Source organism: Pseudomonas arsenicoxydans (assembly GCF_900103875.1).
In the GTDB taxonomy this organism is placed as follows: domain Bacteria; phylum Pseudomonadota; class Gammaproteobacteria; order Pseudomonadales; family Pseudomonadaceae; genus Aquipseudomonas; species Aquipseudomonas arsenicoxydans.
The window spans coordinates 1,529,796-1,587,466 of sequence record NZ_LT629705.1 but is presented as its reverse complement, the minus strand read 5'-3'; the positions used below and the strand labels follow the sequence as shown (position 1 = coordinate 1,587,466).

The 57,671-nt window shown below is 59.3% G+C and carries 50 protein-coding genes and 1 riboswitch (2 of these 51 cut by a window edge); of the genes, 31 read left to right on the top strand and 19 right to left on the bottom strand.

The window, feature by feature from the left end; all coding sequences use genetic code 11:
- Both BLQ41_RS07195 and BLQ41_RS07190 read left to right on the top strand, forming a co-directional pair.
- Window positions 1-258 carry the 3' portion of a helix-turn-helix domain-containing protein gene (locus BLQ41_RS07195; protein ID WP_090178853.1) on the top strand. It extends 66 nt beyond the left edge of the window, so 258 of the gene's 324 nt are visible here — the last part of the coding sequence; its start codon lies beyond the left edge, outside the window; the stop codon is at window positions 256-258.
- A gap of 32 nt (window positions 259-290) precedes the next feature.
- Window positions 291-707: a DUF3010 family protein gene (locus BLQ41_RS07190; protein ID WP_090178850.1), complete on the top strand. Its 417-nt coding sequence runs from the start codon at window positions 291-293 to the stop codon at window positions 705-707.
- Window positions 708-839: 132 nt separating this feature from the next.
- On the opposite strand, the gene BLQ41_RS07185 is transcribed toward BLQ41_RS07190, so the two are convergent.
- Window positions 840-1,784 carry a GlxA family transcriptional regulator gene (locus BLQ41_RS07185; RefSeq protein WP_090178846.1) on the bottom strand — a complete coding sequence of 315 codons (945 nt, stop codon included), beginning with the start codon at window positions 1,782-1,784 and terminating at the stop codon, window positions 840-842.
- A gap of 209 nt (window positions 1,785-1,993) precedes the next feature.
- On the opposite strand from BLQ41_RS07185, the gene BLQ41_RS07180 reads away from it, so the two are divergent.
- The 6 genes from BLQ41_RS07180 to BLQ41_RS07150 all read left to right on the top strand — a co-directional run bounded on the left by BLQ41_RS07180 (window position 1,994) and on the right by BLQ41_RS07150 (window position 7,434).
- Window positions 1,994-2,938 (top strand): choline ABC transporter substrate-binding protein, encoded by a 945-nt coding sequence (locus BLQ41_RS07180; RefSeq protein ID WP_090178843.1) that lies wholly within the window; start codon window positions 1,994-1,996, stop codon window positions 2,936-2,938.
- 78 nt (window positions 2,939-3,016) lie between these two features.
- On the top strand, window positions 3,017-3,904 hold the full coding sequence (locus BLQ41_RS07175) for a BKACE family enzyme (RefSeq protein ID WP_017341199.1): 888 nt from the start codon (window positions 3,017-3,019) through the stop codon (window positions 3,902-3,904).
- A 139-nt stretch (window positions 3,905-4,043) separates the two neighbouring features.
- Window positions 4,044-5,009 (top strand): L-carnitine dehydrogenase, encoded by a 966-nt coding sequence (locus BLQ41_RS07170; RefSeq protein WP_090178841.1) that lies wholly within the window; start codon window positions 4,044-4,046, stop codon window positions 5,007-5,009.
- Between the two features lie 135 nt (window positions 5,010-5,144).
- Window positions 5,145-5,621 carry a thioesterase family protein gene (locus BLQ41_RS07165; protein ID WP_090178838.1) on the top strand — a complete coding sequence of 159 codons (477 nt, stop codon included), beginning with the start codon at window positions 5,145-5,147 and terminating at the stop codon, window positions 5,619-5,621.
- A gap of 14 nt (window positions 5,622-5,635) precedes the next feature.
- Window positions 5,636-6,799: a gamma-butyrobetaine dioxygenase gene (locus BLQ41_RS07160; protein WP_090178834.1), complete on the top strand. Its 1,164-nt coding sequence runs from the start codon at window positions 5,636-5,638 to the stop codon at window positions 6,797-6,799.
- A gap of 371 nt (window positions 6,800-7,170) precedes the next feature.
- Window positions 7,171-7,434 carry a hypothetical protein gene (locus BLQ41_RS07150; RefSeq protein ID WP_090178830.1) on the top strand — a complete coding sequence of 88 codons (264 nt, stop codon included), beginning with the start codon at window positions 7,171-7,173 and terminating at the stop codon, window positions 7,432-7,434.
- Between the two features lie 113 nt (window positions 7,435-7,547).
- Here BLQ41_RS07150 and gbdR read toward each other — a convergent pair whose 3' ends face one another.
- Window positions 7,548-8,651 carry a choline metabolism transcriptional regulator GbdR gene (gbdR, locus tag BLQ41_RS07145; protein WP_090178827.1) on the bottom strand — a complete coding sequence of 368 codons (1,104 nt, stop codon included), beginning with the start codon at window positions 8,649-8,651 and terminating at the stop codon, window positions 7,548-7,550.
- Window positions 8,652-9,191: 540 nt separating this feature from the next.
- Window positions 9,192-10,568 carry an L-serine ammonia-lyase gene (locus tag BLQ41_RS07140; protein ID WP_090178823.1) on the bottom strand — a complete coding sequence of 459 codons (1,377 nt, stop codon included), beginning with the start codon at window positions 10,566-10,568 and terminating at the stop codon, window positions 9,192-9,194.
- Between the two features lie 435 nt (window positions 10,569-11,003).
- Here BLQ41_RS07140 and BLQ41_RS07135 point away from each other — a divergent pair, with 435 nt between their 5' ends.
- The 3 genes from BLQ41_RS07135 (at window position 11,004) to choV (ending at window position 14,038) form a co-directional block, all read left to right on the top strand.
- Window positions 11,004-11,951, top strand: coding sequence for a choline ABC transporter substrate-binding protein (locus BLQ41_RS07135; protein ID WP_090178819.1), 948 nt, complete (start codon window positions 11,004-11,006; stop codon window positions 11,949-11,951).
- A gap of 66 nt (window positions 11,952-12,017) precedes the next feature.
- The gene (gene choW, locus BLQ41_RS07130; RefSeq protein ID WP_090178816.1) at window positions 12,018-12,863 is read left to right on the top strand and encodes a choline ABC transporter permease subunit; all 846 of its coding nucleotides are present in this window, start codon (window positions 12,018-12,020) and stop codon (window positions 12,861-12,863) included.
- The gene (gene choV / locus BLQ41_RS07125) at window positions 12,860-14,038 is read left to right on the top strand and encodes a choline ABC transporter ATP-binding protein (RefSeq protein ID WP_090178813.1); all 1,179 of its coding nucleotides are present in this window, start codon (window positions 12,860-12,862) and stop codon (window positions 14,036-14,038) included. The genes choW and choV overlap by 4 nt, the downstream gene beginning before the upstream one ends.
- A gap of 213 nt (window positions 14,039-14,251) precedes the next feature.
- On the opposite strand, the gene BLQ41_RS07120 is transcribed toward choV, so the two are convergent.
- Window positions 14,252-16,201 carry a BCCT family transporter gene (locus BLQ41_RS07120; RefSeq protein WP_231997111.1) on the bottom strand — a complete coding sequence of 650 codons (1,950 nt, stop codon included), beginning with the start codon at window positions 16,199-16,201 and terminating at the stop codon, window positions 14,252-14,254.
- A gap of 379 nt (window positions 16,202-16,580) precedes the next feature.
- Here BLQ41_RS07120 and betI point away from each other — a divergent pair, with 379 nt between their 5' ends.
- From betI to yccS, 9 genes are all read left to right on the top strand, one after another.
- Complete coding sequence (betI, locus tag BLQ41_RS07115) at window positions 16,581-17,174, top strand: transcriptional regulator BetI (RefSeq protein ID WP_090178809.1); 594 nt, start codon at window positions 16,581-16,583, stop codon at window positions 17,172-17,174.
- 106 nt (window positions 17,175-17,280) lie between these two features.
- Complete coding sequence (betB, locus tag BLQ41_RS07110) at window positions 17,281-18,753, top strand: betaine-aldehyde dehydrogenase (protein ID WP_090178806.1); 1,473 nt, start codon at window positions 17,281-17,283, stop codon at window positions 18,751-18,753.
- A gap of 144 nt (window positions 18,754-18,897) precedes the next feature.
- Entirely contained in the window at window positions 18,898-20,601 is a 1,704-nt protein-coding gene (gene betA, locus BLQ41_RS07105) for a choline dehydrogenase (RefSeq protein ID WP_090178804.1), read from the top strand.
- A 284-nt stretch (window positions 20,602-20,885) separates the two neighbouring features.
- Window positions 20,886-22,328 carry a TldD/PmbA family protein gene (locus BLQ41_RS07100; RefSeq protein ID WP_090178801.1) on the top strand — a complete coding sequence of 481 codons (1,443 nt, stop codon included), beginning with the start codon at window positions 20,886-20,888 and terminating at the stop codon, window positions 22,326-22,328.
- Window positions 22,328-23,665, top strand: coding sequence for a TldD/PmbA family protein (locus BLQ41_RS07095; protein ID WP_090178798.1), 1,338 nt, complete (start codon window positions 22,328-22,330; stop codon window positions 23,663-23,665). The genes BLQ41_RS07100 and BLQ41_RS07095 overlap by 1 nt, the downstream gene beginning before the upstream one ends.
- Before the next feature lie 139 nt (window positions 23,666-23,804).
- Window positions 23,805-25,232, top strand: a complete 1,428-nt coding sequence (gene mdtD / locus BLQ41_RS07090; protein ID WP_090178795.1) for a multidrug transporter subunit MdtD — start codon at window positions 23,805-23,807, stop codon at window positions 25,230-25,232.
- A gap of 248 nt (window positions 25,233-25,480) precedes the next feature.
- Window positions 25,481-26,818, top strand: coding sequence for an ATP-dependent RNA helicase DbpA (gene dbpA / locus BLQ41_RS07085; RefSeq protein WP_231997110.1), 1,338 nt, complete (start codon window positions 25,481-25,483; stop codon window positions 26,816-26,818).
- A 145-nt stretch (window positions 26,819-26,963) separates the two neighbouring features.
- On the top strand, window positions 26,964-28,142 hold the full coding sequence (locus BLQ41_RS07080; protein ID WP_090178788.1) for a BaiN/RdsA family NAD(P)/FAD-dependent oxidoreductase: 1,179 nt from the start codon (window positions 26,964-26,966) through the stop codon (window positions 28,140-28,142).
- A 232-nt stretch (window positions 28,143-28,374) separates the two neighbouring features.
- A complete protein-coding gene (yccS, locus tag BLQ41_RS07075) occupies window positions 28,375-30,558 on the top strand; it encodes a YccS family putative transporter (protein WP_090178784.1) in 2,184 nt (727 codons plus the stop codon).
- A 4-nt stretch (window positions 30,559-30,562) separates the two neighbouring features.
- Here the strand turns inward: yccS and BLQ41_RS07070 are convergent, their stop codons facing one another.
- The gene (locus BLQ41_RS07070; protein ID WP_090178781.1) at window positions 30,563-31,300 is read right to left on the bottom strand and encodes a substrate-binding periplasmic protein; all 738 of its coding nucleotides are present in this window, start codon (window positions 31,298-31,300) and stop codon (window positions 30,563-30,565) included.
- A gap of 257 nt (window positions 31,301-31,557) precedes the next feature.
- On the opposite strand from BLQ41_RS07070, the gene BLQ41_RS07065 reads away from it, so the two are divergent.
- Window positions 31,558-32,010: a GNAT family N-acetyltransferase gene (locus tag BLQ41_RS07065; protein ID WP_090178778.1), complete on the top strand. Its 453-nt coding sequence runs from the start codon at window positions 31,558-31,560 to the stop codon at window positions 32,008-32,010.
- Between the two features lie 96 nt (window positions 32,011-32,106).
- Here the strand turns inward: BLQ41_RS07065 and BLQ41_RS07060 are convergent, their stop codons facing one another.
- Genes BLQ41_RS07060 through BLQ41_RS07050 form a run of 3 tightly spaced genes read right to left on the bottom strand, consistent with a single transcriptional unit; the run spans window position 32,107 to window position 35,098 of the window.
- Complete coding sequence (locus BLQ41_RS07060) at window positions 32,107-32,403, bottom strand: winged helix-turn-helix domain-containing protein (protein WP_090178776.1); 297 nt, start codon at window positions 32,401-32,403, stop codon at window positions 32,107-32,109.
- 32 nt (window positions 32,404-32,435) lie between these two features.
- Entirely contained in the window at window positions 32,436-32,927 is a 492-nt protein-coding gene (locus BLQ41_RS07055; protein ID WP_090178773.1) for a M48 metallopeptidase family protein, read from the bottom strand.
- A 47-nt stretch (window positions 32,928-32,974) separates the two neighbouring features.
- Entirely contained in the window at window positions 32,975-35,098 is a 2,124-nt protein-coding gene (locus tag BLQ41_RS07050; RefSeq protein WP_090178770.1) for a putative bifunctional diguanylate cyclase/phosphodiesterase, read from the bottom strand.
- A gap of 320 nt (window positions 35,099-35,418) precedes the next feature.
- Between BLQ41_RS07050 and BLQ41_RS07045 the strand changes: the two genes are divergently transcribed.
- A complete protein-coding gene (locus BLQ41_RS07045) occupies window positions 35,419-36,087 on the top strand; it encodes a polysaccharide lyase family 7 protein (protein WP_090178768.1) in 669 nt (222 codons plus the stop codon).
- 698 nt (window positions 36,088-36,785) lie between these two features.
- Window positions 36,786-37,796 (top strand): hypothetical protein, encoded by a 1,011-nt coding sequence (locus BLQ41_RS30435; RefSeq protein WP_157695001.1) that lies wholly within the window; start codon window positions 36,786-36,788, stop codon window positions 37,794-37,796.
- 95 nt (window positions 37,797-37,891) lie between these two features.
- Here the strand turns inward: BLQ41_RS30435 and fba are convergent, their stop codons facing one another.
- From fba to tkt, 6 genes are all read right to left on the bottom strand, one after another.
- Window positions 37,892-38,956: a class II fructose-bisphosphate aldolase gene (gene fba, locus BLQ41_RS07040; protein WP_008151974.1), complete on the bottom strand. Its 1,065-nt coding sequence runs from the start codon at window positions 38,954-38,956 to the stop codon at window positions 37,892-37,894.
- A gap of 191 nt (window positions 38,957-39,147) precedes the next feature.
- Window positions 39,148-39,480 (bottom strand): MliC family protein, encoded by a 333-nt coding sequence (locus BLQ41_RS07035; protein ID WP_090178766.1) that lies wholly within the window; start codon window positions 39,478-39,480, stop codon window positions 39,148-39,150.
- A 56-nt stretch (window positions 39,481-39,536) separates the two neighbouring features.
- Window positions 39,537-39,758 carry a hypothetical protein gene (locus BLQ41_RS07030; RefSeq protein ID WP_090178763.1) on the bottom strand — a complete coding sequence of 74 codons (222 nt, stop codon included), beginning with the start codon at window positions 39,756-39,758 and terminating at the stop codon, window positions 39,537-39,539.
- A gap of 34 nt (window positions 39,759-39,792) precedes the next feature.
- Window positions 39,793-40,956, bottom strand: a complete 1,164-nt coding sequence (locus BLQ41_RS07025; RefSeq protein ID WP_090178759.1) for a phosphoglycerate kinase — start codon at window positions 40,954-40,956, stop codon at window positions 39,793-39,795.
- Between the two features lie 17 nt (window positions 40,957-40,973).
- The gene (epd, locus tag BLQ41_RS07020) at window positions 40,974-42,038 is read right to left on the bottom strand and encodes an erythrose-4-phosphate dehydrogenase (protein ID WP_090178754.1); all 1,065 of its coding nucleotides are present in this window, start codon (window positions 42,036-42,038) and stop codon (window positions 40,974-40,976) included.
- A gap of 213 nt (window positions 42,039-42,251) precedes the next feature.
- Entirely contained in the window at window positions 42,252-44,249 is a 1,998-nt protein-coding gene (gene tkt, locus BLQ41_RS07015) for a transketolase (protein WP_090178751.1), read from the bottom strand.
- Window positions 44,250-44,522: 273 nt separating this feature from the next.
- Between tkt and BLQ41_RS07010 the strand changes: the two genes are divergently transcribed.
- The 4 genes from BLQ41_RS07010 (at window position 44,523) to BLQ41_RS06995 (ending at window position 49,142) form a co-directional block, all read left to right on the top strand.
- Window positions 44,523-45,518: an ArsR/SmtB family transcription factor gene (locus BLQ41_RS07010; RefSeq protein WP_090178747.1), complete on the top strand. Its 996-nt coding sequence runs from the start codon at window positions 44,523-44,525 to the stop codon at window positions 45,516-45,518.
- 18 nt (window positions 45,519-45,536) lie between these two features.
- Window positions 45,537-46,727: a methionine adenosyltransferase gene (gene metK, locus BLQ41_RS07005; RefSeq protein ID WP_010466931.1), complete on the top strand. Its 1,191-nt coding sequence runs from the start codon at window positions 45,537-45,539 to the stop codon at window positions 46,725-46,727.
- Between the two features lie 249 nt (window positions 46,728-46,976).
- Complete coding sequence (ligB, locus tag BLQ41_RS07000) at window positions 46,977-48,650, top strand: NAD-dependent DNA ligase LigB (protein ID WP_090178741.1); 1,674 nt, start codon at window positions 46,977-46,979, stop codon at window positions 48,648-48,650.
- Window positions 48,651-48,746: 96 nt separating this feature from the next.
- Entirely contained in the window at window positions 48,747-49,142 is a 396-nt protein-coding gene (locus BLQ41_RS06995) for a DUF1090 domain-containing protein (protein WP_090178738.1), read from the top strand.
- A gap of 140 nt (window positions 49,143-49,282) precedes the next feature.
- On the opposite strand, the gene BLQ41_RS06990 is transcribed toward BLQ41_RS06995, so the two are convergent.
- The gene (locus tag BLQ41_RS06990) at window positions 49,283-49,732 is read right to left on the bottom strand and encodes a c-type cytochrome (RefSeq protein WP_090178735.1); all 450 of its coding nucleotides are present in this window, start codon (window positions 49,730-49,732) and stop codon (window positions 49,283-49,285) included.
- Window positions 49,733-49,860: 128 nt separating this feature from the next.
- Here BLQ41_RS06990 and mltA point away from each other — a divergent pair, with 128 nt between their 5' ends.
- Window positions 49,861-51,045 (top strand): murein transglycosylase A, encoded by a 1,185-nt coding sequence (gene mltA, locus BLQ41_RS06985; RefSeq protein WP_090178732.1) that lies wholly within the window; start codon window positions 49,861-49,863, stop codon window positions 51,043-51,045.
- A 143-nt stretch (window positions 51,046-51,188) separates the two neighbouring features.
- Here mltA and BLQ41_RS06980 read toward each other — a convergent pair whose 3' ends face one another.
- Entirely contained in the window at window positions 51,189-51,572 is a 384-nt protein-coding gene (locus BLQ41_RS06980; RefSeq protein WP_090178731.1) for an MAPEG family protein, read from the bottom strand.
- A gap of 38 nt (window positions 51,573-51,610) precedes the next feature.
- Window positions 51,611-52,444: an EamA family transporter gene (locus BLQ41_RS06975; protein WP_090178729.1), complete on the bottom strand. Its 834-nt coding sequence runs from the start codon at window positions 52,442-52,444 to the stop codon at window positions 51,611-51,613.
- 218 nt (window positions 52,445-52,662) lie between these two features.
- Between BLQ41_RS06975 and BLQ41_RS06970 the strand changes: the two genes are divergently transcribed.
- On the top strand, window positions 52,663-53,832 hold the full coding sequence (locus tag BLQ41_RS06970; RefSeq protein WP_090178726.1) for an MFS transporter: 1,170 nt from the start codon (window positions 52,663-52,665) through the stop codon (window positions 53,830-53,832).
- 54 nt (window positions 53,833-53,886) lie between these two features.
- Entirely contained in the window at window positions 53,887-55,152 is a 1,266-nt protein-coding gene (locus BLQ41_RS06965) for a cation:proton antiporter (RefSeq protein WP_090178723.1), read from the top strand.
- Here the strand turns inward: BLQ41_RS06965 and BLQ41_RS06960 are convergent.
- Together BLQ41_RS06960 and BLQ41_RS06950 are read right to left on the bottom strand one after the other, a co-directional pair.
- Window positions 55,146-56,039 carry a formate/nitrite transporter family protein gene (locus BLQ41_RS06960; protein WP_090178719.1) on the bottom strand — a complete coding sequence of 298 codons (894 nt, stop codon included), beginning with the start codon at window positions 56,037-56,039 and terminating at the stop codon, window positions 55,146-55,148. The genes BLQ41_RS06965 and BLQ41_RS06960 overlap by 7 nt on opposite strands.
- A gap of 200 nt (window positions 56,040-56,239) precedes the next feature.
- Complete coding sequence (locus BLQ41_RS06950) at window positions 56,240-56,647, bottom strand: acyl-CoA thioesterase (RefSeq protein WP_090178712.1); 408 nt, start codon at window positions 56,645-56,647, stop codon at window positions 56,240-56,242.
- A gap of 191 nt (window positions 56,648-56,838) precedes the next feature.
- Window positions 56,839-56,941, top strand: a riboswitch (S-adenosyl-L-homocysteine riboswitch).
- A gap of 23 nt (window positions 56,942-56,964) precedes the next feature.
- On the opposite strand from BLQ41_RS06950, the gene ahcY reads away from it, so the two are divergent.
- Window positions 56,965-57,671, top strand: the 5' portion of a protein-coding gene (gene ahcY / locus BLQ41_RS06945; protein ID WP_090178709.1) for an adenosylhomocysteinase. Its footprint extends 703 nt past the window's final position; 707 of the gene's 1,410 nt are visible here — the first part of the coding sequence; the start codon lies at window positions 56,965-56,967; its stop codon lies beyond the right edge, outside the window.

The window sequence follows — 57,671 nt, the reverse complement described above, 5'->3', positions numbered from 1 at the left end:
CCCTACGCGCAATATGTGGCGCAAAAGATTGAGCCCGATCTGATTCCCCATGAAGTCGTCAGCCGCATCGTTGATGGCTCGACGCCGATTCGCGCGTGGCGCGAACACCTGAACCTTACCCAGGATGAAGTTGCCAAACGCATGGGTATTTCCCAACCGGCCTTCGCCCAGCAAGAGACGGTTGCGAAGCCGCGCAAGGCCACCCGCGAGAAGATTGCCGTGGCGCTTGGCATTACGGCCAATCAACTTGAGCTGTAGGCTACAAGCCACCATTTGTGAAAGGGATTGAAATGAAAATCTGCGGCATCGAAATCAAAGGCAGCGAAGCGATCATCGCCGTAGCCTGCCTCGACGGTCAGGCACTGAGCCACGTCGCCCTGGCCACCAAGAAAATCGCCCTCGACGATGATGACGAAGCCGCCAACGTCAAAGTGTTTGCCGCTCAGGTGGCGTCGTTTGTGCGTGAGAATTCCATTGATCGGATTTCGATCAAGAAGCGCAGCAAGAAAGGCGAGTTCGCCGGCGGGCCGACCACGTTCAAGATCGAGGGTGTTTTCCAGTTGCTGGAGAGTTGCGAGGTGACGCTGCTGTCGCCGCAGACGATCAATGCGCAAAACAAGAAATTCGACTTTGCCCTGCCGGATACGCTGAACAAGTATCAGCATGAAGCGTTTAAAGCGGCCTGCTCTGCACTGATGAAGAAGTAACTCAATTACCGCCAACACATAGAACCTGTGGGAGCCGGGCTTGCCCGCGATTACGGTGTGTCAGTCAACATCAATGTTGAAAGTGCCGGCCTCATCGCGGGCAAGCCCGGCTCCCACAGGTTTCTCTGCTGTTCATGCTTTCGCAGTACGCCGGTCCTCCCGCGGACACCGCGCAAACTTCGCCCGATAACTGCGGGTGAAATACGACGGCGATTCAAACCCGCACGCAATACTCACTTCCAGCACGCTCATGTCGGTCTGGCGCAGCAACTGCCGCGCCTTCTCCAACCTCAACCGCAGATAGAAATTGCTCGGTGTGTCGTTCAAGTGCAGCCGAAACAGGCGCTCCAGCTGCCGGCGCGTGACCTTGATCGATTCGGCCAGCGCAAGCGTGCTCAGCGGCGGTTCGCTGTGCTGCTCCATCTCGCCAATCACATGCACCAGTTTCTTGTTGCTGATGCCATAGCGCGTGGCGACTTCCATGCGCTGGTGGTCTTTGCGTGGGCGGATGCGCCCAAGCACGAATTGTTCGCTGACCTGGATTGCCAGTTGCGGGCCGTGGGCCTGGGCAATGAGGTCGAGCATCAGGTCGATGGACGCGGTGCCGCCCGCCGAGGTGATGCGCCGTCGATCGATCTCGAACAGCTCCTGGGTGACGCTGAGCTGTGGATAGGATTCCTTGAAGGCGTCGATGGCCTCCCAGTGCAGGGTCAGGCGATGGCCGTCGAGCAGGCCGGCTTCGGCGAGGATGAAACTGCCGGTGTCGATGGCGCCGAGCGTCACGCCTTCATTGTCGAGACGGCGCAACCAGTGCTCCAGCGCCGGGGTGGCGAACTTCAAGGGTTCAAAACCGGCGACCACCAAGAGCGTCGCACCTTTCTTCAGCGGTTCGAGCGCCGCATCGGCGTTGACCGACATGCCATTGCTGGCCAGTACCGCCCCGCCGTCAGCGCTCAGCACATGCCAGCGATACAGCTCGCCACGAAAGCGATTGGCGACCCGCAACGGCTCAATGGCCGAGATGAAACCGATGGCCGAGAAACCCGGCATCAACATGAAGTAGAAATCCTGGGACATGGGCGCACTCGATAGGCGGGTAACGTGAGGGCGGGTAGCGTGAGGACGTTGATACGCCACTTGTCGATGGCAATCAAGAGCACAGGTCGCTGCAGTGCAAGAGCTGGTCGCCGCAGTGCGCTTTCACGGGGGCGTAGCTGCGTAACTTGGCATCACCGGCGCACGAAGACGACCGGACCCACAATAACGAACTGCCGAGGAAACCTGAGATGAAACGACTGATCAGCAGCTGTGTTCTTGCACTCAGCGGTACCGCTTTCCTGAGCGCCAGTGTCATGGCGGCCGAACCTGCTTCATGCCAGAACGTACGCATGGGCGTCGTGAACTGGACCGATGTAATCGCCACCAGCGCCATGACCCAAGTACTGCTCGACGGCCTCGGCTACAACACCAAACAAACCAGCGCCTCCCAGCAAATCATCTTCGCCGGGATCCGCGACCAGCGCCTGGATTTGTTCCTGGGCTACTGGAACCCGCTGATGACCCAGACCATCTCGCCGTTCGTCGATGGCAAGCAGGTCAAAGTGCTTGAAGCACCTAGCCTCAAAGACGCCCGCGCCACCCTCGCCGTACCGACTTACCTTGCCGACAAGGGCCTGAAAACCTTCGCCGACATCGCCAAGTTCGAGAAAGAACTGGGCGGCAAGATCTACGGCATCGAGCCAGGTTCGGGCGCCAACACCCAGATCAAAGAAATGATCGCCAAGAACCAGTTCGGCCTCGGCAAATTCCAACTCGTCGAATCCAGTGAAGCCGGGATGCTGTCGGCGGTCACCCGCGCCACCAAACGCAATGAAGCCATTGTGTTCTTCGGCTGGGCGCCGCACCCGATGAACGTCAACGTGAAGATGACGTACCTCACCGGCAGCGAAGACGCCCTGGGCCCGAACGAAGGCATGGCCACGGTCTGGACCGTCACCTCGCCGAACTACGCCCAGCAATGCCCGAACATCGGCAAGTTGCTGAGCAACCTGACGTACACCGCCGAAGACGAGAGCCGGATGATGCAACCATTGCTGGATCACAAGGACGCCTTCGAGTCGGCCAAGCAATGGCTCAAGGATCACCCGCAAGACAAGCAACGCTGGCTGGAAGGTGTGACCACCTTCGATGGCAAACCGGCAGCTGAAAACCTGCAACTGACCAGTAAATAAACCGAACCGAACCGAACCACCGATTCGCAGCCCGACCGGGCTGCGAACGGGACCACCACGCCTGCAAGGAACCATCAAATGAACCACGACGTCATCATCACCTGCGCACTCACCGGTGCTGGCGACACGACCAGCAAGAGCCCGCACGTGCCGGTCACCCCGAAACAAATCGCCGCTGCCGCCGTTGAAGCGGCCAAGGCTGGCGCCACGGTGGTCCACTGCCACGTACGCAACCCCGAAACCGGCAAATTCAGCCGCGACGTGGCGCTGTACCGTGAAGTGATGGAGCGTATCCGCGAGGCGGACGTCGACATTATCGTCAACCTCACCGCCGGCATGGGCGGAGACTTGGAAATCGGCGCTGGCGAGAACCCGATGGAGTTCGGCCCGAACACCGATCTGGTCGGCCCGCTGACCCGTCTGGCGCACGTCGAAGAATTGCTGCCGGAAATCTGCACCCTGGACTGCGGCACCCTGAACTTCGGTGACGGCGACACCATCTACGTGTCCACCCCTGCCCAGCTGCGTGCTGGCGCCAAACGCATTCAAGAGCTGGGCGTGAAAGCCGAGCTGGAAATTTTCGACACCGGTCACCTGTGGTTCGCCAAACAGCTGATCAAGGAAGGCCTGCTCGACGACCCGCTGTTCCAGCTCTGCCTGGGCATCCCGTGGGGCGCGCCGGCCGATACCACCACCATGAAAGCCATGGTCGACAACCTGCCCGCCAACGCGGTGTGGGCCGGCTTCGGCATCGGTCGCATGCAAATGCCAATGGCGGCTCAAGCCGTGCTGCTCGGTGGCAACGTGCGAGTCGGGCTGGAAGACAACATCTGGCTGGACAAGGGCGTACTGGCGACCAACGGCCAACTGGTCGAACGCGCCTCGGAAATCCTCAGCCGCCTCGGCGCCCGGGTTCTGACACCGGCTGAAGGCCGGGCAAAAATGGGCCTGACCAAGCGCGGTTAAAAAAACTTACACCTCACCTGTGGGAGCGGGCTTGCCCGCGATGACGGTAGTCCAGCCGCAGAAGATGCACCGGATGTACTGACGCCATCGCAGGCAAGCCAGCTCCCACAGGGATCACCGAACTCTTTAGGACGTCGCCATGACCTTCATCACCGAAATCAAAACCTTCGCCGCCCTCGGCAGCGGTGTCATCGGCAGCGGCTGGGTATCCCGCGCCCTCGCCCACGGCCTTGACGTGGTGGCCTGGGACCCGGCGCCCGGTGCCGAAGCCGCACTGCGCAAACGCGTCGCCAATGCTTGGGGTGCGCTGGAGAAACAAGGCCTGGCACCGGGTGCCTCGCAGGACCGTCTGCGCTTTGTCGCGACCATCGAAGAGTGTGTTCGCGATGCGGATTTCATTCAGGAAAGTGCCCCCGAGCGTCTGGACCTGAAACTGGAACTGCACAGCAAAATCAGCGCGGCGGCCAAGCCCAACGCCCTGATCGGTTCGAGCACATCAGGCCTGTTGCCGAGCGAGTTTTACGAGAGCGCCACGCACCCGGAACGCTGCGTGGTTGGCCACCCGTTCAACCCCGTTTACCTGCTGCCGCTGGTGGAAGTGGTCGGCGGCAAAAACACCGCGCCGGAAGCTGTTCAAGCGGCGATGAAAGTGTACGAATCCTTAGGCATGCGCCCACTGCATGTGCGCAAGGAAGTGCCCGGCTTTATCGCCGACCGCTTGCTCGAAGCGCTCTGGCGCGAGGCGCTGCACCTGGTCAACGACGGTGTAGCGACCACCGGTGAAATAGACGATGCGATCCGCTTTGGCGCGGGCCTGCGCTGGTCGTTCATGGGCACCTTCCTGACCTACACCCTGGCCGGTGGCGATGCGGGCATGCGGCACTTCATGGCGCAGTTCGGTCCGGCGTTGCAATTGCCATGGACGTATCTGCCGGCACCGGAACTGACCGACAAGCTGATTGATGATGTGGTCGACGGCACCAGCGATCAGCTGGGCAAACACAGCATTTCGGCGCTGGAGCGCTATCGTGATGATTGCTTGCTGGCGGTGCTCGAAGCGGTGAAGACCACCAAAGAGAAGCACGGGATGGCGTTCAGCGAGTAATGAGCCAACAGGGGCGGCCCCATCGCGAGCAGGCTCGCTCCCACAGGAAATCTGCGTCGTTCACAGAACCACTGTGGGAGCGAGCCTGCTCGCGATAGCGGCTGTCCAGTCACCACACATGCGGGACCATTCATCATGCCCACCCTCACCACTTACCAAACCAAAATCATCCCCGACTGGGTCGACTACAACGGCCACCTTCGCGACGCCTTTTACCTGCTGATTTTCAGCTACGCCACCGATGCCCTGATGGATCGGCTGGACATGGACAGCAACAATCGCGAAGCCAGCGGCAACTCGCTGTTCACCCTCGAACTGCACCTCAATTATTTGCACGAAGTGAAGCTCGATGCCGACGTCGAAGTGCGAACCCAGATCATCGGCCACGACAGCAAGCGCCTGCACCTCTATCACAGCCTGCATTTGGTGGGTGATGACAAGGAACTGGCCGGCAACGAACAAATGCTGCTCCACGTTGATCTCGCCGGCCCGCGTTCTGCACCGTTCAGTGAAGTGACGTTGAGCAAGCTGCAAGCCATTGTCGCCGAGCAAACCGACCTTCCTGCCCCCGACTACATTGGCCGAGTGATCGCGTTACCCCCTAAAAAATAACAAGGAGATCGCCATTGAACACCGCCGCCGCTTTTGCCGACTTCCGTACTTACCCTTTGATCAGCGCGTTGACCGCCGTGCAAACCCTGGCGGACCGCATTCATGTGCAATGGGCTGACGGTCGTCTCAGCCCTTTCCATCACCAATGGTTGCGCGACAACTGCCCGTGCTCGCTGTGCGTCTACACCGTGACGCGCGAACAGGTGCTGGAAATCGTCGATGTCGCGCAAGACCTGACGCCGTCGAAGGCTGTTGTCGATGCCGAAGGTTGCCTCACCGTCGAGTGGCAAGACGGCCACCTCAGCCGCTTCGATCCCGGCTGGTTACGTGCCCATGCTTATGACGACGAGTCCCGCGCCGAACGTCGCGCCGCCAAGCCCAAAAGCCAGCTGTGGAACAGCAACCTGAAACTGCCGGTATTCGACTATCAGGCGCTGATGAACGACATCGATGCCTTGCTGCAATGGCTGTTGGCGGTGCGCGACATCGGCCTGACCCAAGTGCGCGGCGTGCCCACCGAACCCGGCTCGTTGAAGCTGATCGCCCAGCGGATTTCCTTCATCCGCGAGAGCAATTTCGGCGTGCTGTTCAACGTGCAATCCAAGGCCGATGCCGACAGCAACGCCTACACCGCTTTCAACCTGCCGCTGCACAGCGACTTGCCGACCCGGGAGTTGCAACCGGGGCTGCAATTTCTGCATTGCCTGGTCAATGACGCCGAGGGTGGCGAGAGTATTTTCGTCGACGGTTTCGCCATCGCCCACGCCTTGCGCGAGGAAGATCCCGAGTCGTTCAAAGCCTTGTGCGACATCCCCGTGGAGTTTCGCAACAAGGACCGCCACAGCGACTATCGCTGCCTGGCGCCGATCATCGCCCTGGATGCGTTGGGACAGGTTTCAGAGATCCGCATGGCGAACTTTTTGCGCGGGCCGTTTGATGCGTCGATGGAAGACATGCCCAAGCTCTACCGCGCTTATCGGCGCTTTATTGCCATGACCCGCGAAGCGCGGTTCCGGGTGATGACGCGGCTCAACCCCGGCGAATTGTGGTGCTTCGATAACCGCCGCACGCTGCACGCCCGCAACGCCTTCGACCCCGCCACCGGCGCCCGGCATTTCCAGGGTTGCTACATCGATCGTGATGAATTGTTGTCGCGGATATTGGTGTTGCAACGCTAGAACGCGTCATCGTTCATCGCGGGCAAGCCACGCTCCCACAGGAACTGCGCCAACCTTGTAGGAGCGGGTTTACCCGTGATGGCATCTGCACAGGCAACACAAAAACCCCTGATTCACAGGCAAAAAAAACCCCGATCGAGCCGTGACAAGATCGGAGCTGAGGAGGGTACTGTTGAGGAGCCGTTGCGCGAGGGTGACCAAACCTTCGTGTAGCCAGCTGAATCCAGTGTGCCCACTCTCCCCTCTTGCAAGTTAGCCGAAAACGACCTGTTCATAGGTATTGCGGCCATTGCGACAAATCGTCCTTGCCGCCACTCCGCACCCCTATGAGAATCGAACCAAGACACCGTTCCCTAAAGAAGGATTGCGTCATGATGCACGCCGATTTGATAGACCAGGAAGACCTGTTGGGCCAGCTGAAATCATTGGGTTTTCAAGTGCCGAGCGGCGCCACGGCCGAGCAGGCTTGCGAGTGCGCAGTGCGAGGTTTGAACGATGAACGGGCGATGACGCTGCGTACGATGGTCAAGCAGATGTACACCAGCAGCGCGACCATCCTGCCGGCCGTGCGCCAGGCGATCGACAAGCAATTGTTGCCAGCGTTGGCGGCCTATCAGCAGAGCCGTAGCGCCTGATAGATCCAATCGCGAGCAGGCTCGCTCCCACAGTGGACTTGGGCGGATCACAAATTTGTAATCCGACCCGAAACCTGTGGGAGCGAGCCTGCTCGCGATGAAGGCGCCTCGGTTTAAAGCCTTACGCTGGCGAACGTCGACTCATTGCGCGCCTGACTCAACGCCGACAACGGCCCGGACAACGGCGACAGTACCAAGGCTTGCGGCAGCGGCATCATCGCCACCTGTTGCGTGGTGTTTGAACCTACGCGCTCGTCACGTGGCGGAATACCGAAGTATTCGCGGTAGCACTTGGAGAAGTGCGGCGTGGACACGAAACCACAGACCGACGCCACTTCGATGATCGACATCGGCGTTTGCTTGAGCAGTTGCCGAGCCCGGATCAGGCGCAGTTTCAGGTAGTAACGCGACGGCGAGCAGTGCAGGTATTTCTGGAACAGACGCTCCAGCTGACGACGCGAAACAGCGACATACACCGCCAGTTCGTCGAGGTCGATCGGCTCTTCCAGGTTGGCTTCCATCAGCGCGACGATTTCCTGCAGTTTTGGCTGATTGGTCCCCAGCATGTGCTTGAGCGGCACGCGCTGATGATCCTGCTCGTTACGGATACGTTCGTAGACGAACATTTCCGAAATCGCGGCGGACAGTTCACGCCCGTGATCACGGCTGATCAGGTGCAGCATCATGTCCAGTGGCGCGGTGCCGCCGGAACTGGTGAAACGGTTACGGTCGAGTGTGAACAAGCGGGTGCTCATGGCCACACGGGGGAAAGCTTCCTGCATCGAGGCCAGGCATTCCCAGTGCACGCTGCAATCGAAGCCGTCCAGCAGGCCGGCGCACGCCAGCGCCCAGCTGCCGGTGCAGACCGCACCAAGACGGCGCGACTGACGGGCCTGGCTTTGCAGCCATGACACGTGTTCGCGGGTCACGGTGCGCTGAATGCCGATACCGCCGCAGACAATGATGGTGTCCAGGGGTGGCGCTTTGTGCATGGAGCAATCGGGGGTGATCTGCAGACCGTCACTGGCCCAGACCTGACCGCCATCGACGGTGAGCGTCGACCAGCGATACAACTCGCGACCGGACAATTGGTTGGCCATGCGCAGAGGTTCTACTGCGGAGGCCAAAGAAATAAGCGTGAAATTGTCCAGCAGCAGAAAGCCGATGGATTGAGGCGCACGGTTCTGGGGTTGGGCCCCTGAGTTGAACGTCGTCATCGCGGTATCTCCTCACACAAAGCGGGTGATGGCCTCAGGCGGAGGCTCTTGTTATTGCCATCGTTCTCGCGTGGGAGACGGGCTTTGTAATGACAGAGCAATTGCCATGCCTAAAGTTGAATGGGCATTCAATAACTCCTGAAAACGACGTCGCGGCGTGTCTATATAAGCCGTGCGCAGAGTGGGGGTTATAAGTGCCATTATCGGCGGGAAGCGCTCTGCCCCGTTGGGCTTGAGCAAATCGGTAGCACTTGTGGGAACAGGGCTACAGCGACCTGAGGGAGAGTGTCACCGCAAGCACAGGTGACAGGCGGTAATGGCCATTTTGGATCCCTGGCCATGGGTGAGTCACTTATCTGTAAGCGACGCGCCAAAACGTGGCGCGTTTTGATTCCGGTGTTCACTTAGCGCGCAGTTTTGACTGGTCTGGCGCTATCGCGGGCAAGCCCGCTCCCACAAGGATTTTTGGTGTGCCTTAGTTCTCGGTCACACAACAAGTCCTGTGGGAGCGGGCTTGCCCGCGATGGGGTCAACTCAATCTCAGCACTCAACCGCGCTGACCGCCAACCCACCGCGCGATGTCTCTTTGTATTTGTCATGCATGTCCGCGCCGGTATCACGCATGGTCCGAATCACCCGATCCAGCGAGATAAAGTGCTGACCATCACCGCGCAATGCCATCTGCGCCGCGTTGATTGCTTTTACAGCCGCAATCGCATTGCGCTCGATGCACGGCACCTGAACCAGCCCGCCCACCGGATCGCAGGTCAAACCGAGGTTATGTTCCAGGCCGATCTCCGCCGCGTTGCACAGCTGCTCCGGCGTGGCGCCGAGAATCTCCGCCAACCCCGCCGCCGCCATCGCGCAAGCCGAACCGACTTCACCCTGGCAACCGACTTCAGCACCGGAGATCGAAGCGTTTTTCTTGCACAGAATCCCCACCGCGGCGGCACTGAGGAAATAGTCGACCACGTTGGCGTCAGTCACCGCTTCGCTGAACTTCATGAAGTAATGCAGCACCGCCGGAATAATCCCCGCCGCGCCATTGGTCGGCGCGGTCACCATGCGTCCGCCGGCAGCGTTTTCTTCGTTGACCGCCAGGGCGAACAGGTTGACCCATTCCATGGCACTCAAGGTCGAACCGATGACATTGGGCTTACCCAGCTCTTGAAGGCTGCGATGCAATTTGGCCGCACGACGACGCACATTCAATCCGCCGGGCAGAATGCCTTCGTGCTTGAGACCCTGTTCGACGCAATCCTGCATGGCGCGCCAGAGTTTCATCAGGCCGCTGCGGATTTCTTCTTCGCTGCGCCAGACCTTTTCGTTGGCCATCATCAATTCAGCCACACGCAGGTTGTGCTGCTTACAAAGGCTGAGCAGTTCGACGGCGCTGGAGAAATCGTACGGCAACACCGTGCTGTCCAGATCGACCACGCCGCTGGAAGCCTGTGCTTCATCGACGACAAAACCGCCGCCGATGGAATAGTAGGTGTCACGATGCAGTTCGCCGTCATCGCCTTCGACAATCAAAGTCATCGCGTTGGGGTGGAATGGCAGGTTTTCGTCGATCAGGCGCATGTCCCGGGCCCAGATGAACGGGACCGACAAGCGACCGTCGAGCAACAAGGTGTGGGTTTCGCGCAGGGTTTCGATACGAATGCCGATTTGCGACGGATCGATCGCATCCGGCCACTCGCCCATCAGGCCCATGATCACCGCGTTGTCGCTGCCGTGACCGATGCCGGTAGCCGACAACGACCCGTAAAGCTGAACTTCGACGCGCCGTACTTGTTCCAAAAGACCCTGCTCACGCAAACCTTGCACGAACAGCGCGGCGGCCCGCATAGGCCCCACGGTGTGCGAACTGGAAGGGCCGATGCCGATTTTGAACAGGTCGAAAACACTGATAGCCATTACTGCCGAACTCCTGGATGTGCCGACTCCAGACGCAAAGGCGCCCAGTGGCGGAGCTGCTACGCTCTAGCTGCAATCCGCCGAGATGGCCGCATCATCAGGCTTTTGTCATGTCGTTCGACGTCTCACACCGACGCACTCATGCTCACCAACGCCGCGAGGCGCCGACGCAATGTTTTCGCCGTTTTTTAGCGGATCAGAGGGGAAAAGAGGGCTGAAAAAAGCTGTAAACGACGTCACCGACACTGGATGCGACCATCCCTGTACTGGTTACGACGCCCCCTGTAGGCGTCAGATTTTCACTGGTACATGATCGTATCGACTCGATTGCAAGGCGCCGTGGTAGAGCTGTCTCCAAAACGCCATCCAACCGCAACCTATAAGTGCGGTGGTCCAGTCGGAACACTGCCAAAAAAAACACCAAGGAGTCCATCCATGAAAGGTTCCCCGTCGTTGTTGTTGGCCGCCATGCTGAGTCTGCCGTTACTGGCTCAAGCTGCAGAACCCGCTCAGTGCAATACCGTAAACTTCTCTGATGTCGGCTGGACCGACATTACCGCGACAACCGCTACCACCAGCGTCGTGCTCGACGCACTCGGCTACAAGACCAAAACCACGATGATTTCCGTGCCGGTGACCTACAAGTCCCTGGCCGACGGCAAGAACATGGACGTGTTCCTGGGTAACTGGATGCCGACCATGGAAAACGACATCAAGGCTTACCGTGATGCTGGCTCCGTCGACGTCGTGCGCACCAACCTGACCGGCGCCAAGTACACCCTCGCCGTGCCACAAGCGCTGTACGACAAAGGGCTGCATGACTTCGCCGACATCGCCAAATTCAAGAAAGAGCTCGACGGCAAAATCTACGGCATCGAACCTGGTAACGACGGTAACCGCCTGATCCAGAGTATGATCGACAAGAACGCCTTCGGCCTTAAAGACGCTGGTTTCAAAGTGGTCGAGTCCAGCGAAGCCGGCATGTTGTCGCAGGTCGATCGCGCTCAGAAGCGCGACACCGCCGTGGTGTTCCTCGGCTGGGCGCCGCACCCGATGAACAAGCGTTTCAAAATCCAATACCTCACCGGTGGTGACGATTTCTTCGGACCGGACTTCGGTGCCGCCACCGTGGCGACCAACACTCGCAAGGGTTATGTCCAGGAATGCAGCAACGTTGGACAGTTGCTGAAAAACCTGGAGTTCACCGTCGACATGGAAAGCTCGCTGATGGGCAACATCCTGGATGACAAAATGAAGCCTGACGCGGCCGCCAAGGCCTGGCTGAAAAAGAACCCACAGGTCCTCGATACCTGGCTCGCTGGCGTGACCACCATTGACGGTAAACCAGGCCTGGAGGCCGTGAAAGCCAAGCTCGCGCAGTAATCGCTTACGCCGGGCGGGTTCGCTCGCCCGGGCTGTTTATTTCCTTGCATGCGGACGTTCACTACCATGCTGATTGATCAGAAAATCCCTTTAGGCCAGTACATCGCGGGCTTCGTTGAATGGTTGACGCAACACGGCGCCAGCACTTTCGACGCAATCGCCGTGTCACTGGAAACGATGATCCACGGCGTGACTTTTGCGCTGACCTGGTTCAACCCGCTGGCATTGATCGGCCTCATTGCGCTACTGGCACACTTCATTCAACGAAAGTGGGGGCTGACCGTTTTCGTCATCGCCTCCTTCTTGCTGATCCTCAATCTGGGGTACTGGCAGGAAACCATGGAAACCCTCGCCCAGGTGCTCTTCGCGACCCTGGTCTGCGTAGTCATCGGCGTGCCGTTGGGCATCGTCGCTGCGCATAAACCGATGTTCTACACACTGATGCGTCCGGTGCTCGATCTCATGCAGACCGTGCCGACCTTCGTGTACCTCATTCCTACCCTGACCCTCTTCGGTCTGGGTGTGGTCCCGGGCCTGATCTCAACGGTAGTGTTCGCGATTGCCGCGCCTATTCGGCTGACTTACCTGGGCATTCGCGATGTTCCGGAAGAACTGATGGACGCCGGCAAGGCCTTTGGCTGCTCGCGACGTCAGCTGCTCTCGCGAATCGAACTGCCCCACGCCATGCCAAGCATCGCGGCCGGTATCACCCAGTGCATCATGCTGTCGTTGTCGATGGTGGTGATCGCGGCACTGGTGGGCGCCGACGGCCTGGGCAAACCCGTGGTCAACGCACTGAACACTGCTGATATCGCCCTGGGCTTCGAAGCGGGCCTGGCGATCGTACTGCTGGCGATCATGCTCGACCGTATCTGCAAACAACCCGACGCCAAAGTAGGGGGTGACGCATGAGCATTATTCGCTTCGAAAACGTCGACGTAATCTTCTCCAAAGATCCACGCGAGGCTCTCAAGCTGCTGGATCAAGGCATGACCCGTAACGAGATCCTGAAAAAGACCGGGCAGATCGTTGGCGTGGAAAAGGCCAGCCTGGACGTCGAAAAAGGTGAAATCTGCGTACTGATGGGCCTGTCCGGCTCCGGCAAATCCAGCCTGCTGCGCTGCATCAACGGCCTCAACACGGTCAGCCGCGGCAAGCTGTTCGTCGAGCACGAAGGCAAGCAGATCGACATCGCCTCCTGCACCCCGGCAGAACTGAAAATGATGCGCACCAAGCGCATTGCGATGGTGTTCCAGAAGTTCGCCCTGATGCCTTGGTTGACCGTTCGCGAGAACATCAGCTTCGGTCTGGAAATGCAGGGTCGTCCCGAGAAGGAACGCCGCAAACTGGTGGATGACAAGCTTGAGCTGGTGGGCCTGACCCAATGGCGCAACAAGAAACCCAACGAGCTGTCCGGTGGTATGCAGCAACGTGTGGGCCTGGCCCGCGCACTGGCGATGGATGCCGACATCCTGCTGATGGACGAACCGTTTTCGGCACTCGATCCATTGATCCGCCAAGGCCTGCAAGACGAACTGCTGGAACTGCAACGCAAGCTGAGCAAGACCATCGTTTTCGTAAGTCACGACCTCGATGAAGCTCTGAAGCTGGGCAGCCGTATCGCGATCATGAAAGACGGTCGGATCATCCAGTACAGCAAGCCCGAAGAAATCGTTTTGAACCCGGCGGACGACTACGTGCGGACCTTCGTGGCCCACACCAATCCGCTGAACGTTTTGTGCGGTCGCAGCCTGATGCGCACCCTGGACAACTGCAAACGCATCAACGGCTCCGTCTGCCTCGATCCGGGCGGCGATTCGTGGCTGGACCTGGCCGAAGGCAACACCATCAAAGGCGCCCGCCAGAACGGTGCGAGCCTGGATCTGCAGAACTGGATTCCAGGGCAAGCCGTTGAAGGCCTGGGCCGTCGCCCAACGCTGGTGGACTCCAACATCGGCATGCGCGATGCGCTGCAGATTCGTTATCAGACCGGCAACAAACTGGTGCTGCACGACAACAACAAAGTGGTCGGGATTCTCGGCGACAGCGAGCTGTATCACGCGCTGCTCGGCAAGAACCTGGGGTAAGGCAGCAAACACAAAAACGCCGCGAGAGGATCGCGGCGTTTTTGTTTATGGGATATAGGGTCAATCAGCTTTGCTAGTGATGGCCCCTTCGCGGGCAAGCCCGCTCCCACAGGGATCGATGTCGTGATCAATACCCTGATCCTGTGGGAGCGGGCTTGCCCGCGATGGAAGCGACGCGGTGCTTCAGACTGAATCACCGCGCCCGATCGAAACTCAGCTATAGACACGGCCAAGGAGCTGCCGATGGCTTTCAAACTGATCGAGCACGTCACGGGTGATCTGATCCGCAGTAAAGCCCATCAGGTCATAGTCCTGGCTGCCGTTGTGCAGGTACACCTCGGCGCGGTAATAGCGCGCACGCGGTTCATCAGCACTCTCCGGCGACACCGTGTCGCTCGCCGCTGCCAGATAGCCATCCAGGCTCACTTCGTAGACAAAAGGGTTGCCCTCTTCCATCTCGATCCGCACGCCCATGCAACGCTTGGACTTGCCCAGCAGCGTTTGCACTTCCAGCCCTTGGGCCCGCAATTGCACCGCCGCATCTTCCAGCGCCGGGCTGACCTGCTTATCCATGAAGCGCTGAACGATCGATTGGTTCGGTTGCAGATCCAATTGGGTCAAACGCTCGCTGAAGCCACGACGACCGCGCGCAGCCAGTTCCGCCTGCTCCTGCTCGATCTGCACGTCCTGGCGCATTGCCTTGTGCAAGCCGAACATGAAGAATACCAGCACTACCGAGAACGGCAGACCGGCCAACACCACCATGGTTTGCATGGCTTCAAAGTTACCGGCGAACAGCAGGCCGATGGTCACCAGGGTAATCACCGCCGACCAGAAAATCCGCAGCCAGTGCGGCGCATCTTCGTCGACGTTGCCGCCCTTGCAGGAAAGGTTGGCCATCATCACCGCGCCGGAATCCGCCGGGGTCAGGAACAGCACGAAACCGACAAAGATCGACACGCCGATAACAATCTTCGACGCCGGGTAATGTTCAAGCAGTTGGTAGATCGCCATGGACGGCTGTTCGAGCGCCGTCTTCCCAAGCTCCACCGCCCCATGGTTCATCACCAGGTCCAGGGCCGAGTTACCGAAGATCGACAGCCACGCCAGGGTGAAACCCAGCGGGATCAGCAGCACGCCAGCCACCAGTTCACGCACCGTACGACCACGGGAAATACGCGCGATGAACATGCCGACGAATGGGGCCCAGGAAATCCACCAGGCCCAGTAGAACAAGGTCCACAGGCCCAACCAGCGGTCGGACTTCTCACTGTCGCCTTCGTACACATAGAGGTCGAAGGTTTTCAGCACCACACCGTTCAGGTAGTCGCCGATGTTTTGCACGAAGCCATTGAGCAGGTGCAGGGTCGGGCCGAACAGCAGCACGAAAATCAGCAAACCGCTGAACAGCACGATGTTCAGGTTGGACAGGCGGCGAATGCCGTTTTCCACGCCCGACACGGCGGCGATGGTCGCCACGGTGCTCATCACGATGATCACGATCAGCAGGTTGGTGTTGCTGTGTTCCATGCCGAACAGGTTTTCCAGGCCCGAGGACACTTGCAGCGAACCAATCCCCAGATTCGTCACCAGCCCCAGCAGGGTCACGAACATGCCGAAGCCGTCCACGGCATGACCGGCCGCGCCTTTGACCCAGCGCTCACCCACCAGCGGATACAGCGCCGAACGCAACGCCAGTGGCTGGTTGTGACGGTACGCAAAGTACGCCACAGCCAAACCGACCAGGGCGTAAATCGCCCAGCCATGCAGGCCCCAGTGCAGGAACGTCAGCTGCACGGCCTGACGCGCGGCCATGTTGCTGGCCGAAACGCCTTCCGGCGGATTGAAGTAGTGATCCAGCGGCTCCGAAGCGCCGAAGTACAACAGCGAGATGCCAATACCCGACGAGAACAGCATCCCCGCCCAGGCGCCGTAGCTGAAGTCCGGGGTGTCGTCCTTGCTGCCCAGTTTGAGCTTGCCGTAGGACGAAAACGCCAGGCCGACGACGAATACCAGATAAGCGGCAATCACCACCATGTAGTACCAGCCGAAGCTGCGGGACAACCAGGCCTGGGCAATACCGAGCAATCTGCCGGCCTCTTGCGGGGCGATGATCAGAATGGCGGTCAACAACAGGATCAGCGCGGTAGAGGTGTAGAACACCCAACCGTTGACCGTCACCTTCTCGGGCGGGGTCTTTATAAGAGAGGCAGAACTCATGGCACAGATGCTCCGGGCAGTGCGGGAGAAGAACACAAGGCAACGCGTTACCCGACCAATCGGTTAGTTGGCAGCCGACCGGCGGGTGATATAAAGACACCCCGAAAAAAGCCCGAAGCCCGGGAGCGCCTGTGCGCATGGGTTTCGAGCGTTTTGTGATGTCGTTTTTCCGCTAACTACGTGTAGGAAAAACCTGTAGGCAGCGACGAATTGTCGCAGATCTTATTCTTTGTTGATTGAACGTTCAATCAAAACAAAATAGACTGGCCTTCAACCCGATAGACGTTTTACGTCTGCCGGAAGGCCTAAGGAGATGTGCAAGATGCCCAAGGTCGGTATGCAACCCATCCGTCGCCAGCAGTTGATCGAAGCCACATTGCAGGCCGTCGATCAGGTCGGAATGGGGGACGCCAGCATTGCGCTGATCGCCCGTTTGGCCGGTGTCTCGAATGGCATCATCAGTCACTATTTTCAGGACAAGAACGGCCTGATCGCGGCCACCGCGCAGTACCTGATGAGTGTCCTCAGCGAGAACGTCACCGCGCGCCGTCAGGCGCTGGCAGATGACAGCCCACGGGCTCATCTGCAGGTGATTATCGAAGGCAACTTCGACGCCAGCCAGGTCAATGGCCCGGCAATGAAAACCTGGCTGGCCTTCTGGGCCACCAGCATGCACCACCCGTCTTTGCACAGGTTGCAGCGGATCAACGATCACCGTCTGTATTCCAACCTGTGCTGCCAGTTCCGCCGCGTATTGCCGCTCGATGACGCGCGCAGTGCAGCCCGGGGCCTGGCAGCCCTCATTGACGGTTTGTGGTTGCGCGGCGCGCTGTCGGGAGATGCTTTCGACACCGAGCAGGCGCACCGGATCGCTTACGAATACATGGATTTCCAACTGGCCAAGCAGGTGAGTTAGAGCACACATAACCGCTCAACCCCTGAACGCTACCGATGATGATGCCAACTGCTTGACGGCACGCCCGGTGGTTAACGCCAACCACTTATGCACTTGCGAGGACTTTATGGCCCGTTTCGAACTGCAAAAACTCTACATCGATGGCGGCTACAGTGACGCCAGCAGCGACGCCACCTTCGAAGCCATCAACCCGGCTAACGGTGAAGTCCTCGCAATCGTTCAGCGTGCGACCAAGGCAGACGTCGAGCGCGCAGTGGTCAGCGCCGAAAAGGGCCAGAAAATCTGGGCTGCGATGACCGCCATGGAGCGTTCGCGCATCCTGCGTCGTGCCGTCGACATCCTGCGCGAGCGCAACGATGAACTGGCCGCCCTGGAAACCCTGGACACCGGTAAATCGTTCTCCGAAACCAAGTATGTCGACATCGTTACCGGTGCCGACGTGCTGGAATACTACGCAGGCCTGGTGCCCGCCATCGAAGGCGAGCAGATCCCGCTGCGCACCACTTCGTTCGTCTACACCCGTCGCGAGCCGCTGGGCGTCGTCGCTGGTATCGGCGCGTGGAACTACCCGATCCAGATCGCCCTGTGGAAATCCGCTCCTGCCCTGGCGGCCGGTAACGCGATGATCTTCAAGCCAAGCGAAGTCACCTCGCTGACCACGCTGAAACTGGCCGAGATCTACACCGAAGCAGGCCTTCCCGCTGGCGTGTTCAACGTTCTGACCGGCAGCGGCCGTGAAGTCGGCACCTGGCTGACCGAGCACCCACGCATCGAAAAAATCTCCTTCACCGGCGGCACCGACACCGGCAAGAAGGTCATGGCCAGCGCTTCTGCCTCGTCGCTGAAAGACGTGACCATGGAACTGGGCGGCAAATCCCCGCTGATCATTTTCGACGACGCCGACCTCGACCGCGCCGCCGACACCGCGATGATGGCCAACTTCTACAGCTCGGGCCAGGTCTGCACCAACGGCACTCGCGTGTTCGTACCGACTCACCTGAAAGCTGCGTTCGAAGCCAAGATCGCTGAGCGCGTTGCGCGCATCCGCATCGGCAACCCGGAAGACGAGAACACCAACTTCGGTCCTCTGGTCAGCTTCGCCCACATGGAAAGCGTGCTGGGCTACATCGCCAAAGGTAAGGAAGAAGGCGCTCGCGTGCTGTGCGGCGGCGGTCGTCTGACCGAAGGCGAATTCGCCAAGGGCGCATTCGTGGCACCGACCGTGTTCACCGACTGCACCGACGAGATGACCATCGTTCGCGAAGAAATCTTCGGCCCGGTGATGGCGATCCTGACTTACGAAACAGAAGAAGAAGTGATCCGTCGTGCCAACGACACCGACTTCGGCCTCGCCGCCGGTATCGTCACCAAGGACCTGAACCGCGCCCACCGCGTGATTCATCAACTGGAAGCGGGTATCTGCTGGATCAACGCCTGGGGCGAATCCGACGCGAAGATGCCGGTCGGTGGCTACAAACAGTCGGGCGTGGGCCGTGAAAACGGGATCAGCTCTCTCAACAACTTCACGCGCATCAAGTCCGTGCAAGTCGAACTGGGTGAGTACGTTTCGGTATTTTGATTAGCTGATCCAGCTACAAGCGGCAAGCTTCAAGCTGCAAGTAAAAGCAGTTTGGTTTGCCGCACTACCCGATTTCAAAGACACCGCTCGCTGCTTTTCCTTGCAGCTTGAAGCTTGTGGCTTGCAGCTCCCCCAGGAGAACACATGACTACAGAATACGACTACATCATCATAGGGGCCGGTTCTGCGGGTAACACCCTTGCCACCCGTCTGACTGAAGACGAAGGCGTCACCGTCCTGCTGCTCGAAGCAGGCGGCCCGGACTACCGTTTAGACTTCCGTACGCAAATGCCGGCCGCCCTGGCGTTCCCGCTGCAAGGCCGTCGCTACAACTGGGCCTACGAAACCGATCCAGAGCCACACATGGACGGTCGCCGGATGGAATGCGGTCGCGGCAAGGGCCTGGGTGGTTCTTCGCTGATCAACGGCATGTGCTACATCCGCGGCAACGCGATGGACTACGACAACTGGTCGAAACTGCCAGGCTTGGAAGACTGGGCGTACCTCGACTGCCTGCCGTATTTCCGCAAGGCTGAAACCCGTGACATCGGCCCGAACGAGTACCACGGTGGCGACGGCCCGGTCAGCGTGACCACGCCTAAAGCCGGCAACAACCCGCTGTTCCACGCGATGGTTGAAGCAGGCGTGCAGGCCGGTTACCCGCGCACCGAAGACCTCAACGGTTACCAGCAGGAAGGTTTCGGCCCGATGGACCGCACCGTGACGCCGAACGGTCGTCGCGCCAGCACCGCTCGCGGCTATCTGGACATCGCCAAAAAGCGTTCGACCCTGACCATCGTCACCCACGCCCTGACTGACAAGATCCTGTTCGAAGGCAAGCGTGCCGTCGGCGTGCGTTATTTGATCGGTGCCGCTGAAGAGCGTGTTGAAGCCCGCGCCCGCAAAGAAGTGCTGCTGTGCTCCGGCGCCATCGCGTCACCGCAGATCCTGCAACGCTCCGGTGTCGGCCCGGCCGATCTGCTGAAAAAACTCGACATCCCGGTGGTCCACGACCTGCCGGGCGTCGGCGAAAACCTGCAGGATCACCTCGAGCTGTACCTGCAATACGCCTGCACCCAACCGGTCTCGCTGTACCCGTCGCTGCTCTGGTACAACCAGCCAGCCATCGGTGCCGAGTGGCTGTTCAACGGCACCGGCATCGGCGCCAGCAACCAGTTCGAAGCCGGCGGTTTCATCCGCACCCGTCCGGAATTCGATTGGCCGAACATTCAGTACCACTTCCTGCCGGTCGCGATTAACTACAACGGCAGCAACGGCGTGAAAGAACACGGCTTCCAGGCGCACATGGGTTCCATGCGTTCGCCGAGCCGGGGTCGCATCCAGGCCAAGTCCAAGGATCCGCGCGAGTACCCGAGCATCCTGTTCAACTACATGGCCACCGAGCAGGACTGGCAGGAATTCCGCGACGGCATCCGCCTGACCCGTGAAATCATGCAACAGCCTGCACTGGATGCATTCCGTGGCCGCGAAATCAGCCCGGGCATCGACGTGCAAACCGATGAGCAGCTCGACAAGTTCATCCGCGAACACGCCGAAACCGCGTTCCACCCGTCCTGCTCGTGCAAGATGGGCACCGACGAAATGGCCGTGGTCGATGGCGAAGGTCGTGTGCATGGCATGCAAGCCCTGCGCGTGGTCGATGCTTCGATCATGCCGATCATCACCACCGGCAACCTGAACGCGCCAACGATCATGATCGCCGAGAAAATCGCCGACAAGATCCGTGGTCGCAAGCCATTGCCGCGTAGCAACGCTGCTTACTTCGTGGCCGGCGATGCGCCAGTGCGTGGCAAGCCAATGCGTGATGTGAGCCCGACTGCGCAGTAAGACTGCTACACCGCATCACGGCTAATCGCGGGCAAGCCCGCTCCCACAGGTTTTCGGTTGGATTGCAGATATGTGATCAAACCTAATCCCTGTGGGAGCGGGCTCGCCCGCGATGGGTCCTACCAGACAACACATCCCTAGCTGACACACCGACGTAATCCTTTCCTACACCGCTCCACCCTTGATATCGCTCCCCGCACAGGCCTAATCTAGCGCCACGCAAACGTTTCACCCCCCCTTCGCAACACCGCTACACCGCCACTCCATACCAAGGAGGTTCCCGAATGTTCGATTTCCACCCCCAGCTCAAGCAGCGTTTTGCTGCCTTGCGCACGGGCGCTGAATTCTTTTCGCTGCGTTATGTGCGCGAATCCGGCCAGTACCTGTCGGTGCGCAAGAATGTCGCCGAACCTCCGAGCCTGAGCCGTGACGAAGGCGCCATGCTGACCGTGCGCGTCAACGGTGTCGAAGCCTACGCCGCGACCAACGACCTGTCGCAACAAGGCCTGCAAGCCGCTCTGGAGAAGGCCGAACAACAAGCGCGACGCCTCAAGCCCCACGCCTTGCTGGACTTGCGCGAACAAGCCGTTTCCAGCGACCGCGCCGATTATTTCTCGCCGAACCTCGACCAGCCCTTCCCGTCCCTGAGCGATTGCTACCAATTGCTCGGCGCCGAATCCGCGTCCGTGCCCAAGGACGAGCGACTGGTGAACTGGCAGGTGAGCATCGGCATCACCCACGTCGAGCAGATCTACCTCAACAGCGCCGGCGCCGAACTGCGTCAGGCGCAACGATTCGTCTACCCGGGCCTGGATGTCACCGCCTACGACGGCAGCGACAGCCAGACCCGAAGCCTTGGCCGCGAGAACTTCGGCCAGCAAGGCAGCGCTGATGTGATCAGCCGTTGCGGGCTGATCGGTGCCGGCCCGAAAGTCGCCGACCAGGCGTTGCAATTACTGCTGGCACCCAACACGCCGCAAGGTCCGCGCGACCTGCTGCTGATGCCCGACCAGATGATGCTGCAGATCCACGAATCCATCGGCCATCCGCTGGAGCTGGACCGCATCCTCGGTGATGAACGCAATTACGCCGGCACCAGTTTCGTCAAGGCAGACGATTTCGGCCGCCTGCAATACGGCTCGAAACTGCTCAACGTCACCTTCGATCCGGACATTCCCGAACAGCTCGCCAGCTACGGCCATGACGACGACGGCACCGCCGCGAGCAAACAGTTTCTGATCAAGGAAGGCTTGCTGCTGCGACCATTGGGCGGCGCGCTTTCGCAGTTCCGTGCCGGCATGGACGGCGTTGCCAACAGCCGCGCCTGCGGGTGGAATCGCCCGCCCATCGACCGCATGGCCAACCTGAACATCGAGCCCGGCGATCAACCACTGGAGCAACTGATCGGCAACATCGAGCACGGCATCATGATGTCGACCAATCGCTCATGGTCGATCGACGATGCACGCAATAAATTCCAGTTCGGTTGCGAATGGGCGCAGTTGATCGAAAACGGCGAGCTCAAAGGCGTGGTGAAGAACCCGAACTATCGGGCGATTTCCGCGCAATTCTGGAAGAGTCTCAGCGCCGTCGGCGACGCCAGCACCTTCAAGGTCCTGGGCACGCCGAACTGCGGCAAGGGTGAACCGAACCAGGTGATCCGCGTCGGTCACGCCTCGCCGGCCTGTGTGTTCAGCAACGTTGATGTGTTTGGGGGAGACGCCTGATGAGTACGTCCAACAATCAGGCCGCTTCGTTCAAGGCCTTGGTGACCTGGCTGCGCGATGCGATTCGCGAGCCGGAGCAATTCACCCTCAGCTACGCCGCCGAGTCCTCGGCTTTCGTGCGCTTCAACCACGCCAAGGTGCGTCAGGCCGGGCAGGTGCAGCAAGCGAGCGTCGGTTTCAAACTGATCAACGAAGGCCGGCATGCCGACCTCCACATCACACTGGCTGGCGACGCGGAAGTCGACCGCCAGCGTCTGGCCGAAGGGCTGCAACAGTTACGCGAAACACTGCCGCTGCTGCCGCAGGATCCGTACCTGTTGCTCAATCACAACGGCTGGCAGAGCAAGAACGTGCAGGAGCGTGCGCTGCCGGACACCGAACAAGTGGTCTCTGAAATCACCCAGGCTGCCGAAGGGCTGGACCTGGTGGGTTTCTATGCCGCCGGGCCGATCAGTCGTGGCTTCGCCAGTTCGGCGGGCGCATTCGGCTGGCATCAGGCCAACAGCTTCAACTTTGACTTCAGCCTGTTCCATGACAATGGCCAAGCGGTGAAAGCCAGCTACGCCGGGCATGACTGGAGCAGCGAAGGCTTTGCCAGGCGCTTTGCGCAGGCGCGCGAACAGTTGGCGTTTCTGGGCAGGCCGCAACGCACCCTCGCACCCGGTCAATACCGCGCCTACCTGGCGCCGGCTGCTCTGGGAGAAATCATGGACATGCTCGGCTGGGGCGGTTTCTCGGCGCAGTCGATTGCCAGCAAACACAGTCCGCTGCAGAAACTCTACGCGGGCGACAGTTCGTTCAGCCCGCTGGTGTCGGTCGATGAAAAGGTCAGCGGTTCGCTGAGCCCGGCGTTTTCGGGCGAAGGTTATCCGCGCAGCGATCTTGGCTTGATTGTCGAAGGCAAGGCTGGCGCGCAGATGGTCAATTCACGCAGCGCGGCCGAGTACGGCCTGACGGCCAATGGCGCCGGTGGCGGTGAAATGCCGAGTGCACTGAACATGGCGGCCGGCACATTGCCTGACGCCGAGATTCTCAAGCAGCTGGGCACCGGGCTGTACATCAGCAATCTCTGGTATCTGAACTACTCGGATCAACCGGCGGCGCGCCTGACCGGCATGACGCGTTTTGCGACCTTCTGGGTCGAGAACGGCGAGATCCAGGCTCCGGTGAGCACGATGCGCTTTGATGACAGTGCCTACAGCTTGCTCGGTTCGCACCTTGAAGCGTTGACCGAAGAGCGCGAACTGTTGCTGTCGGCCAGTACGTACAGCCAGCGCGCCACAGCTTCGGCGTTGTTGCCGGGAGCATTGATCAGCAAGCTGACGTTGACCCTGTAAAAAAATTCGCGGGCAAGCCCGCTCCCACAGGTTCCGGGTTGGAATGCAAATTTGTGATCCGCCCAAGGCCATTGTGGGAGCGGGCTTGCCCGCGATGAAGTGACCACGGATTACCTGATTCACACTCCAAAGAGGTCCCATGCCCAACCGCCCACCTCTCGACGCTGTCACCGCCCGCTGGGTGCCGTGGGTCGTCGCCATCGCTTTCTTCATGCAATCCCTCGACGGGACCATTCTCAACACTGCCCTGCCCGCCATGGCTCGCGATCTGGCCGAGGATCCGCTGCGCATGCAAGGCGTGATCATCGCCTACATGCTCACCGTCGCCTTGCTGATCCCCGCTTCCGGCTGGATCGCTGACCGTTTCGGCACCAAGAAAATCTTCTTCGGCGCCATCCTGCTGTTCAGCCTCGGCTCGCTGCTCTGCGCATTGTCGAGCACCTTGAGCATGCTCATTGGCGCCCGGGTGATTCAGGGTCTGGGCGGTGCGCTGATGCTGCCGGTCGGGCGGCTGGTGGTCCTGCGCGCCTATCCGCGTTCAGAGCTCGTGCGGATCATGGGTTTCATCACTATTCCCGGACTGCTCGGCCCGTTGATCGGCCCGACCATGGGCGGCTGGATGGTGGAATACCTGACCTGGCACTGGATCTTCCTGATCAACCTGCCGGTGGGCGCCGTCGGCTGCTATGCCGTGTGGAAATTCATCCCTGACCTGCGCGGCACTGAACGCACGCGTTTCGACAGCCTGGGCTTTTTACTGTTTGGCGCGGCGATGGTGCTGATCACCATCGCCATGGAAGGCCTGGGTGAACTGCACCTGCCGCACTTGCGCGTGATGTTGCTGCTATTCGGCGGCATGGCGTGCCTGGCGGCGTATTGGCTACGGGCCGGGCACACCGAGAATCCGCTGTTCGCGCCGTCACTGTTCAAGACCCGGACTTTTGCCGTGGGCATCCTCGGCAATCTGTTCGCCCGCCTGGGCAGCGGCGCGTTGCCGTTTCTCGTGCCGTTGTTGCTGCAAGTGGCGCTGGGTTATTCGCCGTCCCAAGCGGGGATGAGCATGCTGCCGCTGGCTGCTGCGGCGATGGTCGCCAAGTCGGTGGCGCGACCGCTGATCGAACGCTTGGGCTATCGTATCGTGCTGACCGGCAACACCTTGGCACTGGGGCTGATGCTGGCGAGCATGGGCCTGGTCAGCGAGCAGACGCCGTATTGGTTATTGCTGGGGATGCTGGCCATTCTTGGTGCGATCAACTCGTTGCAGTTCACCGCGATGAACACCGTGACCCTGATCGACCTCGACGATGCCAGCGCCAGCAGCGGCAATAGTCTGCTGTCGGTGGTCGCGCAATTGTCCCTGAGCCTGGGGGTTGCCTGCGCCGGTGCGCTGCTCGGTGGCTTCACCGCAGAAATCGGCAACGATGGCGTCGACACGGTGCTGGGCGCCTTCCAGCTGACCTTTGTGACCGTCGGAATCATGGCAATGCTGGCCGCCACGATCTTCTCGCAACTGTCGAGAGAAGACGGACGGCGCGTCAAACGTCCAGAGGAGCACATCGAACCTTAGTTTCTGGACGAGAAGTGCCTGCGCTCGACCATGCTGCGTTGAAAACAGACTCGAAATGCTCATTGGCTAAAGCCAACTCCGCTTTCTCGTCTATTTTCGCCTTGCCTGATCATCGCTCGGCGACTTCTCGTCCGGAAACTACGGGCCAATGGCCACGGGACTGATACACTGCGCGACATTTTGTTTTGCAGGCCAGTCCCGTGACCACCATCGCCACCGCTTTTAATACTTTGCCGCTGTCCGCCGCCATGCTGGCTAACCTCGACTCGCTCGGTTATACCCAGATGACGCCGATCCAGGCGCAAAGCTTGCCGGTGATCCTCAAGGGGATGGATCTGATCGCCCAGGCCAAGACCGGCAGCGGCAAGACCGCCGCCTTCGGTATCGGTCTGCTGAACCCGATCAATCCGCGCTTCTTCGGTTGCCAGGCACTGGTCATCTGCCCAACGCGTGAGCTGGCCGACCAGGTCGCCAAGGAAATCCGTCGTCTGGCCCGTTCCGAAGACAACATCAAGGTCCTGACCCTATGCGGCGGCGTGTCGTTCGGCCCGCAGATCGGTTCGCTTGAGCACGGCGCGCACATCATCGTCGGCACCCCGGGCCGGATCCAGCAACACCTGCGCAAGGGTTCGCTGGTGCTCCATGGCCTGAACACGCTGATCCTCGACGAAGCCGACCGCATGCTCGACATGGGCTTCTACGATTCCATCGAAGAAATCATCGCCCAGTGCCCGGAACGCCGCCAGACCCTGCTGTTCTCCGCCACTTACCCGGTGGGCATCAAGCAGCTGGCGTCGAAGTTCATGCGCAACCCGCAGCAAGTGAAGGCCGAGGCGTTCCACGACGACACGCAGATCGAGCAGCGCTTCTACGAGATCTCCCCGGATGAGCGCATGGACGCCGTGGTCAAAGTCCTCGCACATCACCGTCCGGCCTCCTGCGTCGCGTTCTGCTTCACCAAGCAGCAGGTTCAGGAAACCGTCGATCATCTGACCTCCAAAGGCATCTCTGCCGTCGGCCTGCATGGCGATCTGGAACAGCGTGACCGTGACCAGGTATTGGCCATGTTCGCCAACCGCAGCACCTCGGTACTGGTTGCCACCGACGTCGCCGCCCGCGGCCTCGACATCGATGCGCTGGACATGGTGATCAACGTCGAACTGGCCCGTGATTCGGAAATCCACATTCACCGCGTCGGCCGTACCGGTCGCGCTGGCGAGAAAGGCATTGCGATCAGCCTGGTCGCGCCGTCCGAAGCGCACCGCGCCCAGGCCATCGAGCAACTGCAGAAGTCGCCGTTGAGCTGGGATCAGCTGGACAACCTCAAATCCCAGGGCGGCGCACCGCTGCTGCCGGTGATGAGCACGCTGGTGATTGGCGCGGGCCGTAAAGACAAAGTGCGTCCGGGCGACATTCTGGGTGCATTGACGGGCGATGCCGGCATTCCGGGCGCCCAGGTCGGCAAGATCGCGATTTTCGATTTCCAGGCCTATGTAGCCGTGGAACGCGGGATCGCCAAGCAGGCCTTGCAGCGCCTGAATGATGGCAAGATCAAAGGCCGTTCGCTGCGCGTTCGCATCCTGTAAAAACAGCGCCCCCCCCTGTAGGAGCTGTCGAGTGAAACGAGGCTGCGATCTTTTGATCTTGTTTTAAAAAAGATCAAAATCAAAAGATCGCAGCCTCGTTTCACTCGACAGCTCCTACAGGTTTTTCTATTTCGAGGACACCGTTTTGCGCTCTACCGAAGTCGTGATCATTGGCGCTGGCGCCGCAGGGTTGATGTGCGCGCTGACCGCCGCCGGGCGTGGGCGCAAGGTGTTGTTGCTCGACCATGCGAACAAGGCCGGCAAGAAAATCCTGATGTCGGGCGGTGGCCGCTGCAATTTCACCAACATGTACACCGAACCGGGCAATTTTCTCTCGCAGAACGAGCATTTCTGTAAATCCGCACTGGCGCGCTACACCCAGTGGGATTTCATCGGCATGGTCGCCAAACACGGCGTGCCGTACCACGAGAAAAAACTCGGCCAACTGTTCTGCGATAACAAATCCAGCGACATCCTCGAGATGCTGCTCAGCGAGTGCGATCAGGTCGGCGTGAGCTTGCACCTGGACACCTCGATCCAGACCATCGAGAAGCTCGAAAGCGGTTATCTGCTGGACACCACGCTAGGCCAGATCACCTGTGAATCGTTGGTCATCGCCACGGGCGGGCTGTCGATCCCGACGCTGGGCGCGACCGGTTTCGGTTATCAGGTGGCCAAGCAGTTCGGCCACGATCTGCTGCCGACCCGCGCCGGCCTGGTGCCGTTCACCATCACCGATCAGTTGAAAGAGCTGTGTACTGAATTGTCCGGCACATCGGTGGATTGCCTGGTCAGCTGCAACGACCAGAGCTTTCGCGAGAACATCCTGTTCACCCACCGCGGCCTTAGTGGCCCGGCGATTTTGCAGATTTCCTCGTTCTGGGAATCCGGCGACACGGTCGAAATCAACCTGATGCCGGACCACGACGTGCCGATCTGGCTGCAACAGCAGCAAGTCGAACGCCCGAACAGCGAGTTGAAGACCTTGCTCGGTGAAATCTTCACCAAGAAGATGGCCAACCTGCTGGCGGACAACTGGTTCGTTTCCAAACCGATGAAGCAATACACCCATGCGGAAATTGCCGACATCGCCGAAAAACTGGCGAGCTGGAAAGTAGTGCCGGCCGGCACAGAAGGCTATCGCACGGCAGAAGTGACCCTAGGTGGCGTGGATACTCGCGAAGTCTCGTCCAAGACCATGGAATCGCTGAAAAGCCCGGGTCTGTATTTCATCGGCGAAGTGCTCGACGTCACCGGGCACCTGGGCGGGTTCAACTTCCAATGGGCCTGGGCCTCGGGTTACGCCGCCGCGCAATACGTCTAACCCACACCGCCCTGTAGGAGCTGTCGAGAGAAACGAGGCTGCGATCTTTTGATCTTGTTTTTAAAAAATTAAGGTCAAAAGATCGCAGCCTCGTTTCACTCGACAGCTCCTACACCGGCATGTGTTTCCCAGGGAAGGAACAGATTTTGCTGTCAGATGTGATCGGCGCCATTGCGTCGGCGTCATTACTGGCTCAATTTAGCGTCATTGCCTCGGAAGGCCTTCGCACTTCATGTCATCGACCCCTTTTAATCAGTCTCTGCGCCGCCTCTGGGCGTTGGATAAATTCAGCTACAGCGTGCGGGTGTTCATCGCACTGACCGGCAGCATGGCTGTCTGTTGGTATCAGGATGAAATGGGGCTGCTGATTCCGTTGTTCCTGGGGATCATCGCCAGCGCCCTGGCCGAGACCGACGACAGTTGGCAGGGCCGCCTCAACGCGCTGGCCGTGACGTTGGTATGTTTCAGCGTTGCTGCCTTCTCCGTCGAATTGCTGTTCCCCTACCCGATCGTTTTCGTCATCGCCCTGGCGCTGGCCAGTTTCGGCCTGACCATGCTCGGCGCCCTCGGCGAACGCTATGGCGCGATTGCCTCGGCAACGTTGATTCTGTCGGTCTACACCATGATCGGCGTGGACCAACGCGGCGGCGCGGTCACCGATTTCTGGCACGAGCCGGTGCTGCTGGTGGCCGGTGCGGCCTGGTACGGTTTGCTGTCGGTGCTGTGGCAGGCGCTGTTCTCCAATCAGCCGGTGCAGCAAAGCCTGGCGCGATTGTTCCGCGAACTGGGCTATTACCTGAAGCTCAAGTCTTCACTGTTCGAGCCGATCCGGCAGCTGGACGTGGAGGCGCGTCGACTGGAACTGGCCCAGCAAAACGGTCGGGTGGTGGCGGCGCTCAACGCTGCCAAGGAAATCATCCTGCATCGGGTCGGCAATGGTCGGCCGGGATCTAAGGTCAGCCGCTACCTCAAGCTGTATTTCCTCGCTCAAGACATCCATGAGCGCGCCAGCTCCTCTCACTATCCTTACAACGCGCTGGCCGAGGCGTTCTTCCACAGCGACGTGCTGTTCCGCTGTCAGCGCCTGCTGCGCCAGCAAGGCAAAGCCTGCCGCGCCCTGGCCGAATCGATCCAGATGCGCCAGCCCTTCGTTTATGACGCCAGCTTCGCCGAAGCCCTGAGCGATCTGCACGCCTCGCTCGAACACCTGCGCATCCAGAGCAACCCGGCCTGGCGGGGGCTGTTGCGTTCATTGCGCGCGCTGGCCGCCAACCTTGGCACCCTCGACCGTTTGCTCAGCGATGCCAGCAACCCCGATTCCTTGGCCGACGCCACCGACAGCAGCCTGCTCGACCGTTCGCCGCGCAACCTCAAGGATGTGTGGATTCGCTTGCGCACGCAGCTGACGCCGACGTCGCTGCTGTTTCGTCACGCACTGCGCCTGCCCCTGGCCTTGAGCATCGGCTACGGCATGGTGCATTTGATTCACCCGTCACAGGGTTACTGGATCATCCTCACCACGCTATTTGTCTGTCAGCCGAACTATGGCGCGACCCGGCGCAAACTCGGGCAGCGGATCATCGGCACGGCGATTGGTCTGACCGTGGCCTGGGCCCTGTTCGATCTGTTCCCGAACCCGTTGATTCAGTCGTGCTTCGCGATTGCCGCCGGGGTGGTGTTCTTTATCAACCGCACCACCCGCTACACCCTGGCCACGGCCGCGATCACCCTGATGGTGCTGTTCTGCTTCAACCAGGTCGGGGACGGTTACGGGCTGTTCCTGCCGCGACTGTTCGACACCTTGCTCGGCAGCCTGATCGCCGGGCTCGCGGTGTTCCTGTTCCTTCCGGACTGGCAGGGCCGACGCCTGAACAAAGTGCTGGCCAACACCCTGACCTGCAACAGCATTTACCTGCGCCAGATCATGCAGCAATACGCCGCCGGCAAGAGCGATGACCTGGCGTATCGCCTGGCCCGACGCAACGCGCACAACGCAGATGCGGCGCTGTCGACGACGCTGGCGAACATGTTGATGGAACCGGGGCATTTTCGTAAGGAGGCGGATGTCGGGTTTCGCTTCCTGGTGCTGTCGCACACGTTGCTCAGTTATTTGTCGGGCTTGGGTGCGCACCGCGAAACCCAACTGCCGGCGGATGTACGCGAGCACCTGATCGACGGTGCAGGCGTGAGCCTGGCCGCCAGCATCGACGAGATCGCCCAGGGCCTGACCAACAAACTACCGATAGCGATTCAGAGTGATGCGGAAGAGGCGCTGGCCAATGAACTGGAACAGATGCCGGATGAAATCGATGAAGGCCAGCGACTGGTGCAGACGCAGTTGGCGCTAATCTGCCGACAGCTGGGGCCATTGCGCACATTGGCGGCGCACCTGATCAAGGACACCAGCGAAGCCTGAGATCTCACATCCCATGCTGCTTCATCAGCCGCGCATAACTCCCATCCGCCTTCATCTCGGCAATCTCACGGTCGAAACTGGCGACAATCTGCTCATGCTGAGGATTCTTCAGGCTGACCAGTATGTGCAGGCTATTCTCGCTCAATGGCTTGGGCAGGAACTCCACGGCATTGCGCACTTTGGTTGATTCCCGAGCCAGGTAATAACGGGCGACGTATTCGTCTTCCAGCGTCAACTTGACCCGGTCCGCCGCCACCATGCGCACGGCCATCGCGAAGTTATGCACCGGGACTTTCTGCAGCGACACGTCTTCATCGAATTCCGGCGAGTAGGCATAACCACGCACCACCGCAATCGGATAGGTGTGCAGTTGCTGCAGGTTGTTGAACTCGATCGGTGCATCCTTGCGCTTTAGAAAGCGCACACGGTTGAGCAGGTACTCTCCCGAAAACTGGCCCAGCTTGGTGCGTTCATCGGTGTACCAGGCGTTGACCAGCACGTCGTAACGTCCTTCACCGACGCCCAGCAAAGCTCGCGCCCATGGCACCTGCTCAAAATCACTGGCATAGCCGGCCCGGGCCAGCGCAGTGCTGACGATGTCCGTGGCCAAGCCGCCGTTGACCAGCGTGGCGTCGGTAAAGGGTGGCCAGGCGTCGGCCACCAGGCGCAATTTTTCCGCCGCTGCGCTCTGTGCCAGCAACAGCAATCCGATCAAAGCAAACGCTCGATGCAATCGCGGCATGCTTGAAAATCCTTAGCGGGCGGATTGCCCGGCGTATTTTTCAGCCAAACTCCAAGATCCATGTACCGACAAGCCAGGTACTCTACGTTAGCTCATTGGAGCCACTGCACAGCGCTCAATCTCAGATTACACAAAGAAGACAACGTCGCGCGAAATGAATGATGGCATTTTGGCCTTTGTCACAGATTTACCCGCCATAAAGACATCCATCGACAGGACGCTTAGTATCGGAGCGACGTCGTTCAAGGAAAGTGAAGATGACAATTGATTGGGTCTGCAAACACCACAGTGATCTGGGCAAGGAACAGCTGTACGCCATTTTGCAGTTGCGTGCGCAAGTGTTCGTCGTCGAACAGAAATGCGCTTATCAGGATGTCGACGGGCAGGATCTGGAAGGTGACACCTGCCATTTGATGGCGTGGGATGAGGATCGACTGGTGGCATACCTGCGATTGCTCGATCCGGAAACGCAGGGTGGCGACGTGGTGATCGGCCGCGTAATCATTGCGCCTCAGGCGCGTGGCACCGGGCTTGGGCATGCATTGATGGAGCAGGCGCTGAAGCAGGCCGAAAAGCATTGGCCTGATGTACCGATCTATCTCTCGGCCCAGGCGCATTTACAGGGATATTACGGGCGCTACGGGTTTGTGGTGTCGGGCGAAGAGTTTCTGGAGGATGACATTCCACATATCGGGATGCGCCGTCCTTGAGGGCCTCTTCGCGGGCAAGCCCGCTCCCACAGGTACAGCGAAACCCCTGTGGGAGCGGGCTTGCCCGCGATAGCGTCAGCCGCAACACTGAAAATTTCAGGGATATTCCAGCACCGCTTTGATCTGCCGAAGATTGCGCTCGATCCATCCGCGATCAATCGCCCCCCACTCGCGAATCCGATAGCGCCCCGCATGATTGCGGGCGCCCTCCTCCTGTTCAAATTCGCAAATGATGTCCAGGTCCGCCAGTGCGGCGATGGTGTCCTGCGCCGTGCGCCGGGGCATGCCGGTCACTTCGGTCAGCGCCGGGACGCTGCTCGCCAGTCCGCTATCGATCAGGTACGCCACGTATAAACGGCGGTAGAAGCTGCTCTTGGTCTTGCTGACATCCATTCAAACACTCCAGGCTGCGATCTTTTAATCTTTTACTGCATATCCCGCCACGTCAGGTACACCCGCAGATCAAACTCCACTTGGTGATACCCCGGCAACATGTGTTCGCAGAGTTTGTAGAACGCCTTGTTGTGATCCGACTCTTTGAAGTGCGCCAGTTCATGCACCACGATCATTTTCAGAAATTCGGAAGGTGCTTCCTTGAACAACGAGGCCACGCGGATTTCCTTCTTGGCCTTGAGCTTGCCGCCCTGCACCCTCGATATTGTGGTGTGCAGGCCGAGGGCGCGATGGGTCAGGTCCAGGCGGTTGTCGAACAACACCTTATCGATGGCCGGCGCGTTACGCAGGTATTCCTGTTTGAGCTCCAGCGCATAGGTGTACAGCGCCTTGTCGCTCTGCACAAAATGTTGTTCCGGATAGCGCTTGCTCAGGTAATCGCCGAGCCGACCTTCGGCGATCAGCTGGCGTACTTGGTCCTGCAACGCAGCGGGGTAGGCCTGGAGGTATTTCAACGCAGTCATTGAGGTCGGCAACACACGATCACTAAAAGATCGCCAGTGTAGCGAATTCAACGGAGCAGCGCGCTCCAGTCAAACGGCTGCACAAAGTCGCCGGCCTCCTCGGCCATCATCGGCCGCCCCACCAGGAAACCCTGCACATACTGGCAACCATTGGCTTGTAGCCATTCATATTGCGCAACGGTTTCAACCCCTTCGGCAATCACCAGCATCCCGTACTGCTTACACAGGTCGATCACAGTGCGCACCAGCGCCGCGTCCCGTTCGGACTCCGGGAGCCGGGCAATCAAATGCCGGTCGAGCTTGAGCGTGTCCAGTTCCAGGTCGCGCAGATGAGACAACGAGCACGGCCCGGAACCGAAGTCATCCAGCGCCACCCGCACTCCAAGATTGTGCAGCAGACGCAGCGTTTTGCGGGTTTCCTCGGGATTTTGCATCAACGCGTCTTCCGTCACTTCGACTTCCAGACAACGCGGCTGCAAGCCATGACGCTCAATCACCTGACGCAATTCGGTGACCAGGTTGGGCATGCCGAACTGGGTGCTGCTCAAACTGACGCCCAGCACCAGATCCTCGGCAAACAAGGTTTCCCAGGCTTTGCGCTGTCCGGCACCGCGATGATAAATCCAGCTGCCCAGACGGCTGATCAGCCGCGCCTCTTCCAGCAACGGCAGAAACAACCCCGGAGGCACATCGCCCACGCTTGGATGTTGCCAGCGCAGCAAGGCCTCAAACCCGCGAATCTGCCCACCATCGATGGCTACTTGCGGCTGATACACCAGATTGAAATCACGGTTTTCGATGGCCGTGCGCACACTCTCTTCAAGCATCAATCGTGAGCGCGCCCGCCCATTCATTTCGTGATCGTAAAACCGGTATTGCTGGCGGCCAGCACGCTTGGCCTCATACATGGCGATGTCCGACGCGCGCAGCAGGCCATCGAGATTGGCCCCGCAATCCGGGAAGGTAGCGATGCCGATGCTGGCGCCCAGGGCGATATCCAGCCCATCGATTTGCTGACAGATCGACACCCGCTCGATGAGCTTCTCGGCGATCTTCGCCGCTTGTTCCGGAAACTCAAGATCCAGCAACGCTGTGAACTCGTCGCCGCCCATGCGCGCCAATATGTCAAAGGGCCGCAGACACGCCTTCAACTGCTCGGACACCCAGCGCAACACCCGATCGCCGGCATCGTGACCAAGGGAGTCGTTGACGCGTTTGAAACCGTCGAGGTCCAGGTACAGCAGCACCCAGGCGCCGTCGGACCGTTCGCCACGCAACAGCAGATTTTCGACGGTCTGGTAGAAGCCGCGACGATTGAGCAGCCCGGTCAATGGATCGGTCACCGCCTGGAACTCCAGCTGCTGATGCAGATGGCGCACCACCGACATGTCCAGCACCGTGACGACCATCGCCTGTTGTTCGCTGGGCAACGGCGCGCATGACAGCGCCACCGGCACCTGCTGGCCAGGCGCGGTGCGCAGCAGCGCATCGTGCAGGCGCAAGGTTTCGCCGCGCTTGTAACCGGCGTAAAGCTCAGAATCGGCCCACACGGGGATGTGTGGCTTCTGCAGGTAATCCAGGAACTCCTTGCCTTGCAGATCCTGCACCGTGGCGTTGAGCAGTCGCGACATCGCTGGATTGGCAAAGCGGATCAAACCGTCCTCTCCCACCACCAGGATGCCTTCGGCGGCGTTATCCAGCACTGAGGCATTAAACGCGCGAGCGACCTCCAGATCGCGGCTCAGGCGCTGCAACGCACGGCGGTTGCGCTGGTGCTCGAGCAATGCCTGGACTTTGGGCTTGAGAATTTGCGGGTCAAACGGTTTGAACAGGTAATCCACCGCACCACTGGCATAGCCCTTGATCACGGCGTCCTGGGACTGTTCGTTGGCGGTGAGGAAAATAATCGGTGTGAGGCGGGTTCGTTGACTGCCGCGCATCAGGCGCGCGACTTCGAAACCGTCCATGCCCGGCATCTGCACATCCAGCAGCACCAGGTCGATATCGTGTTCGAGTAAAAGACTCAGGGCTTCAAAACCGGAAGCCGCGGTGATGACCTGCCAATCCTGGCGCTGAAGTAACGCCCGCATGCTGATCAGGTTTTCAGGGTAGTCGTCGACGATTAAAAGGATCGAATTGCCTTCAGCTGGCGTGGGGTGCGCGCATTCCATGCTGCTTCTCTTGTTCGGGGCGTCAGGCCAGTTTCTCGTGAAAACCGGACAAATACTGAGACTTCACTCTAGACCGGGATCCGCAAAAGCAGAAGCTGACAGTGCGCCATCATTTAACCATCAGGTTCGTTTGCCGACTAACGGTCACCTCTAACAGGCCCTGAAACCGGGAAGGATGGCCTTTTGACAGGATTTTGACGTCACCCATCTGTCAATCCGCTGTTAACAAATTGAACTTCTACGATTATAAAGACCCCCCCCGATGCGTGTGCTAGAGCTTCTGGTACGTGCGTGCAGTAAAATTTGTGGAAGCTTTTCCTATGATCGATCTCGCAACCTGGAACCTCAGTGTTCCTGTCGGCAACCCGCCGTACACCGTTGACACGCCGAAACTGGTGAAAGGCTTCAAGGATCAATACTTCCACTCCGACACCGGCACACTGTTTTTCTGGGCCCCGGTCACCGGCTCGAAAACTGAAAATGCCAAGTACCCCCGTACCGAACTTCGCGAAACCTACAGCAACGGCACCCTGCGCAACTGGCTCTACCCGGACGCCGACAACTTGCTGCACGCCACCCTGGCGGTGAACCAGGTGCCGAGCTCCGGCAAAGTCGTTATCGGCCAGATCCACGCCTATGAAAGCCAGAAGCCGTTGGTGAAGCTCGAGTATCAGTATAAAACCAGCACTTCGACCGGCAACATCGTCGCCAAAGTGCGCATGCACCCGGATGATGGCGAAGGCCGGGTGATCACCATCGCTACTGGCGTGAAGCTGGATCAGGAGTTCTCCTACCTCATTCACTTGAGTCGTGGCGGTGCCCTGGGCATCAGCGCGGCGGGTAACCAGTGGGATACCGACATCAGCAAGACCTGGCGCGACAAGCCGCTGTATTTCAAGGCCGGGGTTTATGTGCAGGACCACACCGGGTACACCAGCGAAGGCGCGAAAGTGACGTTCAGCAAGCTGGATATTGATCACGATAAGTAACCCCGCAGCTCGCAATCCTTTAGCAGCTGCCGAGCGGCGCGAGGCTGCATCCGATTGCACAGCAGTCGTAAAACCACCTGCTGCCTTTTTTCAGGAGAAGCCGGCTTCTCGGACTGCAACTAGTGCGCGGCCGGACGCAGGCTCTACAGCTGCTACAGAACCAATCATCTGCGCGTCCGAAAATTCGTAGTACTCCTCCGACTAAGGCGAGGAAGCTTGCCCCCGCGGCACCGCGGGGCATCAGCAAACCCCACCTCCCCATTCTCACTGATACACCACACCATCCCAATTGCGCCGACTGCACTGCCGAACGGATGCAAGCGTTCTCACCACTACGGTTAAATTTCTACTTCAACAAACTGGATAAACCCATGCAGTGCGTATTACTTACTGCATGTCCTAATATGGAACGGATGATTCATCCATCAGAGTCGCATTTTGTAAGAGGTCTGCACTAACGCGGGCTGCGCCAACTTTTAATTATTCTCATTTTTTCGAATAGACCTATGAAAAAAGTTATAAAAAACTGTCAGATTCTACAGGTTCACAAAAAAGCTGCCCCAGCTAATATGCAAATGAATCAACCAACATTGTACCCCCACCACTTTAGTCGGCATTTATTTCCCTGCACTACATCGTAATCATTGAATAAATTTAAATGCCCACGAGTGCAATATTAAGTAAGCGGAGAATAAATCATGGGATTAAAAGGTGACATGGGTGAAGGCGCCATTGCATTTGCTCTCAACCTGTATGAGGAAATTGCCGAATACGGCTTTATTTGGGACGTAAAGGAGAGAAAAAAAGCACCGCCTCCTCCAGAGCTAAAACCTGTAACCGGACCCGATGAAATTAGAATTGTCTCGCCAAAAACATGGGGCTGGACAAATATGCAAGTTGATAAAAACCTAGCTCTTACAGTGCCAATTTTTTATCCTATACCTAGGAAGGCTGACGGTATGAGTTGGACCATAACAATAGGTAGCTCTAGCTGGAAACACGGGCCGGGAGGGGATCACAATGAAGTTGCAGCAGGGGTACCCCGCTATCCTTTTAACGACAGGGGAGCGCTTGGCAATCAGTTAATTTTCAAATTCGGAGCAGGAGGTACACCGCAACCTGTTTGGAATGAGTACTCCTGGAAAAACGCGAATGATCGTGGAACATTATATTTAAGATCAAACCTTCCCGACAGTATGATCAGGGGAATTGACACAGCGGAGCGCTATCAAGATTGGGTAGAGGTTATCGTTGCTTACAACCCAAAAACACATGCCCACATCATTGCAAATGTTGAGTCCCTGAAAGGGTGGCAAGAATTCGGCGTACAACGATACCAAGGTCAAAGTCTTTTAGATGCCGCAACAAACCCTAGTGAGCTCTCAGAATACGTGGCACTACCAGTTCCGGCAGTGAAAAATCGTGGCTCACTTTTTTATTCCATCGGTTGCGGCCCAGAAGGTATGCTAGGCGATGACGCGGTTGACGATCAAAACTACCCCTATCACGGGCCAGGGGCAAAGCGAGGTCAATTGCTATATAAATATGGAGAAAATGGCACGGCACTCCCTCTTTTAAGCGGAGACTATATAAAAACACTAACGGACACTGGCAACCTTTTTCTAAACATTAACGTACAAGTTCAAGATGAATACTGGTCTGGTGGGCATGGGGGTATGTCAGGGTACGCAAAAGTTCGAGTTTCATAGCAACAAAATAAAGGACGGATTTGTACTAAAAAACAACACCCAATAAAAAACCCGCCTCTCAGCGGGTTTTTTGTTCAACTCAAACGCTAAAAAACTCAGTTCACCTTAGCGTTCAACTCACCCTTCAAATACCGCTGATACATGCCTTCCAACGAGATCGGCTTGATCTTCGAAGCATTACCGGCAGTACCGAAAGCCTCATAACGAGCGATACACACATCACGCATAGCCGTCACAGTCGCGCCGAAGAACTTACGCGGGTCGAACTCGCTCGGGTTGGTGGCCATCAGGCGACGCATCGCACCGGTGGATGCCAGACGCAGGTCAGTGTCGATATTGACCTTACGCACGCCGTGCTTGATGCCTTCGACGATTTCTTCAACCGGTACACCGTAGGTTTCTTTGATGTCGCCGCCGTACTGGTTGATGATCGCCAGCCAGTCTTGCGGAACCGAAGAAGAACCGTGCATCACCAGGTGGGTGTTCGGGATGCGTTTGTGGATCTCTTTGATGCGGTCGATGGCCAGCACGTCGCCGGTAGGTGGCTTGGTGAACTTGTAGGCGCCGTGGCTGGTGCCGATGGCGATGGCCAATGCGTCGACCTGGGTGCGTTTGACGAAGTCAGCGGCTTCTTCCGGGTCGGTCAGCATTTGGCTGTGATCCAGAACGCCTTCGGCGCCGATGCCGTCTTCTTCACCGGCCATGCCGGTTTCCAGCGAACCCAGGCAGCCCAGCTCGCCTTCTACCGATACGCCGCAGGCGTGAGCCATGGCCACGGTTTGTTGGGTGACGCGGATGTTGTAGTCGTAGTCGGTCGGGGTCTTGCCGTCTTCGCCCAGGGAACCGTCCATCATTACCGAGCTGAAGCCCAGTTGAATGGAGCGCTGGCAGACGTCAGGGCTGGTGCCGTGGTCCTGGTGCATGCACACCGGGATGTGCGGGAATTCTTCGATTGCCGCCAGGATCAGGTGACGCAGGAACGGAGCGCCGGCGTATTTGCGAGCACCGGCCGAGGCCTGGACGATCACCGGGGAGTCAGTCTTGTCAGCGGCTTCCATGATGGCGCGCATCTGCTCAAGGTTGTTTACGTTGAAGGCTGGAACGCCGTAGCCGAACTCGGCTGCGTGGTCCAACATCTGGCGCATGCTGATAAGTGCCATTGTGTATGTCTCTCCCGGTTTGGGTCGTTAATCGTGCCAGCCTGCCGTAGCGGCGGCGGCTATTCAAGTTATTGCAGATCGGGGGTTGGCCCGGGCTGCGAATTCGGTGCTGCCTAAATCTCAAGAACTACACAGATCCACTGTGGGAGCTGCTTCCACATTAAGTCTGTGGTGTTGCAAATTCTGTGGCCTTACTGCGCTTTACAACCGCGGCCAATCAAATCATTGGTGGCGACCCAATACACCAGGCCTTCCTCACCTTTTTGGTGAAACGCGAGCATGTCGTTGCTGTACAGCGAACCCGACGCGCCCGGCTCTTGCTTCAAGCGATAGACCTGATCGGCCCCGCCCAAGCGCACGTCGACTTCCTTGCGGCTGTCGTCGGCATAGCGCCAAAGCACTTTGGCCTGGCTGTCGCAGGTCCAGGTGGTCCAGTTGTCCGTCGATTCGGCAGGCTTGAACAGGTTGAAATTTGAACAACCTGCCAGCAGTGCCAACGCCGTAACGGCGATAAAACCTTTCATCCATGTTCCTCGACTGACGACGCACGCCGCCAGCCCTGAGTAATGAGTCAGACCCGTCAAGGGCAGCCATGTTCCTTGGCGGGTGTCTGTGTCTCGTATTTGTCCAGGCCATCAGGCCCCGCGCGTTTGTTGATCACCGGATTGGTTTCCGCTTGCCAGTCAGCCTGGTAGCAGCCTTTTTCCAGCGATTGCGGCGCGGGTTCCGGCGTGGCTTTGGGGTTACTCCCGCAAGCCGCCAGCATACCCGCAGCGATCAACAGCGCTAAGGTCTTGACCATGTGAACACTCCTTTGCCTGGTCAAATGGGCGGCCTCAGGCCTTGGCCCGGCTTTCCAGGACTTCAACGGCTGGCAACACTTTGCCTTCGACGAATTCGAGGAATGCGCCGCCACCGGTAGAAATGTAGGAGATCTGGTCAGCAACGCCATACTTATCGATGGCCGCCAGAGTGTCGCCGCCGCCAGCGATGGAGAACGCCGAGCTTTGTGCGATGGCCTCGGCCAGGACTTTGGTGCCGTTACCGAACTGGTCGAATTCGAACACGCCTACCGGGCCGTTCCACAGGATGGTCTTGGACGACTTCAGCAGCTCGGCGAAATTCGCCGCGGTCTGCGGGCCGATGTCCAGGATCATGTCGTCGGCGGCCACGTCGGCGATCAGCTTGACGGTGGCGGTCGCGCTTTCAGCGAATTCCTTGGCAACCACGACATCCACTGGCAATGGCACGCTGACTTTGGCGGCGATTTCGCGAGCGGTGTCCAGCAGGTCCGGCTCGTACAGGGACTTGCCGACCGGGTGACCGGCAGCTGCGAGGAAGGTGTTGGCAATACCGCCGCCGACGATCAGCTGATTGCAGATCTGGCTCAGGCTGTTCAGCACGTCGAGTTTGGTCGACACCTTGGAGCCGGCAACGATGGCTGCCATTGGCTGGGCTGGCGAACCCAGGGCTTTGCCCAGGGCGTCCAGTTCAGCGGCCAGCAGCGGACCTGCGGCGGCGACTTTAGCGAACTTGGCCACGCCGTGGGTCGAACCCTCGGCGCGGTGAGCGGTGCCGAAGGCGTCCATCACGAACACGTCGCACAGGGCGGCGTATTGCTGGGCCAGTTCGTCGGCGTTCTTTTTCTCGCCCTTGTTGAAGCGCACGTTTTCGAACAGCACGATGTCGCCAGCCTTGACGTCAACGCCGTCCAGGTAGTCGGCCACCAGCGGCACTTCGCGGCCGAGGGCCTTGCTCAGGTAGTCAGCGACAGGCTTGAGGCTGTTCTCGGCCGAGAACTCGCCTTCGGTCGGACGGCCAAGGTGCGAGCAGACCATCACGGCCGCGCCTTTTTCCAGGGCCAGCTTGATGGTCGGCAGCGAGGCCAGGATTCGCGCATCGCTGGTGACAACACCGTCCTTGACTGGGACGTTGAGGTCTTCGCGAATCAGTACGCGCTTACCTTGCAGATCGAGGTCGGACATCTTCAACACGGTCATGGGTCGCATTTCCTGAGTTACAGTTTCTGAGAAACAGGGAGTGGAGAGGCTGTTTGCAGATAGTGCTCTGCTACGTCCAGCATTCGGTTGGCAAAACCCCATTCGTTGTCGAACCAGGCCAGGATGTTCACCAGCCGTGGGCCGGAAACTCGAGTCTGACTGGCATCGACGATGGCCGAATGTGGGTCATGGTTGAAATCACAGCTTGCATGGGGAAGCTCGGTATAGGCCAGAAGGCCTTTGAGCGGGCCGCTTGTGGCAGCCTCGCGCAGAATCCGGTTGACCTCGGTGGCATCGGTGTCGCTCACGGTCTGCATCGTGATGTCGAGGCAAGACACGTTGACGGTCGGCACCCGCACGGCTTTGGCCTGAATTCGCCCGGCAAGTTCCGGCAGCAAGCGTTCAATGCCTCGCGCCAGACCAGTGGACACCGGAATCACCGACTGGAACGCTGAACGCGTGCGGCGCAGGTCTTCGTGATGATAGGCGTCGATGACCGGCTGATCGTTCATTGCCGAGTGAATGGTGGTGATCGACACGTATTCCAGACCAATGGCCTGATCCAGCAGGCGCAACAGCGGTACGCCGCAGTTGGTGGTGCAGGACGCGTTGGACACCAGCAGCTCGTCGCCGGTCAGGCAATCCTGGTTCACACCGAAGACGATGGTGGCGTCGACATCGGCCTCGCTGGCCATCGGCTGGGAAAACAATACGCGCGGCGCACCGGCATCGAGGAAACGCTGGCCATCGGCCCGCGTGTGGTAAGCGCCGGAGCACTCCAACACCAGATCGACGCCCAGAGACGCCCAATCGATACCTTCGGGTGTGGCACTGCGCAGAACCTTCACGCAGTCGCCATTAATATGCAGACAATCGCCCTCAACCCTCACTTCACCGGGAAAACGCCCGTGAGTGGAGTCGAAGCGTGTCAGGTATTCGATGCTGGCCATGTCAGCCAGATCGTTGATCGCGACAATTTCAAACCCGGCCTTCGCTCCTCGCTCGAACAACGCACGCAAGACGCAACGACCAATCCGGCCGTAGCCGTTGAGTGCAACTTTATAGGGACGCGGTTGAGGCATGGGGTTCTCGATAGACGCGGCAGACGAATTCACGTTAACAACACACTTCCCCTGCAGGAGCTGAACCGTGTAGGAGCTGTCGAGTGCAACGAGGCTGCGATCTTTTGATGTTGCTTAAAAGATCAAGATCAAACGATCGCAGCCTCGTTGCACTCGACAGCTCCTACAGGCTCCTGCAAGGAACCGCGGCGGCCGGGGCCGCCGCGTTGTGCTTTAGTCTTCCAGCAGCTCTTCAGCCTGACCCAGGATGTTTTCCAGGGTGAAGCCGAACTCTTCGAACAAGGCTGGCGCGGGCGCCGACTCGCCGTAGGTGGTCATGCCGATCACGCGGCCTTCCAGGCCCACGTACTTGTACCAGTAGTCCGCGTGAGCGGCTTCGATGGCGATACGGGCGCTGACTTGCAACGGCAGGACGGCTTGCTTGTAGCCAGCATCCTGGGCATCGAACACGCTGGTGCACGGCATCGAAACGACGCGAACCTTGCGGCCTTGCTCGGTGAGTTTGTCGTAAGCCTGAACCGCCAGGCCCACTTCCGAACCGGTAGAGATCAGGATCAGCTCAGGCTCGCCTTCGCAGTCCTTCAACACATAACCGCCACGGGCGATGTCAGCGATCTGCAGCGCGCTGCGTTCCTGATGCTGCAGGTTCTGACGCGAGAAGATCAGCGCCGAAGGGCCGTCCTTGCGCTCGATGGCTGCTTTCCAGCAAACGGCCGATTCAACGGCATCGGCTGGACGCCAGGTGTCGAGGTTCGGCGTGCTGCGCAGGCTGGTCAGTTGCTCGACCGGCTGGTGAGTCGGGCCGTCTTCGCCCAGGCCGATGGAGTCGTGGGTGTAAACGAACACCACGCGCTTTTTCATCAGCGAGGCCATGCGCACGGCGTTGCGGGCGTATTCCATGAACATCAGGAAGGTCGCGCCGTAAGGCACCAGACCACCATGCAAAGCCACGCCGTTCATGATCGCGCTCATGCCGAATTCGCGAACGCCGTAGTACATGTAGTTGCCGCTGGCGTCTTCAGCCGAAACACCTTTGCAACCTTTCCACAGGGTCAGGTTGGAACCGGCCAGGTCAGCGGAGCCGCCCAGCAGTTCAGGCAGCAGCGGGCCGTAGGCATTGAGTGCGTTCTGGCTGGCTTTGCGGCTGGCGATGGTTTCGCCCTTGGCCGCGACTTCAGCAATGTAGGCCGAAGCTTTTTCAGCGAAGTCTTCCGGCAGATCGCCACCCAGGCGACGGACCAGTTCGTTGGCCAGTTCAGGGAAAGCGGCAGAGTAGGCAGCGAAACGCTGGTCCCACTCGGCTTCGGCTGCGCGGCCGGCTTCCTTGGCGTCCCACTCGGCATAGATGTCAGCCGGGATTTCGAACGGACCGTAGTTCCATTTCAGTGCAGCACGGGTCAGAGCGATTTCCGCGTCACCCAACGGGGCGCCGTGGCAGTCTTCTTTGCCTTGCTTGTTCGGCGAACCGAAACCGATGGTGGTCTTGCAGCAGATCAGGGTTGGCTGATCGCTTTTGCGCGCGGTTTCGATCGCGATCTTGATCTCTTCCGGATCGTGACCGTCGACGTTGCGGATCACTTGCCAGTTGTAGGCTTCAAAGCGCTTAGGGGTGTCATCGGTGAACCAGCCTTCGACTTCGCCGTCGATGGAGATGCCGTTGTCATCGTAGAAGGCGATCAGTTTGCCCAGGCCCAAAGTACCGGCCAGGGAGCCGACTTCGTGGGAAATACCTTCCATCATGCAGCCATCACCCAGGAACACGTAGGTGTGGTGATCGACAACATTGTGGCCAGAACGGTTGAACTGCGCCGCCAGGACTTTTTCAGCCAGGGCGAAACCCACGGCGTTGGCCAGGCCTTGGCCCAGTGGACCGGTGGTGGTTTCAACGCCAGGGGTGTAGCCGAATTCCGGGTGACCCGGGGTGCGGCTGTGCAGCTGGCGGAAGTTTTTCAGGTCATCGATCGACAGGTCGTAGCCGGTCAGGTGCAGCAACGAGTAGATCAACATCGAACCGTGACCGTTGGACAGCACGAAGCGGTCACGGTCAGCGAACGATGGATTGCTCGGGTTGTGCTTCAGGTAGTCACGCCAAAGTACTTCGGCGATATCCGCCATACCCATCGGGGCACCGGGATGGCCGCTGTTGGCTTTTTGCACGGCATCCATGCTGAGGGCACGAATGGCGTTGGCACGCTCACGACGGCTGGGCATCGCTGTTCTCCTGCGGGTTCTGTATCGAGAGTGAATAAAACGAAACGGAAAAAAGGCGAGCATTTTCCCTCACCCACCCGCCTCGGGGCAATGACAGATAGTCATCCAGAGGCGTTTTTCCAATGGATAACGACGGTTTCCATTGATGAAACCTTTCCGCTGTCCGTTTGTTGACTGAACCTAACGCCGAGAAGTGCCATCTATCGAGCAATATCAAAACTTTTTGATATTGCTCTTGCGATGATTTCTGCCCGTCACTAGACTGCTGGCCTTATGAATTTACGTGTGCCTTCCATTCAGCATGACGATTGCGATGAGCTGGCGGCCCTGTGCAAGGCCGGCGGTGATCCTCTGCGGCTGAATGTATTGCGCGCGCTGGCCAACGATTCGTTTGGCGTGCTGGAACTGGCGCAGATCTTCGGCATCGGCCAGTCCGGCATGAGTCACCACCTCAAGGTCCTGGCCCAGGCCGACCTGGTGGCGACTCGCCGTGAAGGCAACGCGATTTTCTACCGTCGCGCCCTGCCCCACACCGATCTGCTGGGCGGTAAGCTGCACATTGCCTTGCTGGAAGAAGTGGATAACCTGACCCTGCCCGCCGATGTGCAGGCGCGGATCGCTCAAGTCCACGGACAACGGGCAGCGGCCAGCCAGGACTTTTTCTCCCGGGTGGCGGAGAAGTTTCGCGCCCAGCAAGACTTGATCGCCGGCCTGCCGCAATACCGCGAAAGCGTGGTGGCATTGCTCGACAAGTTGAGTTTCAGCGAAGGCGCTACGGCCATCGAAGTCGGCCCCGGCGACGGCGGATTCCTGCCGGAACTGGCGCGCCGCTTCAGCCAGGTCACCGCGCTGGACAACAGCCCGGCGATGCTCGAACTGGCGCGCCAGGTCTGCGAACGTGAAATGCTGGCTAACGTCAGCCTGCAACTGGCCGATGCATTGAATGGCGTCAGTCTCAAGGCCGATTGCGTTGTACTGAACATGGTGCTGCACCATTTTGCCGCGCCGGCGGATGCGCTCAAGCACATGGCCGACTTGCTGCAACCGGGCGGTAGCCTGCTCGTGACAGAGTTATGTAGCCACAACCAGAGTTGGGCCAGGGAGGCCTGCGGTGATCTCTGGTTGGGGTTTGAACAGGACGATTTGGCCCGTTGGGCCACCGCTGCGGGACTCGTTCCCGGGGAAAGCCTCTATGTAGGCTTACGTAATGGTTTCCAGATCCAGGTCCGCCATTTTCAGCGACCGGCTGGCGACACTCACCATCGGTAAATTCAGGAAAAAATCGAGATGAGCGAATACTCCCTCTTCACCTCCGAGTCCGTGTCCGAAGGGCATCCGGATAAAATCGCCGACCAGATTTCCGATGCGGTGCTGGACGCCATCATTGCTGAAGACAAGTTCGCCCGTGTGGCGTGCGAAACGCTGGTCAAGACCGGCGTAGCAATCATCGCAGGTGAAGTCACCACGTCGGCCTGGGTCGACCTGGAAGAAATCGTGCGTAACGTCATTCTGGACATCGGCTACAACAGCTCCGATGTCGGTTTCGACGGCGCCACTTGCGGTGTGATGAACATCATCGGCAAGCAGTCCCCTGACATCAACCAGGGCGTTGACCGCGCCAAGCCTGAAGATCAGGGCGCCGGCGACCAGGGCCTGATGTTCGGCTACGCCAGCAACGAAACCGACGTGCTGATGCCAGCACCGATCACCTTCTCGCACCAACTGGTTCAGCGCCAGGCCGAAGCCCGTAAATCCGGCCTGCTGCCTTGGCTGCGCCCGGACGCCAAGTCGCAAGTGACTTGCCGTTACGAAGGCGGCAAGGTTGTGGGTATCGACGCCGTTGTTCTGTCGACCCAGCACAACCCTGAAGTGTCGTACAAAGACCTGCGCGAAGGCGTGATGGAGCTGATCGTCAAGCACGTGCTGCCTGCCGAACTGCTGACCAAGGACACCCAGTTCCACATCAACCCGACTGGCCAGTTCATCATCGGTGGCCCGGTGGGCGACTGCGGCCTGACCGGTCGCAAGATCATCGTCGACAGCTACGGCGGCATGGCCCGTCACGGCGGCGGCGCGTTCTCCGGCAAGGATCCATCGAAGGTTGACCGTTCGGCGGCCTACGCTGGTCGTTACGTGGCCAAGAACATCGTCGCTGCCGGCCTGGCCGAGCGTTGCGAGATTCAGGTTTCCTACGCTATCGGTGTTGCCCAGCCTACGTCGATCTCGTTGAACACCTTCGGCACCGGCAAAATCAGCGACGACAAAATCGTCAAACTGGTTCGTGAAATTTTCGACCTGCGTCCATACGCGATCACCACCATGCTTGACCTGCTGCACCCGATGTACCAGGAAACCGCTGCGTACGGCCACTTCGGTCGCACCCCGGCGACCAAGACTGTGGGCGAAGATACTTTCACCACCTTCACCTGGGAAAAGACCGACCGCGCCGACGACCTGCGTACTGCAGCCGGCCTGTAAGACTTTCCTGGCGGTACCAAAAGCCCTGCACGGTTCGCCGTGCAGGGCTTTTTATTGGATGAAGATCAAGGGATCGCAGCCTCGTTGCACTCGACAGCTCCTACACCATTCTCTGTAGGAGCTGTCGAGTGCAACGAGGCTGCGATCTTTTGATTCTCCCGTCTCGAAACACACCGAAAAACATCCTTGATAACGACACGCCAAAGCTGACTACCCTTCAAGCATTCCCCCTGAGCAAGGACGCTCACGATGCTGCTTCGCCTGTTTACCGCTTTCTTCCTGACCTTGCTTTGCCTGAGTTCTAACGCCGCCGACTGCCCCGACTGGTCACCCGCCCGCGCCCTGGACGAAATCACCGCGCTGCAAAAGCAGATCGACCTCTGGGACGCCCACTATCACCGGGGCGGGCGCTCATTGGTCGCCGACGAAATTTATGACCAGTCCCGCGCGCAACTGAACGAATGGCGAGATTGTTTTGACCTGGGACTGACGCCCGAACCGCTGCGCACCGCTGGCGGCAAGATCGCTCACCCGGTCGCCCACACCGGGCTGGACAAGTTGCGTGATGCTCAGGCGGTAGAACACTGGCTGCGTGAGCGAAACGATATCTGGGTCCAACCCAAGGTCGATGGCGTGGCGGTGACGCTGATCTATCGCAGCGGTTTGCTGCATCAAGCGATCAGTCGCGGCGACGGGGTAAACGGACAGGACTGGACCACCTCGGCGCGACTGATCACCGCCATTCCTCAAACGTTGTCACAACCGCTGGACGTGCTGGTGCAAGGCGAACTTTATTGGCGCCTGGCCGACCACATCCAAGCTCAGGCCGGCAGTCTCAATGCTCGCGCGACGGTGGCCGGGTTGATGGCGCGCAAACATCTGAACGCCGAACAGGCCGAGGGTATCGGGTTGTTTGTCTGGGACTGGCCGCAGGGCCCAACCACCTTGCCCGCACGCGTGGCAGCCCTGGATGAGCTGGGTTTTCCGAGTACGGCGCCTTACAGCCAGCCGATCACGGCATTGGCCGACGCCGAGCGTTGGCGTAATCACTGGTATCGCGCCCCTCTGCCGTTCGCCAGCGATGGAATCGTATTGCGTCAAAGCCAGCGGCCACCGGCCGAACGCTGGCAAGCGCGGCCGTCCTTCTGGAGTGTTGCGTGGAAGTATCCTTTCGCCCAGGCGCTGGCCGAAGTGCGCAAGGTCCGGTTCAACATTGGTCGAACGGGGCGGATTACGCCGGTGCTGGATCTGATGCCAGTCAAGCTCGATGACCGACAGATCAAGCGTGTCAGCGTCAGTTCTTTGCAACGCTGGGCGGACATGGACATCCGCCCCGGCGATCAGGTCTCCATCAGCCTCGCAGGCCTGACCATTCCAAGGCTCGAGGGCGTTGTGCTGCGCAGCACCGAGCGCGCTGAACTGAATGTTCCGTCAGCGTCAGACTTTCATCATTTAAGTTGTTGGCAACCAACATCAGGCTGCGAGAGCCAATTTCTCGCGCGCCTGACCTGGCTCGGCAGCAAGCAGGGGCTGGCGTTGCCTCACGTAGGACGCGGCACCTGGGAGAAACTTTTGGACACAGGCCACCTGAACGGCCTTCTGGATTGGTTGACCCTCGACGCTCAAGAGCTTGGTAACATTGACGGCTTCGGTGACCGCAGCAGCGCTCGACTTTTAAACAGTTTCAACAGCGCCCGCCAACGACCATTTGCTCGCTGGCTCAAAGCCTTGGGATTACCGCCGACAGGTCAGGCACGGCTTGGTGATTCATGGCAGGAACTGGCGCAACGAAATACCGAACAATGGCAGGCAGAGCCTGGTATCGGCCCGGGACGCGCGGCGCAATTGAGCGCCTTTTTCCGCGATCCGCAGGTTCTTGCACTGAGTGAAACATTACACATGGCCGGCATTGACGGGTTCTGAACACAGACGTCCCGCCAGCCCGGGAACCCAAAGGTGCCAATGGGCTCCAACGCCCATCGCCACATCGACACGATTGCCTTTGCACATGGAGCTTTTATGAAATTTCTTTCACCGCTCGCCTTGTTGACTCTTTGCAGCGTGTTGGCCGCACCACTGATGGCCGCCGAAGAAGCCCCGGAGCTGACCGGCTGCGCGGCCAAGAAACAGGGCATCATCAATCAGATCGAGCTGGCCAAATCCCACGGAAACGCCGATCAGCAGGCCGGCCTCGAAACGGCCCTGAGCGAAGTCACCGCCCATTGCACCGAGGCCTCGTTGAAGAAGGAACGGGAAAACAAGGTGCTCGACGCCAAGCATGAAGTCAGCAAGCGTCAGGCCGACCTCGATAAAGCCATGAAGAATGGCGATCCCGATAAGATCAACAAGCGTAAAGACAAGCTTGCCGAGTCCCGCAAGGAATTGCAGGACGCGCTCGACGAGCTGGATAAGTAAGTTTCAGGATAATTGATCGTTCCCACGCTCCTGCGTGGGAATGCAGCCCGTGACGCTCCGCGTCACTGGACGCGGAGCGTCCCTTGAGGCATTCCCACGCGGAGCATGGGAACGATCAACGTTAACCAGAGCATCGCCAATCAATGATTCCGAAACTCTTTATGACACGCGCTGCAGGCATCTTCGACTTTTTGCACGGCCGGGCCCAGGGTACTGGCCTTGTAAGGCTGAACCTTGCTGGCAATCACCAGCTCGCCAGTGGCGCTTTCAAGGGTGCGGGCCATTTCCTGGAAACGTGCCTGCTGTTGCCACACGTTGTCCTTGGCGCTGGTGTGATCTTCTTCACGCACCTGCGGGAAGTGCTTCCAAGGCTCATGGGACAGCGCATCGAGTTTCACGGCGCCGTCGGCGAACTTCGGACCGTCGAACGGAATGCGACCACGCAACATGCCGCCCAGGTCTTCACCGGTCTTGAGCATCTGCTTGAAGATCGCCTTGCGCTGACCCAGCGGCGAATTCGGGTCGACACCGCCGCAAGCGGACAAGGCCAGGCAGGCCAGCAATACAACAGAAAGTCTTTTAAGAGTCATGTTGGCTTCAGATCACGGGAAACGGCGGCCAGTATCCTCGCGTCGCCGGCAAAGACCAATAGCCCTATTATCAATACGGGTTGCTTGAGCGCATGGAGCACTCAGGCAACCGGCAAAGGAAATACTCCATGAATAGCCTTTTCAAGGCATGGCGTCACAATCTGACCTGGACCCTTCCGATGGTGGCCGTGCTCGCGGGCTGTACCGGCGGCGACAACAACGCGCCCAAGACCCACGCGCTGGCCACCTATTCCAGCGCCACCTGGGAAGCACTGCCGACAGTGACCGACAACGACCTCGTGGCAGGCTTCGGCTCGTGGCGCAGCGCCTGCACGCGACTCAAGGCCGACCCGGTCTGGGGTTCGACCTGCGCGGCGTCCGCCAATGTGCCGCAAACCGCCAATGACATCCGCGCTTTCCTCAAGCAGAACCTTGACGTCTACGGTCTGCGCGCCGCCAATGACAACGCCAACGGTTTGATCACCGGCTATTACGAACCGGTCTACCCCGGCAGCCTGACCCAAACCGAGACAGCGAACATTCCGGTGTACGGCGTACCTGACGACATGATCATCGTCTCGCTGGACAGCATCTACCCGGAACTCAAAGGCAAACGCCTGCGCGGACGACTCGAAGGTCGCGTACTCAAGCCTTACGACGATGCAGCAACGATTGAAACCAAAGGGGTCAAGGCACCGGTCGTGGCCTGGCTGACCGATCCGATGAACCTGCAGTTCCTGCAAATCCAGGGTTCGGGCCGCATTCAGCTCGACGACGGGCGCCAACTGCGCATTGCGTATGCCGACCAGAATGGCCATCCGTATCGCCCCATCGGCCGTTGGCTGGTGGAACAAGGCGAACTGAAGAAAGAAGACGTGACCATGGGCGCGATCAGCACTTGGGCCAAGGCCAATCCGTCGCGCATTCCCCAATTGCTGGGCAGTAACCCGAGCTACGTGTTTTTCACCCGTAACCCGGACAGCAACGAAGGGCCACGGGGCTCGCTGAACGTTCCACTGACTGCCGGTTACAGCGCAGCCGTGGACCGCAAAGTGATTCCGCTGGGCAGCTTGTTGTGGTTGTCGACCACTAAACCGGACGGCACCGCACTGGTAAGGCCCGTTGCGGCTCAGGACACCGGCGGCGCGATTGCCGGCGAAGTGCGTGCGGACTTGTTCTGGGGCACTGGCGAGGCGGCCGGGCAACTGGCCGGGGACATGAAGCAGCAGGGGCAAATCTGGATGCTATGGCCAAAAGGTGCACCGCTGCCGCAAGTGCCTCAAGTTGCCGATGCGGGCAAAACGAGCCCCTGAATTCCGCGGCGACCAGTCAATAGCAATCGCGGGCAAGCCCGCTCCCACAGGGTTATGTGCCGGACACAGATTTTGTGTTCACCGCCGACCCGTGTGGGAGCGGGCTTGCCCGCGATGAGGCCAGCAAAATCACCTCAATACCGTCAGACCGACACCACAAAGAAACTGACGATCAACCCAATCCCCACAAACCACATCAGCGACCGCAAGATCGCCCAGTCCGCCAGGTAGCAAATGATGTAGAGCAACCGGCTGGTGATGAACAACACCGACAACACATTGATCGTCACCAACTCGGCATTGCCCACCAGGTGCGCCACGATCACTGCCGCCGCAAAGGCGGGAGTCACTTCAAAGCTGTTCAGTTGCGCCGCATGCGCGCGTCGGCCCAAACCATTGAGGGACTCGAGAAAGTCCCGGGGGTCATGGTTGTCTTTCAAAGTGAACCCGCCACTGATCTTGGCGATAGCTGTGCAGAGATAAGGCAGGAAGATTGCGATCAAAATGCACCACAGAGCAGCCGTCATAAGCAGTCCTTTCTTCAGGTTTTAAAATTCGCAGGCCGTCAAAACTTCATGACCAACATGCCGATCAGCACCAGCCCACAGGCTAAGAGCCGTGGCCGGCCGAAAGGTTCTTTCAGGTAACGCATGCCGAACAGCACCACCAGTATCACGCTGATCTCGCGCAATGCCGCCGCTTCGGCAATTGACCCCAGCTGCATGGCCCACAGCACCAAAGCGTAGCTGAACAACACGCAAAACCCGACCGCCAGTCCCAGCCGCCATTGTTCACGCCAGAACAGCATGAACGCCGGTCGCTTGCTCACCAGCGCCAGCAACGGGAACGGCCAGGCGCTGAGCAGCGTGACCCAAACCAGGTAATCCAGAGGGTGCGACCAACGCCGCAGCGCCTGGCCATCGATGTAGGTGTAGCAGCCGATGCACAGGCCGATCAGCGCCACCACCGGCAACATCGACCAAGGCAGCCGCGCCCCGCCACCGCCCTGCCATAAAAGGCAAAGCATGCCGAACGGGATCAACAGAATCCCGAAGACCTGCTGGTTCGTCAGCACTTCGCCAGCGAAGATCAGTGTCAGTGCCAGCACCACCAACGGCGACAAACCGCGCATCAGCGGATAGACCAATCCTAAGTCGCCGACCCGGTAGGCCTGGATCAACAGATAGCGATACAGCAATTCAAACGCCGCCGACGCCAGAATCCATGGCCAGATCTCAATCGGCGGCAATGCCACAAAGGGCAGCATCAGAGCGACAAACAGCAGCGCCACGCTGTCCATGCAGGCCACCACCAGCAGCCTTTCGGCACTGAATTTGATCAGGGTATTCCACGCCGCGTGCAACAGCGCCGCCACCAACACCAACACCGTCGCAAGCACGGCACACTCCTTATGTTGTTTTTGTTCCTTGCCAGACGCACCCGGATTATTGATTCGCCACAGGCTCGCAGCTGTTTATACTGCAAGCGACCACGCCGCACTCAGTTGCGCACAGACTAATTCCAATAATTTCAGCCCCTGCCCGCTCTCCTCGAGAACGGTCATTGGCATGCGTATGCCTGATCAGAGCGTCAAGACTACCGACAGAGACCTTGCGCATGCCACTCGCTTTGCTTGCCCTCGCTGTTGCCGCCTTCGGCATCGGCACCACTGAATTCGTCATCATGGGTTTGCTCCCCGATGTCGCACGCGACCTCGCCGTGAGCATTCCCGATGCAGGCTTGCTGATTACCGGCTACGCCCTGGGCGTGGTATTCGGCGCGCCGATCCTCGCGATCGGCACCGCCAACATGCCGCGCAAAGCCACGCTGCTGGGCATGACGCTGATGTTCATCCTCGGCAACGTGCTGTGCGCGCTGGCGCCAAACTACGCCACGTTGATGGCCGCGCGAGTGGTCACTGCGTTGTGCCACGGTGCGTTCTTCGGCATCGGTTCGGTGGTTGCGGCGGGCCTGGTCGCCCCGAACAAGCGGGCGCAGGCGATTGCCATGATGTTCACCGGTCTGACGCTGGCCAATGTGCTCGGCGTGCCGTTGGGCACCGCGCTCGGTCAATACGCCGGCTGGCGCTCGACGTTCTGGGCAGTCTCGGTGATCGGTGTGATTGCGGCCATCGCACAATGGGCCTGGCTGCCTAAGCACATCCCGATGGACAAGGCCAACCTCGCCAGCGAGTTCAAAGTGCTGGGCAAGGTCAATGTGTTGTTGGCGTTGGGCATGAGCGTGCTGGCGTCGACCAGTCTGTTCAGCGTGTTCACTTACATCGCGCCGATCCTGCAGGACATCACCGGTGTCAGCCCGCATGGCGTGACCATCATGCTGCTGTTGTTCGGCGTCGGCCTGACCGCGGGCAGCATGCTGGGCGGTCGCTTGGCGGATAGCCGATTGCTGCCGTCACTGGTGGGTATGGCGCTGGCCGTAGCGGTTGTTTTGGCTGCTTTCAGCCAGACCAGTCACTCGGTTATTCCGGCGGCAATCACGCTGGTGTTGTGGGGCATCTTCGCTTTTGCACTGTGCCCGATTCTGCAATTGCTGATCATCGACCAAGCGCATGAAGCACCGAACCTGGGCTCAACGCTGAACCAGAGCGCCTTCAATCTCGGCAACGCGGCTGGCGCGTGGATCGGCGGGTTGGTGGTGGCCAGCGGCGCGGATCTGGCAGACCTGCCATGGACCGGCGCCTTTGTGAGTGGCTTGACCGTGCTGACTGCGCTTTTCTTTATTTACCTGCAACGTCGCAGCGCGGCTACGGTCAATGTGTCCGGCTGAACCATTGCGTCGCTGCGCAAACCCCATTTCCTACCTCCCATCCAAGGACCCCGGATGCTTGAACTTGTCGCTGCATTCATTTGCCTCACCACGCTCCTCACCTACGTAAACTTCCGTTTCATCGGCCTGCCCCCGACCATCGGCGTGATGGTCACGGCCCTGATGTTTTCCCTGCTGCTGCAAGGCCTGAGTCTGCTCGGCTACCCCGGTCTCGAAGATCGGGTCCAGCAGTTGATCAGCCAGATCGACTTTGGCGATCTGTTGATGAACTGGATGCTGTCCTTCCTGCTGTTCGCCGGCGCCCTGCACGTCAACCTCAATGACCTGCGCAACTACCGCTGGCCCATCGGTTTGCTGGCGACGTTCGGCGTATTGATCGCCACCGCGGTGATCGGCAGCCTCGCCTATTACATTTTTGCCCTGTTCGGCTGGCACGTGAGCTTCCTCTATTGCCTGCTGTTCGGCGCGTTGATTTCCCCCACCGACCCGATCGCGGTGCTCGGTGTGCTACGGACCGCCAATGCGTCCAAGCCACTGAAAACCACCATCGTCGGTGAGTCGCTGTTCAACGATGGCACCGCCGTAGTGGTTTTCACCGTGCTGCTGGGCATTGCTCAGCTCGGCGAAACCCCGACCGTCGGCGCCACGGCGATGCTGTTCGCTCATGAGGCGATTGGCGGCGTTCTGTTCGGTGGGCTGATCGGCTATCTGGTGTACCTGATGATCAACAGCATCGAGCAGCATCAGATCGAAGTCATGCTGACCCTGGCGCTGGTGATCGGCGGTTCGGCCATGGCGTCGGAGCTGCATGTGTCCGCACCGATCGCGATGGTGGTCGCCGGACTGATCATCGGTAACCTGGGCCGCAACCTGGCGATGAACGACATGACGCGAAAGTACCTGGACGGTTTCTGGGAACTGCTCGACGACATGCTCAACGCCCTGCTGTTCGCCCTGATCGGCATGGAATTGTTGCTGCTGCCGTTCAGTTGGCTGCATGCGCTGGCCGCGGGTTTGCTGGCGCTGGCGATTCTGCTGTCACGCCTGCTGACAGTTGCACCGGCCATCCTGCTGCTGCGGCGCTGGCGCACGGTGCCGCGTGGAACGATCCGGATTTTGACCTGGGGTGGTTTGCGCGGTGGTGTTTCAGTTGCGCTCGCCCTGGCCCTGCCGCTGGGGCCGGAGCGTGACTTGCTGCTGAGCATCACCTACATCGTGGTGCTGTCATCGATCCTGTTGCAGGGCCTGAGCATCGGCAAACTGGTCAAATACGTGACCCGGGATGAGCCTGCGCCAGCGGCACAGGCCGAGCATCACTGATCAGTTTTGCGTTTCTGCGGATCGGGGACCGGGCCCTGGTTCGCAGTGGTCTTCGGAGGTCCGCTTTCGCTGCGGATTTGCGCATGGCTAATCAGCGCGAAGATGAAGCTGCCGCCGATGATGTTGCCCGCCAGCGTCGGTCCGGCAAACACCAGCCAGAAATCCTTCCACGGCAACTCGCCGGCAAACACCAGGTAAGAAACCTCGGCAGACCCGACCACGATATGGGTGAAATCTCCTAACGCCATCAAGTAGGTGATGAGGATGATGATCCACATTTTGGCGCTTTCCATGGACGGTATCATCCAGACCATGGTGGCAATCATCCAGCCCGAGACGATGCCTTTGGCGAACATCTGGCTGGCGCTGTTCTCCATGATCTTGCGTCCGATGTCGAGAAAGGCCAGGTCGGTCTTGCTGTCGAAAATCGGCAAATGCAACATCACGTAGGCCACCAGCAAGGTGCCGCAGAGGTTGCCGATCAGCACGACGCTCCACAAGCGCAGCAACCGGCCGACATTGCTCAAGGTGGGCTTGGTCATGATCGGCAGCACGGCCGTCAGGGTGTTTTCGGTGAACAATTGCTGACGGGCGAGGATGACCGCGAGAAAGCCTGCGCAGTAGCCGAAACTGGCGATCACTTTAAAGGCTTCGCCGTCAGGCAAGCGAGAGTTGAGCAGCCCCATGGCCATCAACGACAAGCCCATGGTCAGGCCGGCGGCCAACGCCGACCACCACAGGGCAGCGACACTGCGTTCCAGCTCCTGATCGCCCTGGGTGCGAATGATTTCGTGCAGCACCGCCGCGCGTGGCGGCTGGTTCTTGTCGACGTCCTGCTGCTCTTCAGGCGAGAGATTCGGGGTCTTGCCGTCTTTTTGCGTGTCCATAAAGCTCCGGAACCAGTGGTGTGTCATGAAGGTACGACACGCGCGCTCCGAAGCTGTTCACTGCCCTCAACAGATCGTTCCCATGCTCTGCGTGGGAATGCCTCAATGGACGCTCTGCGTCCGCTCTTGGGACGCGGAGCGTCCCGGGCTGCATTCCCAAGCAGAGCGTGGGAACGATCAACGATCAGCCGCCGCCGAGGTCACTTTGTGACCAATTCATCTTCCTTGAACTGGTCTTTGACGTACTTGATCTCGGTGCGCCCGTGCGGTGCCGGCAATCCGTCTTCGCCCAGGTTGACGAAAACCATCCGCTCAACGGTCAGGATGCTCTTGCGGGTGATCTTGTTGCGCACTTCGCAGGTCAGGGTAATCGAGGTGCGGCCGAATTCGGTGGCGGTGATCCCCAGCTCAATGATGTCGCCCTGGCGCGAGGCGCTGACGAAGTTGATCTCGGAAATGTACTTGGTCACCACGCGCTGATTGCCCAACTGGACGATGGCGTAGATCGCCGCTTCTTCGTCGATCCAGCGCAGCAAGCTGCCGCCGAACAAGGTGCCGTTAGGGTTCAGGTCTTCGGGTTTTACCCATTTGCGGGTGTGGAAATTCATGGGGGGGGCTCCGGATTTGACGTACTTGGGCAACAGGTTATGCCCCCAGCTTCAAGTTTTAAGCGACAAGCTGCAAGTTAAAAGCAGATTCGCTTTTACTTGCCGCTTGTAGCTTGTCGCTTGCCACTAGCCGGATAAAGAAAGCTATAATCGCCACCGTTTTAGAACGGCTACCACCGTTTTCCCGCCACCTGTCCGAGGGGCGCTGCAGCAGGTTCGACCTGTCAGGCTCGGATGGGGCGTTGACTGGCCATGTTCGGCCGGACACTAAACGCACAACGGCGCCCATTCGCATACATTACGAATGGAGGCTCTTCATGAGCGCTGTTATCACGCCTGCAGATTTTAACGATTACAAAGTGGCCGACATGTCCCTGGCTGCCTGGGGCCGTCGCGAGACCATCATCGCCGAATCCGAAATGCCTGCCCTGATGGGTCTGCGTCGCAAATACGCCAGCGAGCAGCCGCTCAAAGGCGCGAAAATCCTCGGCTGCATCCACATGACCATTCAGACTGCCGTGCTGATCGAAACCCTGGTTGCCCTGGGTGCCGAAGTACGCTGGTCGTCCTGCAACATTTTCTCGACTCAAGACCAGGCCGCAGCCGCTATCGCCGCTGCCGGCATCCCGGTTTTCGCCTGGAAAGGCGAGACTGAAGCTGAGTACGAGTGGTGCCTGGAGCAAACCATCCTTAAAGATGGCGCGCCTTGGGATGCCAACATGATCCTCGACGACGGCGGCGACCTGACCGAGCTGCTGCACAAGAAATACCCGGCGATCCTTGATCGCGTTCACGGCGTGACCGAAGAAACCACCACTGGCGTTCACCGCCTGCTGGACATGCTGGCCAAGGGCGAGCTGAAAATCCCGGCCATCAACGTCAACGACTCGGTGACCAAGTCCAAGAACGACAACAAGTACGGCTGCCGTCATAGCCTGAACGATGCGATCAAGCGCGGCACCGACCACCTGTTGTCCGGCAAGCAAGCGCTGGTTATCGGTTACGGTGACGTGGGCAAGGGCTC

What these genes read in the sequence shown, in the direction of transcription:
- BLQ41_RS06995 (WP_090178738.1), top strand. Translation starts at nt 48,747, where the DNA reads ATGAAATTTCTTTCACCGCTCGCCTTGTTGACTCTTTGCAGCGTGTTG.
- BLQ41_RS07060 (WP_090178776.1), bottom strand. Translation starts at nt 32,403, where the DNA reads ATGGATGTCAGCAAGACCAAGAGCAGCTTCTACCGCCGTTTATACGTG.
- betA (WP_090178804.1), top strand. Translation starts at nt 18,898, where the DNA reads ATGACTACAGAATACGACTACATCATCATAGGGGCCGGTTCTGCGGGT.
- choV (WP_090178813.1), top strand. Translation starts at nt 12,860, where the DNA reads ATGAGCATTATTCGCTTCGAAAACGTCGACGTAATCTTCTCCAAAGAT.
- betB (WP_090178806.1), top strand. Translation starts at nt 17,281, where the DNA reads ATGGCCCGTTTCGAACTGCAAAAACTCTACATCGATGGCGGCTACAGT.
- BLQ41_RS06970 (WP_090178726.1), top strand. Translation starts at nt 52,663, where the DNA reads ATGCCACTCGCTTTGCTTGCCCTCGCTGTTGCCGCCTTCGGCATCGGC.
- BLQ41_RS07010 (WP_090178747.1), top strand. Translation starts at nt 44,523, where the DNA reads ATGAATTTACGTGTGCCTTCCATTCAGCATGACGATTGCGATGAGCTG.
- tkt (WP_090178751.1), bottom strand. Translation starts at nt 44,249, where the DNA reads ATGCCCAGCCGTCGTGAGCGTGCCAACGCCATTCGTGCCCTCAGCATG.
- BLQ41_RS07095 (WP_090178798.1), top strand. Translation starts at nt 22,328, where the DNA reads ATGAGTACGTCCAACAATCAGGCCGCTTCGTTCAAGGCCTTGGTGACC.
- BLQ41_RS06960 (WP_090178719.1), bottom strand. Translation starts at nt 56,039, where the DNA reads ATGGACACGCAAAAAGACGGCAAGACCCCGAATCTCTCGCCTGAAGAG.
- metK (WP_010466931.1), top strand. Translation starts at nt 45,537, where the DNA reads ATGAGCGAATACTCCCTCTTCACCTCCGAGTCCGTGTCCGAAGGGCAT.
- BLQ41_RS07070 (WP_090178781.1), bottom strand. Translation starts at nt 31,300, where the DNA reads ATGCCGCGATTGCATCGAGCGTTTGCTTTGATCGGATTGCTGTTGCTG.
- BLQ41_RS07045 (WP_090178768.1), top strand. Translation starts at nt 35,419, where the DNA reads ATGATCGATCTCGCAACCTGGAACCTCAGTGTTCCTGTCGGCAACCCG.
- BLQ41_RS07150 (WP_090178830.1), top strand. Translation starts at nt 7,171, where the DNA reads ATGATGCACGCCGATTTGATAGACCAGGAAGACCTGTTGGGCCAGCTG.
- BLQ41_RS07185 (WP_090178846.1), bottom strand. Translation starts at nt 1,784, where the DNA reads ATGTCCCAGGATTTCTACTTCATGTTGATGCCGGGTTTCTCGGCCATC.
- BLQ41_RS06950 (WP_090178712.1), bottom strand. Translation starts at nt 56,647, where the DNA reads ATGAATTTCCACACCCGCAAATGGGTAAAACCCGAAGACCTGAACCCT.
- BLQ41_RS06965 (WP_090178723.1), top strand. Translation starts at nt 53,887, where the DNA reads ATGCTTGAACTTGTCGCTGCATTCATTTGCCTCACCACGCTCCTCACC.
- dbpA (WP_231997110.1), top strand. Translation starts at nt 25,481, where the DNA reads ATGCTGGCTAACCTCGACTCGCTCGGTTATACCCAGATGACGCCGATC.
- BLQ41_RS07135 (WP_090178819.1), top strand. Translation starts at nt 11,004, where the DNA reads ATGAAAGGTTCCCCGTCGTTGTTGTTGGCCGCCATGCTGAGTCTGCCG.
- yccS (WP_090178784.1), top strand. Translation starts at nt 28,375, where the DNA reads ATGTCATCGACCCCTTTTAATCAGTCTCTGCGCCGCCTCTGGGCGTTG.
- BLQ41_RS07175 (WP_017341199.1), top strand. Translation starts at nt 3,017, where the DNA reads ATGAACCACGACGTCATCATCACCTGCGCACTCACCGGTGCTGGCGAC.
- fba (WP_008151974.1), bottom strand. Translation starts at nt 38,956, where the DNA reads ATGGCACTTATCAGCATGCGCCAGATGTTGGACCACGCAGCCGAGTTC.
- BLQ41_RS07030 (WP_090178763.1), bottom strand. Translation starts at nt 39,758, where the DNA reads ATGGTCAAGACCTTAGCGCTGTTGATCGCTGCGGGTATGCTGGCGGCT.
- betI (WP_090178809.1), top strand. Translation starts at nt 16,581, where the DNA reads ATGCCCAAGGTCGGTATGCAACCCATCCGTCGCCAGCAGTTGATCGAA.
- mdtD (WP_090178795.1), top strand. Translation starts at nt 23,805, where the DNA reads ATGCCCAACCGCCCACCTCTCGACGCTGTCACCGCCCGCTGGGTGCCG.
- epd (WP_090178754.1), bottom strand. Translation starts at nt 42,038, where the DNA reads ATGCCTCAACCGCGTCCCTATAAAGTTGCACTCAACGGCTACGGCCGG.
- BLQ41_RS30435 (WP_157695001.1), top strand. Translation starts at nt 36,786, where the DNA reads ATGGGATTAAAAGGTGACATGGGTGAAGGCGCCATTGCATTTGCTCTC.
- BLQ41_RS06980 (WP_090178731.1), bottom strand. Translation starts at nt 51,572, where the DNA reads ATGACGGCTGCTCTGTGGTGCATTTTGATCGCAATCTTCCTGCCTTAT.
- BLQ41_RS07165 (WP_090178838.1), top strand. Translation starts at nt 5,145, where the DNA reads ATGCCCACCCTCACCACTTACCAAACCAAAATCATCCCCGACTGGGTC.
- BLQ41_RS07065 (WP_090178778.1), top strand. Translation starts at nt 31,558, where the DNA reads ATGACAATTGATTGGGTCTGCAAACACCACAGTGATCTGGGCAAGGAA.
- gbdR (WP_090178827.1), bottom strand. Translation starts at nt 8,651, where the DNA reads ATGACGACGTTCAACTCAGGGGCCCAACCCCAGAACCGTGCGCCTCAA.
- BLQ41_RS07050 (WP_090178770.1), bottom strand. Translation starts at nt 35,098, where the DNA reads ATGGAATGCGCGCACCCCACGCCAGCTGAAGGCAATTCGATCCTTTTA.
- BLQ41_RS07170 (WP_090178841.1), top strand. Translation starts at nt 4,044, where the DNA reads ATGACCTTCATCACCGAAATCAAAACCTTCGCCGCCCTCGGCAGCGGT.
- BLQ41_RS07055 (WP_090178773.1), bottom strand. Translation starts at nt 32,927, where the DNA reads ATGACTGCGTTGAAATACCTCCAGGCCTACCCCGCTGCGTTGCAGGAC.
- BLQ41_RS07190 (WP_090178850.1), top strand. Translation starts at nt 291, where the DNA reads ATGAAAATCTGCGGCATCGAAATCAAAGGCAGCGAAGCGATCATCGCC.
- BLQ41_RS07025 (WP_090178759.1), bottom strand. Translation starts at nt 40,956, where the DNA reads ATGACCGTGTTGAAGATGTCCGACCTCGATCTGCAAGGTAAGCGCGTA.
- BLQ41_RS07140 (WP_090178823.1), bottom strand. Translation starts at nt 10,568, where the DNA reads ATGGCTATCAGTGTTTTCGACCTGTTCAAAATCGGCATCGGCCCTTCC.
- choW (WP_090178816.1), top strand. Translation starts at nt 12,018, where the DNA reads ATGCTGATTGATCAGAAAATCCCTTTAGGCCAGTACATCGCGGGCTTC.
- mltA (WP_090178732.1), top strand. Translation starts at nt 49,861, where the DNA reads ATGAATAGCCTTTTCAAGGCATGGCGTCACAATCTGACCTGGACCCTT.
- BLQ41_RS06990 (WP_090178735.1), bottom strand. Translation starts at nt 49,732, where the DNA reads ATGACTCTTAAAAGACTTTCTGTTGTATTGCTGGCCTGCCTGGCCTTG.
- BLQ41_RS07180 (WP_090178843.1), top strand. Translation starts at nt 1,994, where the DNA reads ATGAAACGACTGATCAGCAGCTGTGTTCTTGCACTCAGCGGTACCGCT.
- ligB (WP_090178741.1), top strand. Translation starts at nt 46,977, where the DNA reads ATGCTGCTTCGCCTGTTTACCGCTTTCTTCCTGACCTTGCTTTGCCTG.
- BLQ41_RS07100 (WP_090178801.1), top strand. Translation starts at nt 20,886, where the DNA reads ATGTTCGATTTCCACCCCCAGCTCAAGCAGCGTTTTGCTGCCTTGCGC.
- BLQ41_RS07035 (WP_090178766.1), bottom strand. Translation starts at nt 39,480, where the DNA reads ATGAAAGGTTTTATCGCCGTTACGGCGTTGGCACTGCTGGCAGGTTGT.